We start from the raw sequence: 57,671 nt of genomic DNA, 5'->3' as shown, positions 1-57,671 counted from the left end.
CTGCGCCCGCGGCGGCGATTCGCCGACCGCGCCGGTCCTTGGGTGCTGCGCGCCCTCGTGCTCCACATCGCGGCCTTCTTCACCGCCAACGTGCTCTCGAGCTTTGCGGTCGAACCGTACGCGCTTGCCGTCTATCGATATCGCTACGTGACGCCGCTTTTCCCCACGGCCATGGCCCTCGCCGCGTGGACGTTCGCATCGCGGCCGCGTCTGGCCGCATGCGCGTTGATACCGCTGATCGTCGCCGGCGCGTTCGATGCGCGCGTGCCGCAAACCGTCGCGTCGGTCGCGACGCAATGGCGAAATGGAATTCCCGGCGCATGGATGTGGGAGCTGCGCGGCGACAACATGCGCCCGATCGTGGAGCAAAACGCGCCCTTCGCGTGGGGGAACGCGCTCGAACTTCGCGGCGACCGTGAGGAGACGTGGCGCGAAATCGCCGGTCAGATCGAACGGCTGCCTTCGGAGTGGCGCGCGCTGGCGTGCGAAACGCTCGCGCTGGATCGCGGCGAGCAGGCGCCCGAATTCGTGCGCGCGTCGTGCGGGCCGACGGCGGATGCCTCGTGGCGGCTCGGACTCGGGCGGCGGCAGCTGCGCGGCGTCTTCAACGGCATGTTCGAGGACCCGAACGCCGAGACCGTCGGGCGCTCGTTCACCGAAGTCTGCACGCGCTCCGACGCCGATCTCGCGCGGGGATTCGCGTATGAATTTCTCGCGCAGTACGAGGTTCGTACGCACGCGCGTTTTCGCATCGAAGACGCCGCGCCGACCCGCGCGGCGATCGCGTCGCTGCTCGCGAACACGGGCGACGAAGCGTGCGCGGGGACGGCGATCGCGAACGGCATGGGGCGTTTCCTCGCGGAACTCGAGCTCGATTCCACGCCGTTCACCACCCTCTCGCGCTTCACGCCGCTGGCGCCGACGCCGGAGCGCGTCGCCGAGTTCGAAAACGGCTACGCGTCGGGTACGGCGCTCGCCCTCATCGCCAAGTGGCGCTGCGCGCCTCGCGAATTGCCGATGCTGCGGACGCCGCAACTCGCCGAGCGCCTCGCCGACATGGGGCTGCGTCTCGACGGGCGCGGCGAGCGCATGTGCCTCGCGCGCATCGAATCCGACTGGACAGCGCCGGGACGCGCGCCGACAATGCCGTGATGTCGGAAACGTGGACGATGAGCGAGGCGGTGCGCCGTGCGCTGGAGGGCGCGCTCGCGAGCGTATCGGGCCCCTTCTTTTTTGTGGGGTCCGGCAAGAACGCCGGCAAGACGACCGCGATGAACGCGGTGAATCGCATGCTGGCGACACGCGACACCGCCGTGGGCGTGACGACGATCGGCCACGACGGAGAGGGCCGCGACGCGATCCTCGGCACCGAAAAGCCGCCGGTCGAGGTCTTTGCCGGCAACCTCGTCTGTCTCACGCGTCGGATGCTGGACGACGCGGGCGACGCGCTGGAGCCCGTCGCACCCACGGGCTTCGTCACGCCGATCGGCGCACTTGAGATCGCCCGCGCGCGGCGCGCCGCGAACGTCGAGATTCTCGGCCCCGAAACCAACGCGCGTTGCGCCGAGGTGTGCGACCGGATGCGGCGCCTGGGCGCGCGCATCGGGTTGGTGGACGGCGCGTTTTCGCGGCGCACGCAGATGGCGATGCGCGACGAAGCGCCGCTGGCGCTCATCGTATCGGGCGATTTGGGAACAACGACCGGCGAGGTGACCGCCGCGATTCGCTACTGGGTGGAGTTGCTCAGCCTGCCGCGCGCCGCCGAGCCCGACGACGATGCGGCGGGCATCGAGACGCCGGGCGGAGTGCCGGGTGCGTCGATTGTTTTTACCGACGGATGGGTGCGGGTGCGGGGGCCGCTGCTGGGCGAGGCGGCGGCGGATCTGGCCCGGATCGCGCGCGGGCGGCGCGTGCTGCTCAACGACGCGACGAAGGTGTTTTGCGAGGAGCGCGAGTGGCGCGCGCTGCGGGGCGCGTGCGCGTCGATCGGCGTCGTGCGTTCGTTCGACCTGCGTTTCGTGGCGTCGAATCCCACCGCGCGGTTCAAGGGCGCGTTCGATGCATTCGAATTCGCGCATGCCCTCAAATCGGCCGCGTCGGAAAAGCCGGTGATCGACGTTGTTTCGGGAATCGTTCTCTGACGAACCGGATGAATCCGCTTACGGGAACAGCGGATACGGCTTGCCGAGCTTGTAGCTGAGGTTCGCGAAGAAACGCGTCTCGTCGTCCATGTCCCGCGCCTCGAGATAAACCTGTTCCGCGCCCGCCGTGACGTTGATGTGATGCGTCGTGAAACGCAGCGCGCCGACGATGCCGTTGCGGTCTTCTTCGTTCGTGGTTCCGCGCATCAAAACGCCGTCGTACTCGACGATGAGGGTGACGAAGTTGCGCGGATGCAGCGGGAAGACCATCCCGAGGTGGACCTCGCCGCTCTTTTCCTCGTAGTCGCGTCCGCTCACGCCCAGGTCGCGCAGCACGAGCTGTCCGTCGGCCATGATCGCGAAGGCGTACTCGGTGAAAAACAGGTCGTTGATCTCGACGCCGGTCGCGACGAGCACGCGCGCGCCCCAGCTCTTCACGTCGGAGACGCCGTCGTCGTAAGCGATGCCCGGCGCGATTCCGCCGAGGCCGATGGCCAGCGGCGGCAGAAAGAGCGACGGATGCGCGTAGCCCCACTTGAACATGCCTTCGACGCTGCCCATCCCCGCGTGGTTCTCCTGGCCGAATGTCCGCTCGCGCCGGCCGAATTCGTCGATGTGCTCGCCGACGGTCAGGTTGGATTCGACATAGGGGACGTGCAGGCCGAACTCGAAGTTGCCGGGAATGCCGACACCCGCGTTGAAGACGTATTCGGTGCGCGTGTAATCGGGATCGGGATTGGACTGTTGCAGGTACGCCGTGCCGACCTCGACGGTGCCGGGGTCGAGCGTGCGCGACGACGTCGTGAAGAACAGACCCGACATGCCCTTGAAGTTCTGCGGCAGGTTGTTGACCTTGGGCTTCGCATCCTGCACCTGCGGACCCGACGGCGCGACGGGTTCGACTTCGGTTGTCGCCGGCGCCGCGCCTTCTTCTTCATCCTCGTCCTGCGCCAGTGCAGGCCCGGCGACCACGAAGATCGCGAGAACGACGACGGCGACCCGGCTCCATGCCCCCATGCGCATTCCCGATTTCATCCGTCTCTCCGCGGAGTGTGCAGAACCGCCGGGGGATGTTCGTCCGTCGCCGTTTCGGACATCCCCTGACGCGTCAATTCTCGCATCAAAACAATCGTCTCGTCCACGCGTTCCTCGCCGGACAGCTCGATCAGCCGCCGGACCCGTTGATCGAAATCACGCGTCACGCCGAGCTGCGCCGAGGGTTCGGCGTAGATCTTGTCGTGCGCTGTGCGCTCCATCTTTTCCTTGCCGGTGAACAGCTCTTCCGAGAGCTTTTCGCCCGGGCGAAGCCCCACGAACTTGATTTCGATGTCCTTGTCCGCGTCGAGCCCCGACAGGCGGATCAGGTTGCGCGCGAGTTCCAGAATGTTGATCTGCTCGCCCATTTCGAGCACGAAGATCTCGCCGCCCTGTCCCATCGCCGCGGCCTGCATCACGAGCTGCGTCGCCTCGGTCACCGTCATGAAGTACCGTTGCGCCTTGGGGTGCGTCACCGTGACCGGCCCGCCTTCGGAAATCTGCCGGTGGACCAGCGGAATCACCGAGCCCGACGACCCCATCACGTTGCCGAAACGCACCGCGATGAATTTCGTCGCCGGCTTTTTCTGCGCGAGCGACTGAAGGATCATCTCGCCGATCCGCTTGGTCATGCCCATGACGTTGGTCGGGCGCACGGCCTTGTCGGTGGAGATGAAGACGAATCGCTCGACATCGCGCTCGATCGCCGCGAGGGCGACGTTGAGCGTGCCCTCGACATTGTTGCGCAGGGCCTCGATGGGGTGCAGCTCCATCATCGGCACGTGCTTATAAGCCGCGGCGTGGAACACGACCTGCGGACGGTGCTCGGCCATCACCGCCAGCAACTTCGCGCGGTCGAGAATGTCGCCGATGATCGGCAGCGTCCGCACATGCGGAAAATGTTGGACGAGTTCCCATTGGATCATGAACAGCGCGTTTTCGTTACGCTCGAACAGCACGATCGTGTCGGGATCGACGCCCGCGATCTGACGGCACAGCTCGCTTCCGATCGAGCCGCCCGCTCCGGTGATGAGGATCGTGCGTCCTTCGAGTTGCGAGCGGATCAGGTCCTGGTCGAGACGCACGGTCTTGCGTCCGAGCAGGTCTTCGACCGACACCTCGCGAAGCTGTTTGACCGAGACACGCTCGTTGAGAATGTCCGCCATGGGCGGAACGATCTTGAAGCGCACGTTGGTCTCGCGGAACCGGCTGATGAGGTCCTTGAGTTCCTTGGGCTTGAGCGCCGGCGAAGTGATGATGATCTCGTCCACCTTGTGTCGCTCGAGAATGCGCGGGATTTCCTCGCGGCCGCCGAGGATCGACACGCCGTGGATCTTGAAACCCTTCTTCGGCGCGAAGTCGTCGATGAATCCGATGACGTTCAGGCGCAGGGCTTCGTTGTTGCGGATCTCCTTGAGCAGCTCGACGCCGATCTGGCGGCTGCCGTAGATCAGCACGTTGGAGCCCACGGGCGTGCGTTCGTTGAGCAGCTTCTCGCGGAAGGCGCGCAGGGAGAATCGGATGCCGCCGATGAAAGTGATCGTGATGAACCAGTCGATCATGAAGATCGAACGAGGAAAGCCCGGGAAGAAAAAGACCGCGACGACGATGAAGGCGAGCGTCGAGACCGTGCTGGCGCGGATGATGTCGGTCAGGTCGTCCATGCCGACGTAGCGCCACCACCCCCGATACAGGTCGAAGTAGTAGAACACCGCGATCTTGATGAGGATGATCCACGGCGCGCTGCGCCAGAAGAGGCGTCCCGCGTAGTCGGATTCGGACGCGTCGAAACGCAGTGAAAACGCGAGAAAATAGCCGAAAATGATAAGAAATATCTGGCTGGATACGATAAAGACGCGCCGAAACCGCAGGACGCTGTGTCCAAACGGCGTATCCAGAAAATTCCTGCCGCGTAGATCCTCGCGAAGACCCATGAGGGTGGTCGTCCCTTTCCGGCCCCGATCCTTATTCATATCGAATCAACAGCCTCGGGAGTTTAGCGACAGCCGCAAATAAGGGCAACACCCGGCTCGTGAAAAATGACCGAATGGCCGAACTGGTCAGAGCGTCACGGGCAGCTTTTCGGTCAGATCCTCGGATTCCACGATCCGGTTTTCGAACAGGGGGTCCATCGCCACGCGAACGAGGGCGCGGCCGAGCTGCCCTCCGTCGATCGTTCGCCAGCGCCGCGCGAAGTTGCGGAATCCGATTGCTCCCGCCGTGGTCGAGATCGTATCGAAGAATGCCGCGGCGACGCGCTCGGCGGGACGTGGCTCGTCGCGGTCCGCGCCGCTGATGAACGCCGGGCGCACAATGGTGAACGGCAGACCCGACCCGCGCACAGCCTCCTCCGCCATCCAGCGCGCCCGTCCGTAGGGCGACGTCGACCTCGCGGTCGTACCGATCGCGGAGAGATACACGAGCCGCGGACGCCGGCCGGATGCGACCGCCGCGTCCGCGACCATCTTCGTCAGACCAAAATCCACCGCAGTGTAACTCTGCCCCCCGGCATCGCCGCCGGCGCGGGCGACGCGATTGGCGCGGTCGCGGGTCGTGCCGATGGCGATGACGATCGCGACCGGTTTCTCCCGCCGAAAGGCGTCCGCGAGGGGTCCCAGGTTCCACGGCGTCGTATCGACACGCGCGCCGATCCCCGCGAAACGGCTCGTCCATTCAGCGAGGCGCGGAGAGTCCGGGCGAACATGCGCGACCGCCTCGATGTCCGCGTCCCGCGCCGCGCGAACGACCTCGCGGCCCGTGTAGCCCGTCGCGCCGATGATGAAGAGAGGATTATCCTGCCTTGCCATGCGGAAGAGAAATTAGCACGTTTTCGCGATCCGGGGGAGTTATTTGGAGGAGATAGAAGGTTTTTCGAGAACGAGCCGTTCGCAAAGAATGACGATTTTTATGAAGGACCTGTGGTGCACTGCCGAATCCTGTCATGAGCAACGAGTTCGATCGAAAATTTTCGAGTCCAAGAAAAAGACCACCGCCGGGCGCGTGGTCGTTCTTTTTTCGATATCAAGGGTTCGCTTTGTGGGTCTTTCGACCGGCTCGGGGATTGAGCCGTGGGGGAGAAATTCATGTCGATTCTGCGTTTCCGTTCCATCAGGTCCAAACTGCTCGCGATGGGCGTCGCGCTCGTCGCCATGCCCGTCGTCGCACTCACGCTCATCGCCCTCTATCTCGGCGGCGGCATGCAGGGAGAGGTCGCCGAACAGATGGATGGGATGACCAACTCCAGCCTCGGCGCCGTGTTGCAGGGCGTCAATCATATGATCGACGCGCACGCGGCCACGGTTCAGCACGAGCTCGGCTCGGGATTCGCCGTCGCGAAGCGGGTGTTGCAGGACGGCGGCGGCGCCGGCCTCGCGGTCGATCAGGTGGTCGAGTGGCAGGCCGAAAACCAGTTCACCAAGCAGGCTCAGGCCGTGAAGCTGCCGCGGCTCACGCTCGGCGTCGCGCCCGTCGAACCGCTCACCGATTTCTTGAAGCGAGCGCCCGTAGTCGACGACGTCCGCGACCTGATCGGGGCGTCGTGCACGATCTTTCAGAAGATGAACGAGCAGGGCGACCTGCTGCGCGTGGCGACGAACGTGAAAAAGGCCGACGGCAAGCGCGCGGTAGGGACGTACATTCCCTCGACAAACCCCGACGGCAAGCCGAACCCCGTCGCGGCGGCCATCGCGCGCGGCGAACGTTACGAGGGCCGCGCGAAGGTCGTCGATACCTGGATGTCCACCGTTTATGAGCCGCTCAAAGACAGCGCGGGCAAGACCATCGGCGCGCTCTTTATCGGCGTGCCCATCGAGGGCAACGGCGCGTTGCGCAAGGCGATCTACGAGACCGTCGTGGGCAAATCCGGCTACGTGTTTGTCATCGGCGGCTCGGGCGACGAGATGGGTCACTACGTCGTGTCCAAAAACGGCGAACGCGACGGCGAGAACATCTGGGACGCGAAAGACGCCGACGGCAAGACGTTCATCCAGGAGATGGTGAACGAAGGCAAAACGAAAAAGCCCGGCGAGTTCGGCGTGATCCGCTACGCGTGGAAGAACAAGGACGAAACGAAAGCGCGCATGAAAATCAGCGCGTACACCTATTACGAGCCGTGGGATTGGGTCATCGGCGCGGGCGCGTACGAAGACGACTTTCACGACGTGAACCAGCGACTCGCGGCGGGATTCGGCCGGATGCGAAATGGCTTCATCGTGGCGGGCGTGCTGACGATGCTGCTGGGCGTGGTGTTCACACTCGTGGTGGGCAACGCCATCGCGAAGCCCGTACGTGTGACGAACACGGTGCTCAAGGACATCGCCGAGGGCGAAGGCGATTTGACGCGGCGTCTCGACGTCACGACTGCCGACGAAGTGGGCGAGCTCGCTCAAAACTTCAACGTCTTTGCCGAGAAACTCCAGAAGTCGGTACGTAGCGTGCTCGAAAACACGGGTGCGCTTCGCCAAACGGTGTCGAAGCTCTCGACGGTGTCTTCGGGCCTCGCCAGCGGCGCGGAGGAAACGAACACGCAGACCAACGCGGTAGCCGCGGCGACCGAGGAGATCACGGCGAACGTGTCGCATGTCAACGACGTCACGCAAAACATGACCACGGGCGTCAATACGATCGCGGCGTCGTCCGAGGAAGTGGCATCGAGCGTCAACTCGGTGGTCGCGTCGATCGAGGAAATGTCGGGCAGCCTGAACGAGGTGGCGCGAAACTGCGCGAATGCGTCGACGATCGCGGGCAAAGCCGCGACCATCGCGCGGGACGCGACGGACGTGATTCAGCGGCTCGCCGAGGCGTCGAAGCGCATCGACGTGGTGGTCGAGACCATCAGTGACATCGCCGATCAGACGAACCTGCTGGCGCTCAACGCGACGATCGAGGCGGCGAGCGCGGGCGACGCGGGCAAGGGTTTCGCGGTGGTGGCGAACGAAGTGAAGGAACTGGCGAAGCAGACCGCGACGGCCACGGGCGAAATCGCCGAACAGATCCGCGAAATGCAGCAGCGCACCGGCAAGGCGGTCGAAAGCATCACGGCCGTCGTGGGTGTGGTGGGCGAGATCGACGAGATCACGCACACGATCGCCGCGACGGTGGAGGAGCAGACGGCGGCGACGAACGAGATCGCGCGGGCGATGTCGTCGGCGGCGGGCGGCGTGGCGGGCATGTCGCGCAGCGTCCAGGAACTGCGCGATCACATTCGCAACGACGTGGCGCGGGGCATCGAGGACGTGGCGACGACCGTGACCAGCGTGTCTCGCAATATTCAGAACGTGCACCTCGCGGCGCAGGAAACGGCGCGCGGCGCGGCGGTCACGAACGAGGTCTCGGAACAGATGACCCTGCTCGCGGACGAGCTCGGTCGCGTGGTCGATCAGTTCCGCGTGTAAACACCCGGCAGGTTTGCGATGCGGGGACGGGTTGGGCCCGTCCCCTTTCTTATTGGCGCGCGATGCGGCGCACCACGAGCCCGGATCGCAGCTTGGGCTCGAACCACGTGGACTTGGGCGGCATGATCTCGCCCGCGTCGGCGACTGCGAGCAGGTCGTCCATCGAGGTGGCGAAGCACGCGATCGCGAGACCCGAGGGCGACGCGGCCACGCGCTGCTCCAGGTCCGCGAGCGGGCGAATGCCGCCGACGAATTCAATGCGCGGGTTCGTGCGCGGATTGTCGATGCCAAGGATGGGTCCCAGCAATTCGTCCTGCAGCACCGCCACATCGAGGCGCGCGGCGACCGATGCCCCGCTCGGCTTTTTCTTCGGCGCGATGCGATACCACGATCCGCCGATGAACAGGCCGAATTCCCCCGGGTGCTCGGGCGCGGGCGGGACGCCGCGTCGAACGTCGAACACCCACTCGACGCGCGCCATCACGTCGGCGACGGACCGTGACTCGAGATCCGTCACAACCCGGTGATAGGGCAGAATGCGAAGCTGATTGTGCGGAAAGATCGTCGCCATCACGCGCGCGGCGGGCGATTCGGGCGAGCCGTCGCCCACGCGACCCTCGCGCCACACGCGCGTCGAGGCGGCCATGCGGTGGTGGCCGTCGGCGACGTAGAGCGACTCCACGTCGGCCAAGGCCGCGAGCAGGTTGCGCACGTCGTCGTCGCGGTCCACGACCCACAGCCGGTGGCGCACGCCGTCGGGAGCGCGAAACGCGATGTCGGGATCGCGTAGCGTGTGGCCGAGAATCGCCGCATCCACCGACGGATCGGAACGGTACGCCAGGTACACCTGACCCGTATTCGCGCCGGTCGCCGCGATGTGCCGCGTGCGGTCGAGTTCCTTGTCGGGCCGCGTGAGCTCGTGGCGCTTGATAATGCCCGCTTCGTACTCGGCGAGACTCACCTCGGCGATGAGGCCCGTCTGCGTGCGCCCCTCGCGCTCGAGTTCGTACACGTAAAAGGCGGGCTGAGGGCGCTCGCACAAAACCCCCGCCGCCACGAGGCGGTCGAGTTCGGCGCGCGCACGTTCGTACACCGCGTCGCCGTAGGGGTCGTCGCCCTCGGCCATGGCGGCCTCGGAACGGATGACGCGCATGAAGCTGTCGGGGTGTTTCGCCGCGATCTGCCGCGCCTCGTCGGCGTTCACGACATCATAGGGCGGGCACGAGACCTCGGCCGCGAGATCAGACCGGACCACATCGCCTCGAAAAGGCGCGACGAACACCATGACGACTCCGGCGGCACATGGCCAGGGCGAGGGCCCGGAAGGGGGGACGAAAAAGCCGCCGGATTATAAGGACCGACCTCGACGGCGCAAGGTCGCGGATCAGGTCCGCGTCGCCGATCAGGTGCAGCCGCCCCCGCCGCCGTCCGAACCGCCGCCGTCGTCGTCGCCGCCGCCACTTCCGCCGCCGACGCCGCCCAAGCCCGTGTCGCCGTCGTCGTCGTCATCGTCGTCATCGTCGTCGCCCGGGAACCAGCCGTCGTCATCATCGTCGCCTGGCTGCGTCGTCGTGGTGGTCGTGGCGGGAATCGAAGTGGTCGTCGGGTTCGTCGTCGTGGTCGTGCCCGGGTTCGTCGTGGTCGTCGTCGCGTGCGTGGTCGTCGTCGTGTGCGTCGTGGTGGTCACATGAGTGGTCGTGGTGGTGGATGTCGTCGTCGTGACAACCGTGTATTTCTCCATCACGTCCGATGGAAATCCCAGCGGACCGATCGGATCGCCGCCAGCCACCCACAGCGCGTTCTGCGAAACCGCCCAGCCCACGCGGTAGCGGCTTTGCACCACATTGGTGGTCTGCGTCCACGATCCGCCCGGCGTCGCGGTGTAGCCCTTGTTCACCCAGCCGCCGCTGCCGTTTTCGCCGTGCGAGAAGATCAGCTTGCCGTTCGCCGTGCCCGACGCGCCGCCCCACCAGATCGTCGGCAGGTTCGGGCACGTGTCCCACGAATCCGTCCCCGGCGTGTACACGTCGCACGTGTTCGTCTCCAGGTCGGTGGCATCCACGCCGCCGAAGACGTAGAGCTTGCCGCCCGCGACGCCGCTGCCGTGGAATCGCCGCGCCATCGGCATGGGCGTGAGTGCAAGCCACTCGTCGTTGTCGGGGTCGTACGACCAGCACTCTTCCTGTGAGATGTCGGTTGCGTCGCCGCCGCCGCACAAATAGAGAAGCGTGCCGATTTTGTCGAATGTGTACGCATAGCGCGGCTCGGGCACCGTTTCGGTCATTGTCTCGAAGTAGTTCCACGTGGTCTGGTAGCGATACACCGTACCGACCACGTTCGTGCCGTCGAATCCACCCGGGATGTAAATCCAGCCGCCCAGTTCCGCGCCGTGACCCAGCGCGAGGGCCGCCGGCAGGTTCGCCGCGTTCGACCACGTCAGCGTCGAGACCTTGTACTTGGCCGACGAACGCAGGTATGAGCCCAGCCAATCCGCGCCGCCGAACACGTAGATGTTCTGGGCGTCCGCGGCCATGATCGGGTCGAAGCGAGCCGTGTCCATGCCGGACATCTGCGTCCATTGGGCCGCCGCCGGCCCGGCCGCGACGAGCGCCGACGCACAGATCAAAAGACACAGGAAAGCGCGAGAGCGCATCGTTTCGTCTCCCCAAGGCGAAATCACGCGTGGCTGACCGGCTATTTTCTAACACAACTGACCGGCGGTTCTCAACGGGCAAGCCGGGGACCGATCTCGCCGAATCGAACGCAAATTCTCCGACTCGTCCAGTCGAGGGCTGGAACGACTCAGCAACCGCAACCGCAGGAATCGTCGTCCTGCGCGCGGAGCGAATCGTCGGACTCTTCGTCTCCGACGTCCACATCGGCAACCTCGTCGTCGCCGGAGCCGCCGCTACCACCCGCATCGTCGTCGTCGTCCTCGTCGTCATCGCCGTCATCGTCGTCGTCGCTTTCCGCGCCGAAATACACCGCAACGGCCCCGTGGGTGACGTCCCCATCGTTGTGATACGGGGTGCCGCCGACGATATCCACAAGCCCGTCCCCGTTCATGTCGCCCGCGCCGGCGACCGCGCGCCCGAATTCGTGCCAGGGTTGGTCGGGCGGTTCGACGATGAGTTCCGGAGTGGTTTTTAATCCGTGTTCCGAGCCTCGATACAAAAAGATGCCGCCAAAGACCTCGGGATGCGCCGCCGAGGCCCAACCCGCGGAACCGACGATCACGTCATCGAGTCCGTCCCCGTCCACATCGCCAGCGGAGTCCAAGGACAAGCCATAGAAACTGTCGGAAATCCCGTAATCGGGGCCGAAGTTCGTCGGATAACCGATCCAATCGGGCTCGGTCGAAGGCCCGTCCTCGGACCCGAGGAAGAGAAACGCCGCGCCCCGTGGTTGACCTTCCACATGATATCTCCACGCGCCGACGAGGATATCGTCGAAACCGTCGCCGTTCACATCGCCGGCGCTCCTCACGCAATCGGCAAATTTGGCTTGGCGGCCCTGGTCGGAAGTAAAACTCCAATCCGGAGCGTCGCCCGAAACGTCGGCGGATCCGAAATAGATGTGAACCGCGCCACCCTGGACGCCGGAACCGTCATATTCTGGTTGTCCGACGATGACATCCGCATACCCGTCTCCGTTCACATCCCCCGCTCCCGCAACCGAATACCCGAAGTCACCCAACGGCGTCGGATGTGTCAGGACGGTCGGCACACCGAGGAGACCGCCTTCGAATCCGCGGTAGATGTACGCGGCGCCATTCTTCCCCTTCATGGAGCTGTCGAAGGGTGCGCCGACCACCACATCGTCGAATCCGTCGCCGTCGACATCTCCCGCCCCCGCGACGGACGAACCGAACCAAGAGCCTTGGGTCATTCCGAACAACGTGCTCGTTGCCGTCGAACCCGGGCCTTCCACCGAACCGGTGTACAGCCGAATCTCCCCGGTCGTGAGATGGCCAAGATCGGAGTCACCTTTCGCGCCGAGGACGATATCGGCGAAACCGTCCCCATTCACATCGCCCGCGCCGGCTACGGAGCTACCGAAGAATGTTCGCAGTTCGCCGCCCCGCGCGGACCACGCGAACGCGATCGTGGGTCCGGTCGCGGACCCGAAAAAGAGATACACCTCCCCCTCGTCCTCCACGTCGACCTTCTTCGTTTCCGCGCCGATGAGCAGGTCGTCATATCCGTCGCCGTTGACGTCCCCGACCATCGCGACGCTTTTCCCGAAGTCCCCGCCGTCTCCAATTCGAACCCAGTCCGGCACACTTTCGTAAATGTCGGCGAAAGTTTGGGGAACGGCGAAAAAGGCGATGATGATGAGACACGACCGAAAAACGCCAAATGAGGATTTCATGGGAATGCCCCCCAATAACGCATCAAAATTACCACCGGCCTCGCGATCCCGCAAGGAAAAAATCGGCGAGGTGCACGTCAGTCTCAACCTTTTGCGGCGATGAAAATGGGAATATGATCTCAGCGAACCGACCGACGTCCATGAACGGCCGAAAGCGCAATTTGCGTTTATTCGAGGGACGATTTCATGACCGACCTTCAGAAGCAACTGCTCGAATCGATCGCGAAATCCACGAAACGCACGATGTCGCTGCTCTACGTCCAACTCAGCCTTTGCCTGTACGTGTGCGTCATGCTGGCGGGCAACGGCGCGCGCGGGTATCTCGGCGCGGGCAAGGACGTGCGCCTGCCGATCATCGACTTCCCCATTCACTTCCGCGCGTTTTCGGCTATCGGGCCGTGGATGGTCGTCGCCACCGCCCTTTGCCTGTTCTTCGAGCTGCGACGCCTGTACCGCTGGTTCGGCGATTTGTCCAAAACGCGCTGCGAGACCGCGCGCGACTGGAGCGTGGTCGTCGAACCGTCGATCTTCAGCGCGCTCGTGCTGGACCGCGAAATGAAAAGCACCGACCGGCTCGTGCTGTCCGTGCTGACGGGCTCGGTGATCTGGCTGGTGCCGGTTTTCACCGTGTGGCTCTTCGCGTGGGAGTTCTCGGCGCTGCATCGCTTCGCGTCGTCGGCCTATCACGCACTCGTGGTCGTCGTGATGACGGCCGCGGCGTTCGCTTCCGGCGCGCGGAGCGATGTCTGGGTGGACACGCAGAAGCCCCGCACGAAGGCCCTCGTCTACATCCTGCGCGCGGTGATGGCGCTCGTGCCGATCGATCTCGCGGCCGGTTACATGTTTGCCGCCGCGCGCGGCGAGTTCACGCCGTATGCGGAGGGCCGCTTCGCGTCCTTCTTCACACGCGTCAGCGAGCCGCTCAATCTGGAGGCGGAACGTGCCGGCTTTGAGACGCTGGATCGCGGCGCCAAACCCGAGGCCGGTTCCGTGCGGACGACTTCGGAAGCGGGCGCGGGGACACCGCGTTTCATCGGAATTGATCTGTCGTCCGCCGAGCTCCAGTCCGCCGATTTCCGGGGTGCTGATCTGCGCGGCGTGGACTTCGCGGGTTCCGATCTGACGGGTGCGATGCTGGAAGGCGCGGATCTGCGCGACGCGGTGTTCACGCGCCGACAAATCAACGTCTCGGACGGACCCTTCGACCGGTTGGGCCAGCGGCTGAGTCCCGAGTTTCGACGCCGGAAGACTCGTGCAGACGCCGCGAGCGCCCGGTGTTCCGAGTCGGAAGGTGAATCCGCAAAAAATCGGTCGGGCGTCGGGCGGACTTTGAATGTTCCTGCGACACTGGACGGCGCGCGCCTCGCAAACGCCGTCGCCTCGAACGCGCGTTTCGGCTGCGCTCGGCTCGCCGGGGCGAAGATGCGCCGCATCGACCTGACCGGCGCGAGCCTCAATCGGTCGGATCTTGCCGGTGCGACGCTCGTCGAAGCCGTCCTTCGCGACGCGAATCTGCGAAAGGCCGACCTGACCTGCGCGAACCTCGACGACGCCGAGCTGACGGGCGCGGATCTCGTCGGCGCTCGTCTCGATCGAACGTCGCTGCGCGTCCGTGATTTCGCGGTCCGGGGGAGTGAATCGGTCTGGGGGCCGTGCGCTCCGGCGTTCTCGCCCGACGTCGACGCCGCGCTCCTGCGAGCGCTCGGCGAGTCCGACGTCCACGACGCGCTCATCGATGATCGAGCGATCGCGAGCCTCGTCCCATCGTGGAGCGCTCACGCGGGACGCGCGTGGCGGGTGACACTGCGGGACCGATGCTGGACGGCGACGCCGAGGGCCCCCGGCGCGGCGAACCTTTGCGACGGGCCGGACTCGGCGACCCCGTAACGTCGCGACGCCCCGTCGCGGGGGCGTGTTCCGCGCGCTAACTCCCCGGCACTGGACTCCCCTGCCGCTTCCTGTTAGAGGCTCGGACCGGTTGTCGGTCGCCATTTCACCAGCGTTCGGGGGATCCGGGATGCGTTCGCGTTTCGCAGCGATGGTCGTTTTGTTCGTGGGTGCGTTCGTCGCCGTACACGCCGCGGCCGACGAGGGCATGTGGACCTTCGACAATCCGCCGCTCGACAAAATCGAGAAGGCGTTCGGCATGAAAATGTCGAAGGAATGGCTCGACCATCTGCGCCTGTCGTCGGTGCGCCTTGCGGGTATCGGCTCGGCGTCGTTCGTGTCGAAAGACGGCCTGATCCTCACCAATCACCACGTCGCGGCGGACTGCATCCAGCAAATTTCCACCGAAGAAAACGACCTGATGAAAAACGGCTACGGCGCGAACGGCGAAGCGCCGCTGCGCTGCCCCGGCTCCGAGGCCCAGGTGCTGGTCGAGACGCGCGACGTGACCAGACGGGTGCAGGATGCAGTGCCCGCCGGCCAGGCCGGCGCGGCGGCGTTCGAGGCGCGCAAGGCCGAAACCGCGCGCATCGAATCGGAGTGCGCGAACGCGACCAGCGACCTGTGCGAAGTCGTGTCGCTCTATCAGGGCAGCGAGTATTGGCTGCACATCTACCGCACGTACAAGGACGTGCGCCTCGTGTGGGCGCCCGAGGGCCAGGCGGCGATGTTCGGCGGCGATCCCGACAACTTCAATTTCCCGCGCTACAGTCTCGACGCGGCCCTGATGCGTGCATACGACGAAGCGGGAAATCCCGTCACAGTGACGCACCACCTGCGCGTCGCGCCGGGTGCGTATCGCGACGGCGATCCGGTCTTCGTGTCCGGCCACCCCACCAGCTCGGGGCGCTTTTACACCTACGCCCAGCTCGAATTTCTACGGGACTCCCTTTATCCGCTGTGGCTCACCAGCATGGAGCGCAGCCGCGACGTCTTCCGTGAATACACGAAGCGCGGCGAGGAGCAGAAACGTCGCGCACTTTTTGAAATCGGTATGGACGAAAACTTCATCAAGGTCGCGATCGGTTACATGCAGGGCCTTCGTGATGGGGAATTGATGAAGCGCGCGAAGGACGCGGAGGACGAACTTCGCGCCAAGGTCGCCGCCGACCCCAAGCTCGCGGAAGAGATCGGCGATCCGTGGGGCGAAATCGCCAAGGCGCAGGAACTGCACCGCGCGTATTTCAAGCGCTTCCGATACGTGCGCATGCGCGGCAGCGACGCGTTCGACAAGGCGCGGCAGATCGTGCTGCTCACGGCGGAATTGCAAAAGCCCAATGAGGAGCGCTTCGAGGAGTTCCGCGACTCAGCCCTGCCGAGCCTCTATTCGCGCCTGTATTCCAAGGCTCCGCTCTACGCCGACATGGAAGAGGTGGTGCTCGCCGACCGGCTCGCGCAGCTCGCCGAGAACCTCGGTGAGGACGACCCGGCGGTCAAAGCCGCGCTCGGCGGACGCACGCCCGCGAAGGTCGCCGCCGACGCGATCGCGAAAACAAAGATCTTCGACGCCGACGCCCGCAAGGCGCTGGTGGAGCAGGGCCGCGCCGGCGTGGAGAAATCGAAGGACCCGCTGATTCGCCTTGCGCTCGCGCTCGAACCGGAATATCGCGCGCTGCGCACGCGCTACGAGCACGAGGTCGAGGAGGTCGAGGCGCAGGCGGGCGACCGCATCGCCCGCGCGCGTTTCGCGATCCGCGGGCGCGAGATCTACCCCGACACCACGTTCACGCTGCGCCTGTCGTACGGACGCGTTTCGGGTTACGAGGATCACGGCTACATGAACGGCCCGCGCACGACGTTCTACGGGCTGTTCGAGCGCGCCGAGAGCTTCGGCAACAAGCCGCCCTACGACGTCGCGCCGGGCTTCGACAAGGCGCGCGGCCTGCTCGACCTGTCCACCACGTACAACTTCGTCGCCACGCTCGACACCTTCCCCGGCAACTCGGGTAGCCCCATCGTCAACGGCTCGGGCGACCTCGTCGGCCTGCTTTTCGACGGCAACCTGCCCGGCCTCTCGATCCAGTTCGTTTACGACGAACGCATCGCGCGCTCGATCGCCGTGGACATCGAGGCGGTGCTCGAGGCGCTGCGCGTGGTGTATGGACGCGGCGATCTGGCCCGCGAGATGCTGTCCGGCGCGGCAAAGTAGCTCACAAGTCGGAATGTGGCACAGCCGCCCACGGCTGTGCGGGCACGCCCGCTACTCTCTTGACGGACGATCGCAATATTGCGATACTTCGAGCGTGTTCAGGATCGTTTTCCACGTCGCGGATAGCGGTCGGTGTCCCGTTCGGGACTTTCTGGACGCCTTACCCGATATCCGCGCCAAAGCGCGGCTTTTACGGGCGATCCAACGATTGGGCGAAGAGGGTTTCCTTCCCGAGCCATTTTCAAAGGCCATCTCGGGAAGCCGAAAACTCCGTGAACTCCGCGTGGGATTCGACGGAAACATCTATCGCGTGTTCTACAGCCTCGTATCCGGTCGGCGAATCGTGCTCCTTCACGGATTCGTGAAGAAGACCTCCAAGACGCCGTCGGGCGAAATCCTGATCGCCGACAAACGATTGCGGCAATTCCTGGAGAAGGACCATGAAGACCCGACCAAGCGATGAATTTCGCGACTATCTGACGGACCAACTCAAGGACCCCGAGTTCGCGGCGGTTTTCGAGGAGGAGAAAGGCAAAATCGATCTGGCGATCAAGATCTTGAAGGTTCGCCAAGCGGCCGGCTTATCGCAAAAGGACCTCGCCGCGCGAATCGGCACGACGCAGTCGGTCATCGCGCGCATGGAGAATCCGGAGTACGCGGGGTATTCCATCAGAATGCTTCGTCGGATCGCCGCGGCGCTGGGAACTCGATTGTCGATCGACTTCGAGCCGATCAAGTCACCGTCGCGATCGTCCCACCGTGGGCGTTCGAATCCGCGGGGGCGCGCGCAGGCCTGACCAAGAAATGCCGAGCTGGCGCTCGGCGGTCCCGAGCCACCTCAGCCCCGCTACCCAAGCGCGGCGGCGGCGGATAACATGCGCGCATGTCCTCCCCCGCCGGTGAACCGGACGCCTTCGACGGCATCGTCGCGCTGCCCGCGTATAACGAGGCCGCTGCGCTCCCCGGCCTGATCGAAGCCATCGCCGCGATGCTGCCGCCGCGCTGCGCGATCCTCGTCGTCGACGACGGCAGCGCCGACGACACCGCCGCCATCGCGGAGCGCGCCGCCGCGAAATTTCCCGTCGTGCTCGTGCGTCACGGGCGCAATCGCGGTCTCTCCGCCGCCGTTCGCACCATCCTGCGCGAATCCGTCGCGCGCGTGTCGGCGGACGGCTGGTTCGCGGTGATGGACGCCGACGCCACGCACGACCCCCGGCAGGTGATCGAGCAGATGGACATGGCGGCGCGCACGGGCGCGGACGTCGTGGTGTGCAGCCGCTTCGTGCCGGGCGCGTCGGTCGTGGGCGTGCCGTGGTGGCGCGGCGGATTCACGGCGGCGTCGCGGTGGTTTTACCGGCTCCTCGTCGGGCCGCTGCCCGCACGCGATCTGTCGTGCGGCTATCGCTGGTATCGCGCGGCGTGCGTGCGGCGCGCGTTCGACACCTGGGGCGACGACGTCGTCACCACGCAGAGCTTCGGCGTGATGGTCGAACTCATCACCAAGCTCGCGTGGTCGGGCGCGAAGGTCGCCGAGATCCCCATCCGACTGCGTTACGACCAAAAACACGGCCTGTCGCACATGCGGCTCGGCCCGACGACGGGCGATTTTCTCTCGCTGCTGTGGCGGCTGCGCGAAGAACGCTCGCGCGGCGTTCACGTTTCGACGCGATGACCGCGACGCGCCGTTTCCTGATCGCGTTCGCGCTGCTCGCGCTCGTGTATTTCGTTTCGCGCGCGCCGTACTTCGAGCACCCCATCATCGGCGAAGAGGGCCTCTTCGCGAACCTGCTGCTCGATCCGCCGGCCTTTCCGCGCTTCATTCTCGCGGGTTACGTCGCGGGCGATCCGATCCTCCTGAATTTCAATCACCCGATCGCCCCATACCTGTGGCTGCGCGCGGCGGGCTCGGGGCTGCGCACGGCGATCGCCGAGGGGACCCGCGCGACGGACCTCGTCGGCGCAATTCGCCTGCACTTCGCGCTCTACCTGTTTCTCGTGCTCGCGGGCGCGCTGGCCTTCTTAACGCGCGAGCGAGACGACATCGGCGTGCGCGTCGGCGTGATCCTCGCCCTCGCGGCGAGCCCACTCGCGATCGCGTCGTCGGTGCAACTCTACCTCGACGGCAGCATCGGCGCGCTCGTCACCGGCCTCGCGGCTCTCGCGCTCGTCGCGGCGACGCACGACGCGTGGAGCGCGCGCGTGCGCGGCGCGTCGGCCGCCGCGGGCGGACTGCTGGTCGGTCTCGCGCGGCCCGAGTGGTGCGTGGTGTATCTCGTCGCGGCGGGTGCGGCGTCGTTATGGGCGCTCGTGCGAAAGACGGAAAGCGCGCCGCGTATTCCGCTCGCGGCGGCGGCGGCGATCGGCGCGATCAGCGGCCTCGTCGCGGGCTATCTCGCGAATCCCGAAAACTTTGCGAATCACCTGACGAATTCGGCGGTGATTCTGGGCGGCGCTCGAACCGCGCCCTTCGATCTCGCGGACGGCGGCGTGCGGCGCATCGTGATGTTCCGGCTGTGGGCGGTCGCGCCCTCGCTCGTGATGCTCGCGCTCGCCGCGTTCGCGTTCGTGCGCCGACCGCGCGCGGAGGCGCTCGCACCGCTGCTCTTCGCGGGGGGGCTCTTCGCGGGCTACCTGTCGGGGCTGGTCAACGACCTGTTCGACTATCGCTATTACGCGCCATCGCTCGCGGCATCGGCGGGGGCGTGGGCGGCGTGCTCGCGGGGAGGACTGGGCCGGGCGGGGCGGATCGCCGCGCTCGTCGCGGTCGGCGCGCTGCTCGTGCTCGCGGCGCAGTTCCATCGCCACGCCGCGCCCGGGCGGCTCTCGATCACGATGGGCCCCGGAATGCCGCTCGCCGCGTACTTTCCCGATCGTGCCGAACGGGTGCGCCGTGCGCTCGAGAACGACTGCGTGCCCGAGCTTCCCGTGTGGTCGAAGTTCGAGTTTCCCGACACCGACTTTCTGATCCCGAGCCTCGCGTACCCCGACGCGGAGCACATCGCCGCCGAGCACGGTCGACGACTGTGCGCGCGATGATTACGGAAATTGCGTGGAGTGGCGGGAAATGCGGCACCGGAGTCGAATCCCTCCGCCGGTTCACTCCTCCACCGGCACACGCAGCGCGACTTTCAGGTAGTTGAGGTCGTCGTCGCGCCATTCGTAGAGGATTCCCACCACTCCGCTCGGGCTTACAGCAAATCCATATATCCACGTGATGGCAACTCCGCCAATGTCCTCTTCGTCGATTTTTTCCTTTCGCCACAAACCGTCTTCACTCCGCGCCCAGCAGAGGACTGAGGGTTGCAGTCGCCGTTCCAGTTGATCACGTCGATCAGGATGTTCTGCTCGCTCCAGATGTCGCACTCGCTGCGGTTCGTGCCGGCATCCAGCAGCAAGGACTCGGGGGAATCGGTCGCAGTATCGGTGGCACTCTTCGAATCGTCGGACGGAGTATCCGCGAGGACCGCGCCGGATGCATCGGACCAATACGTGAGATTTCCCGTCGCCTTGTCGAAAATGAGTGTGGTGCTGCCGTTTTCCAGATAAATCTCGTCTCCCGACTCGTCCAAAGAGTCATAGAACGTGTCGGGATCGGTGTTGCCAGAATCCTCCACGACACCGGCCAAGGCCGTTCCAAAAGATACGATTGCCAACACGAAGACACACATCGTTGCCACGAACGACTTCATGGGAAACTTCCGCCACAATTTTGGAAAGATGCCGAGCGACGAGGGAATTGTCTCACGCAGCCGAACCGAATGCAAGGAATTTCTTCAGCTTGCGTCACCCTGGCCGGCATCGGTCTGTCGATTCCCTCCGGCTGGACTGTTTGGCACAAGTGGAGTCGGGGAGGTGGGCGTATTCGACATTCTTATTACCCCGAATAGAATGAGGAGGTCGCGTCGTAGCCGAATCTTGGAGACACGTATGCCGAACGACATAATCGACGGCGATCCCGTCTTTGAGCGTTTCGAACGCGCCCGGCCCGCCGCGGTGCGCGACATGCTCGCGCGAACGCCGATCGCGTGGGTGCCGCTGGGTGCGCTGGAGTGGCACGGCGAGCACGCGCCGCTGGGACTCGACTCCATCAAGGCCGCGTGGATCTGCGAGCAGGCCGCCGCGCGCGCGGGCGGCGTGGTGTTTCCCGCGATGAGCTGGGGCGCGTTTCACACGCTGCGTTTTCCGTTCACGTTCCGTTTCGGCAAACGCGCGCTGCGCCGTCAGGTGCGCGGAGCATTGAATCAACTCGCCGATTTTGGTTTTCACGCCATCGTGTTTCTCACGGGGCATTACCCGCTCGCGCAGCTTACGATGCTGCGCGCCGAGTGCCGCCGCGTGTCGGCGCGCCGGGGCGTGGCGGCGATGGGAATTTCGGAGGCGATGCTCGCGACGGACATCGGCTACCTCGGCGATCACGCCGCGAAGTGGGAGACGTCGATTCTGATGGCGATCACGCCCGAACTGGTGGATCTCGGCGCGCTTCCAACCGAGCCGATGACGCTCGACGGGCGCGCCGCGCGACTGGGCATCTTCGGCATCGATCCGCGCACGCACGCGAGCGCCGACGAGGGCCGCCGCGCGCTCGAGCTGATCGTGCCGCGCCTCGCCGAGGCGGCGACGCGCCTGCTGCGCGAGGGGAACACCGACGCCGCGGAAGAGATCTACGCGCGCCACGCCGCCGCGCTGCGCCCGCCGATCGCGGCAGGCAAGATCGCGTACGGAACGGATTCCGCGTGGGAGGTCGTCACGTTCACGCTGCGCAGCATCTGGCGCAACCGGCACCTGTGACGGTCACGCTCGCACCGGTGTCGGTCACGCTCGCACGGGCGTCGGTCGCGCTCGCACCGGTGTCGGTCACGCTCTCACGGGTGTCGGTCACTCGCCCGGCACCCACAGGTTGTTGACCACGCCACGCACGCGCGGGATGTAGAGCGCCGTTTCGCGCAGCCGCGCGCGCACCGCCGCCGATTCCACCGGCCCCGACAGAATCACGACGCCCATGCAAACCTGTACGTCGAGCTCGGCGACGCGCACCTGGTTCGTCGCCGAAATCCGGCGGCGCACCTCCGCGAGAAGCTGCTGGTCGGTTGCCACGTCGGCGATGCCGCGCGCGTCATGCGCGGGCCACTCGGCGCGCGTCGCCGGTTTCACGATCAGCTTGGGCTTCACGCGACGCACCCCCGGGCTCGTCGCGGCGACGGCGATGGCGAGATTGCGTTCGGAAATCGACGCCACCGTGCCGCGCAGCGTGACCACGCCGCCGTCCACGTCGGCCACGACCGTCCCCGGGTGCACCGAACGCGTCGCGGCGTAGCCCTCGGCGAGGTTCGCGCGGATCACCGGGTCGGGCAGCACGATCTTTTTCGTCACCCCCGGCGCGACGGGAAGATCGAGTTCCTCATCGGATACCGGCGGCGGCGCCTCCGCGACCGGCGCATGCGCGGCGCACCCCGCGGCAAGCACGGCCAGCAGGACGGCGAGCGCGCGTCTCATGGTATCGGCTCGAGTGTCGGCTCGGGTGTCGGCTCGGGTGTCGGCTCGGGTGTCGACTCGGGTGTCGACTCGGGTTTCGGCTCGGGCGGTGGCGACTCTTCGACGGCCGGTTCGGGTTCGCCCGGCATCGGCCCCGCGGGGGACATGCCCAGATCGACGATCGGCACGCGCGGCCCCACGCGCTCGCCGCACGCGAAGCGGTAGAATGTCGGGCCGAAGATTTCGCGCCCGGCATCGTCGCGGCCATCCCACACGGCCTCGACCGTGCCCGGCTCGCGCTCGCCCATATCGATCGCGCGCACGATCGCGCCCTCGGTGTCGATCACCTCGAAGCGCGCGGCGCACAATTCGTTCACGCGTCCGCCGATGCGCCACGCGCCCTCGCCCTCGGCGTGCGCGGGAAACGCCGGCGCGGCGACGGCACGCGCGATCACCACGTCGGCCTCGGCATTGCGTTCGAGCAGCAGGTAATGCACGGCCTCGCCGTAGGCGTTCGCGGGACTGTCGCGCACAACCACCGGCCCGGCGGGCCAGCGCCCGCTGATGCGCGTGTAGAGATTCGGATCGCCGCCTCCGTCGTCGCCCGCGCGGCGGCGCAGCTCGATGTCGATCGTGTTCAGCCCCGGCGCGAAGTCGAACCGAATCTCGATGGCGTCGCCCATCGACTCGGCCGCGAGGTCCGCGATGCGCGACCAGTTCGGATGACGCGCGAAGAACGGGCTCGACCACGCGACGTGGCCGTCTTCCTGCTCGACGCGCCAGACGAAAACGGCGCTGCGTTTCAGGTCCGGGATCTTCACGTCCTCGTTCGTCACCCACGTCGGAGCCTCGAAGCCATGCGAGAAGATCGCGCGACCGTCCTGAAACAGATCGACGGATTTAAGCGGCGCGGTGCCCGCGGCTTCGAGGTGAAAGACCGGCGGTCCGCCCGGCGCGTATTCGCGGCCCGGCGGTTTGCCGTCCACGTCCGCGTAGAGCAGCATCCGCGCTCCGCTGGTGATGTACGTGCGACCCGACGCGACGGCATCGTAAACGGTGCGCCTGGTGAGCGCGCCGGAGAGCAAGCCGGTGAGCGCGCCGCGCGCGCCGACGAACCCGAAACGTCGCCCCGCCGCGCCAAGCCGCGCGGCGATTTGGGCCGGTGCGTCGGGGTTGTCGGCGTCCGCCGCGACGGCTCCGGGCGTCAGGGCGATGGCGTGAACGCGATCCACCTGCGCGGCAAGGTCGTCGAACGCGTCCACGCCGACGACGGGAGCGAGCACGCCGCCGGTGGCGTCCAGCGCATCCGACCACGCCGCCGCACCGAAACGCCCCGCGCTCGGGCTCACCGCGAGCGGCGGCGTTCGCGCGAGCGCCGCTTCCCACCACGCGGCCGGTTTACCGATGACCGCCTTCACCGAGCAGCGATCAAAGAGGGCGAGCGCTCGCCCGGAACCGGAGAATTCGCGCGCGACGAGGGACACGAAGCGCCCGAGCTGTTCGCGTTCGGTGCACGTGTCGCCGCGCGTTTTCGCGAGTGCGTCGTCCGCGGCGTGGGCCGGATCGGCGATCGCCGCGAAGCCGAGGCCGGTGACGTCCGCGCCGTCCGTGGCGTCGAGATCGCCGAACGCGATGGGCCGCGCGTCGCCGGGCGCGCTGACGGCGATGGGGTTCGACATCGCCGGCGCGAACGCGCCGCCGGTGTCGGCGACGATCCAGCGAAACCCGGCGAGGTCGAAGCTGCCCGCGTCGAGATGCGTCACCGCCGCGTCGATCATGGCCGATTTCGGCGCGTTGTAGCTCAGGTCGATGCCGACATCGTCGCGCTCCTTGAAAAACACGCGTACCGGCGCGGCGGGCGTCGCGAGGTTTCCGAGGCGATCCATGACGCGTATCGCGACCTCGAATGGCTTTTTCATCTCGACCGCGGGCGGCGCGACAAGCTCCACGCGCGACGCGGGACCGGGCGCGATGTCGAACGGCTCGATGCCCGCGAGCGCCGCGAATCCCGACGCGCCGCGCACGAGGACGACGGGAGCGTAGTTCTTCGTCGCGATCGTCGGGGCTTGCGGGGTCCCCTCTTTCGCGAAGGTGATCAGGAATTCCACGCGCTCGCCCTTGCGCCAGCCGGTCGCCGGGGAGTCGATGCGAGCCGCGCCCGCGGTTTCGCCGAGGGTTATCGGTTCATAGTCGCGCGGTGTGCCGTTGACTTCCACCCGCAAGGCGCCAATCGATTTCGGTTCCGTGATGAAATCGGCAACGCTCCACGATCGCGCGCCGTCGCGCAGCGAGGGAAACGCGAGGATCACCGGGCCGGCAGCGCCGTCCGGCAGCGTGCAGTCGGCGCGCCACCAGAATGCCCCGTGCGCGGTGACGTTCGAAGATAAAAGGATCTGGGTGTGGCACGATCCCGGCGGCGGCGCGGGCGGCCCGCACGCGGCGAGCGCGCACACGGCCAGTACGCACGCGATGAACATGCGGCGACCAAACATCGCGTCAGTTTCCGGTGCGGCCCAAGCGGGTGTCAACAACCATGTTGACGCCGTTAGCCCTCACCCCGCCCCTCGAGAGGCTCGGGGCACCCCTCTCCCGTCATGACGGGAGAGGGGACGGGGGTGAGGGCCCCGCCCGGCTTGCGCGGCCCCGCGCGCTGTGCCACATGATGAGTCAGGTCACGCACCGTCGCGGGAGAATCGCCATGTCGCGCCTGCCTTATGTGGTTATCGCCATCGTCGCGTTTGCCTTCACCATTTCCTGCGGCGGGTCATCCGACGACGACGATTCCGGCGCGGACGATGACGCGGCCCCCGTCGACGACGACACCGCGGACGACGACGCAACCGACGACGATGCCGACGACGACGACGCGGGCGACGACGACACCTGGCCGCCGCTGCCCGACGACGACACCGACGACGACGATACGGGCGACGACGACACGACGCTGCCCGATCCGCCGATCGAGCCGGGCGTGTACGCCGTCGAAGGCACCGACTCGCGCTACGGCGACTATGAGGGCGAGGTCGAGATCCGCGCCGGCGACGGACGGTGGGATTTCATCCGCTCGGTGCGTTTCGACGACGTGACCTTCGAGGATCCCTTCAAGGACGTGACCTACGACGTGCACACCGCGTGGCTGGGCGAGATCCGCGAGGAACGCGGCATCGTGACCGACGTGAGCCTGAAGGTCGCCGACGCGATCACGCACTACGGCGCGGTGACGCGCACGGGCGACGACGCGATCCCCGTGGAGGTGACGGGCATTGTGACGGAGACCGGCGCGGGCGCGTTCGACGTGTCGTACGCGACGACCGGCGAATCGGTCCACGCGTTCACCGCGACCGAGACGTGGACGTACGACGGTACGAGCGACGCCGAGCCGATCTTCGCGGACGAGGACACGTTCATCCCCGGGCACAATCCCATGCCGCCGTTGGTCCACAACCTGATCTACGGCCTGCTCGATCACTACCACTCGCTGACGTGGTTCGACGGTTACCGCGACCGCGAGGACTTTCAGGCGGGCGTCCACTACATCGCGCGATTCCACACCGACTTCGACTGGTACCGCGCGCACCCGTCCTCGCTGCGCGTCGCGAATCGCTGGCTCGACGAGGTGAGCATGGCCGAGACCATGCTGCGCGCCCGCGCCTTCGGGCCGACGCTCGCCGAAAAAGCCGAGATGTTCGACGCCGACATGCCGGAGTACTACCTGAACCCGCTGGGCATCTTCAGCCAGGCGTTGTGGGGTTCCGACCCGCTGGTGCAAAGCGAATCGGGCGACGGACTGCTGTGGACCGGCTGCTACCTCGCGAGCCAGGTGTTCCGCTACCTCGAAACCGGCGAGGAGGAGGCGCTCGACAACTGGCTGCGCGCCCTCGACGGACTATTCCTCTCCCACGACATTCCGCAGGACCCGACGACCTTCGCCCGCGCCGTGCGTCCGCATCAGGCGGGACGCGGATGGGTTCAGGGCGACGCGCCCTACGAAGATGTCGACTGGCTCGAGGGCGGCAACAACGACATGATTCAGGGCCTGTACTACGGTTACACCCTCTCGTGGCTCTACCTGCCCGACGAGCCGGAGTATGACGACTACCGCGACGGCATCGCCGAGCGCGCGGTGCGTCTCGCGGACAACGCCGACATCTCCCTCGACGGCGAGTTCAACGAGATCAAGGCGGCCTGGCTCGCGTACCTGACCACCGGCGACGAAGCCTACAAAACGCGCTACCAGACGCTCTACGCGAATCCGCTGTTGCGCTTCTACACGCGCATGGGCGGCGGGTTGTTCTATCTGTGGGGCATTTCCGACTGGTCGGGTCAGCACCTCGACACGATCGGCCAGCTCGTGCTCGCGTTTCTCGCCGAGGCGACCGACGATCAGGACGCGCTGGGGCTGCTCGAAGAAGGCTGGACGAACGGATCGGTCTTTCAGACGCTCACGCAGACGCTCTTCCCCATCAGCGCCTTCGCGCTCGGCGACCCGGAGCCCGCGGCCGAGCCCGCGCTCGAAACCGCGATCTGGAACATGCGCGAGCTGCCCTATCCCAAGCAGTCGTTCGCGATCGACAAGCACATCGACCCGTCGTGGTGCCCTTCGCCGCTGCCCTCGCTGTTCTGGAAGTTCGACTGGCTCGAAGGTGGCCGTTGGCAGGGCCTGTGGGGCGTGCCGCTGTGGCAGCGCATGCACGAGAACATGGTGATCTGTGCGCCGTCGGATTTCGCGATGGGCGAGTCGGACTGGATGAGCGGCGGCGGTGCGGACTTCCTTCACGCCTACTGGCTCGGGCGACACTTCGGCGTCTTCACCGAAAACGACTAGACGGCGCGCACCGACGAAAAACGCGGCGGCCGGCCCGTGAGCCGGCCGCCGCGCCCATTCGCTTCGTTGGATCAGAGCGTGCCGCAGTACGTGTCGAAGCACCAGGATTCGGCGCTCGCGGCCGCGGCGGTGTCATCGCAGGTCGGATCGTTCGCCATGCAGTTGCACACGCACGTGAGGAATCCGTCCACGTCGCCGATGTCGCCCAACGCGCAGTCTTCCTCGTAAACGCTTTCGCAGAAGTCGGTCGTGCCGAGAGCGTACATGTCGTCGCAGTCGTTCACGAGCCATTCGCAGATGTCGACCTCGGATGTCTCGCACTCGTCGTCGTCGCCGGAATCGTCATCGACGTCGTCATCCATGTCGTCATCCATGTCGTCGTCCATGTCGTCATCCATGTCGTCGTCGGCGTCGTCATCGGCGGAATCGTCATCCGCGGCGTCATCGTCCGTCGTGTCATCGTCGTCGTCGTCATCGCCACCGCCACCGCACGCCACGATCGCGCCGCTCGCCGACATCAGGAACAGCACCGCCGTCAGCACCAGCCACCATTCACGTTTCATGCAGCCCTCCGGATCAAGATGCGGGACCGCCGCGCCGCACGCGACATGCCTGCGAACGCGGGCGCGCGACGACGCGCCGAACGTGCAATCCCGTTGATTTGTCATATACTGTCGGCCATTTTCGGTCGCCTGAAAAGGGCCAAACCCGATATTCGTCATGGATTTCACGAAAAACCGGACGGCTCAATTTGACGCGCCGCGACGAAGGTGTTATCGATAAAGAGTTCGAACGCAACGCATTTTCATTCCTCACAACGGAATCGACAGGAGTATCGACATGAGTGAACTCGTCGGCAAACCCGCCCCGGATTTCGCGCTCGAAGGCGTCCTTCACGGCAAATTCGACAGGTATTCGCTGGTGAAGGGCAAGTGGAACATCCTGCTCTTCTACCCCCTGGACTTCACCTTCGTGTGCCCCACCGAGGTGATCGCGTTCTCGAAGCACTACGCGGAGTTCGAAAAGCTGGGTGCGGTCGTCTACGGCGTCTCCGTGGACAGCAAGTACGCGCACCTGGCTTGGACCAACTCGCCCGAGAAGCAGGGCGGCGTGGGCGACATCAACTACCCGCTGCTGGCCGACCTGAACAAAGAGGTGGCCAAGGCCTACCGCGTCGAGTCCGGCGGAGTCGCCCTGCGCGGCCTGTTCATCATCGATGACGAGGGCGTCGTGCAGTCGGCGATCATCAACAACCTGTCGGTGGGTCGCTCCGTCGCCGAGACGCTGCGTCTGCTCAAGGCGTTCCAGTACACCAAGTCGCACGGCGAGGTCTGCCCGGCGAACTGGGACGAGGGCGGCGACACGATGGTGCCGGACCCCGACGGCCTCAAGGACTACGCGTCCAAGCACTGACCGACGCAAGCCTGCGAATCCTTCGAACCCCCGGCCTTGCGCCGGGGGTTATAATTTGGCGCCCGAACCGCTCGTGCCGAATGAGATCGTCGTTGTCCTCCGCCGGGACCTCCGGTACGATGAGGCGTCACCGAGATCACGATGCAACTGCTGCACGACGAACCGATCATTGAGCACGCCGTCCCCTCCGACATGGAGGCGATCCTGACGCTCTGGGCGAAGCTCATGCGTCTCACCTCGGAGTTCAACGCGCGCTACATGCTCGCGCCCGGCGCGCGGTCGATCCAGCGCAGCTACCTGATGGGGTTCTTCGAGTCGCCGGCCGCCGCCATTTTCGTCGCACGGGTGCGCGGCGAGGTGGCCGGTTTCGTCAATCTCTACGTCACCAAACCCGCGCAGGTCTTCGAGCAGGAATCCATCGGCGTCATCGAGAACATCTACGTGACCGACGAGCATCGGCTGGCGGGAATCGGCCGTGCGCTCGTGGAACGCTCGGTGCACTTTTTCCAGAACTCCCGCGTCGACGACGTGTACGTCAACGTCATCCCGGCCAACCGCTCGTCCGAGGAGTTTTGGCGGCACATGGGATTCGAACTCAACAAGGTCACCATGTTCCGCCGCGTGCGCCCCGCCTGACGCACTCCGATTCCCGGAGCCCCATCGCCGAAAATCGGACTGGGCGAATCCTCAACCGCGGCGCCTTCGCGAGTCGAACCTCGACAATTCGCGGAGTTTTCCCTTCGGGTTTGTTGGCGCGAAAATTGAAGCTTGTGCCCGCGTCCACCATCGCGGCGGAGTGGCATGCGTTTTCAGGTGCTGCGTCTGAAGGAGGAGTTCCTTGGCGCGCTCGCGGGGATCGAACGACTCCTGCGCGACGCCGGCGATTCGAGCCCGATCTATGTCGAGTCCACGCGTCGTTCGGTGATCGCGTTCGGCCGCGCGGCCGCGGTGGTCGGACCCGGCGGCGATCCCGTCCGCGCCGGACGGCGGTTGCACGCGGCAAGGGACGCGCTGCGCGTGTTGTCGATGGATCTCGACGTCCTGCTCGCGCTCGCACTCATCGACAAGACGCGGCTCGCGCCGACAAAGCAGCGGATCGCGGCCATGGAGAAAATTTTGGAGAACATCGCACGGATCGCGCGCGGCGCGGGTTCGACGAACAAAATGGACGAACCGCCGCCCGAATCGCCCGACGGTTTCGAGGGAGATGCGCCGGACGGGTAGAGGAATAATCGACCGGATTTCCGCGCGCGATCACAACAACGCCCCGAGGATCCGCGACCAATCGCGATCCTGGACGACGCGTTCGCGGCATCGGGTTCGCATGCGGTCGTAACGGTCTCGGTCGGCATCCATGAACTCGATCGCACCGGCGACGCTGTGCGTCCACTCATCCGCGCCCGCGCCGTCGACGACCCAGCCGGTTTCGCCGTGGGAGATGATCTCCTGCGGGCCGCCTTCGTTGGAAACCAGCGCGGGAAGACCACACGCCTGCGCTTCGAGAACGGCCATGCCGAAAGTGTCGGCGGTGCTGGGAAATACGAAGAGGTCCGATCCGGAATAGACGCGCGGGAGTTCCGTCCGGTCCAGCGCGCCCGTGAAGATTACACGACCGTTGGGGCGGACGCGCTCCTTGAGTTCCCCGAGATACGGCCCGTCGCCCGCGATGAGCAGGTTGATGTCGGAACGCGTCGCCGAAAGCCGGTGATACACGTCGGCGAGGACGTCCACGTTCTTTTCGCGCGACACGCGGCCAGCGAAAAGCAGATTGACGCCGTCCTTGACGTGGAACCGGTCGCGCAAATATTCGCGGCCGTCGGGCGTCGGGGAAAACAGGTCGGCTTCGATCCCGCGATGGAAAAGCGTCATGCGCGCCGGATCGATGCCGCGCCGTTCCAGAATCGACTGATACTCACGAGTCGGCACGCTCACGCTGTCGCATGCGCTGTAGAACCACCGCATGAACGTGTCCACGACCTCGGCCAGCGATTCGTCGAGCGTGATTTTTTCGGCGAACATCGTGAAATCGGTGTGGAACACGCCGACTGTCCGCACGCCCAGCAGCTTGCCCAGCGCCAGCGCCAGGAGCCCGACCGGACCGGGCGTCGAGATGTAGATCTCGTCCGGGGCTTCGCGTTCGATCCGCTTCATCGCCCCGAGCACCGAAGGCGCCTTGAGGGTGATGTTCGGGTAATGCGGGATCGGGAACTCGAAGATGTGCGGCAGATCCACCACGCCGCCCGTGTGGACACGCCGCCGTTCGTGGTCATTCAGGCAAGTCGCGACGCGGATATTGAGCTCGCGCTCCTCGGCGACCCGGGCGATCGTGCGCAGTGTCGCCGAGACGCCGTTGAGATCGGCGAAGGTGTCGGTGAACCACAGGATCTTGCGCCCCGCGCTGGGGCGACCGTCGCTGAATTTTTCGAGCAGATGCTGCACCAGACGCCGTTCGCGCTGCATGTGGCGGAAGGTCGAGAAAAACGGCGCTGTGAGAAATGCCGCGGGAAGCGCCGAAGCCACGTTGCGCAGCAGCGAACCGATGTCGAGGCGTTCCAGATCGACGGCCACCTGACCGATCAGCTCGCGCGACAAATCATCGAGCACGCCCGAGATCATCTCGTAGGCGGCATCGAGTTTCTCCGTCATGTCCCAGCTTCCCTCGCCGGTGAAGCCCGCGGAGATCGACCGCAGCGTCCGCAGGTTCGTCTCCGTGCGCGACAGCATTTCCGCCGCGCTCTCGGTGTGGCCCGCGTCGCGCCGGCCGCGGTCGAGCAGGTAGGTCGAAATCTGCGGCAGCAGCGAGCGCGACAACAGGCCGCCGCGCGACTCGGAGAAGTCGTAGGCGATCTTGTAGACCGCGAAGGCGAAGGTTTTGTAGTCGTCGGTTCGACCGCCGGGGCAAGACGCCTTTCGGCGGATCGAGTCCAGGAACTCCTCGACACTTTCCCCTTCCGCCTCGGTGTAGGTCTGGCCGATGAACAGCCCCGCATGATCGTCGGAGCCGCCGGTGAATCCCTTGATCCACGGCTCGTCCCCCGTGGGCTCGATGCCATGCGCGCGACGCAGATCCTCGATGCGCTCCGGCGTCAAATCCCGTAGCGCCTTCAGAAGATTCGCGTTGTTCGAGCGCGTTCGGGAACCGTTGAGTCCCTCGAACACGTTGAACATCAGGACGAGTTTTTCGAGTTGGTCGGGACGCAGCCGATTGTCGACGGAAAACGCCGCGTGGGCGACGGAATGCGCGATGCCGCGCTCCAGTACGAAATCGCGAAAGACGAAGATGTCCGTGCGGATGCGCTCAATCTCCGCAAAATCCTCTTCGGTAAATCCCCAAAGAAGGATGTGCACCTTGGCGCGGTTGTCCGGGAAATAGACCGTGGATTCGACGCCGGTGAACGCCTCGCCGGGAAATCGGTCGCGCAGGTACACCGAGGCTTCGATCCGGTTGTGATCGGTTACGGTGACGAAACGCATTCCGCGCGCCTTCGCGGACGAATACACGAAGTCGGGGTCCGTATACGACTCGGCGGAACCGAGACGCTTGAGAAACCATTCGCTGGGGTGATTCGAGAAACGGGAGTGGCAATGCAAATCCGCTCGCATCATGACGGGGACCTCTTGATGTGGCGACATTGCGGCGCGTTATTACAGAATCGGCGTGACGCGGCGCATTCCCCTTCGTGACGATTCCGCGTCGCCACCGAAGTGTTTCCCCCGCTCCGCGCGCACGACTCAAAAACAAACCCCGGGTCGCCCCGGGGTTCGCGATGCTTCTTCGATGGAGTCTTGCGTCGAAAACGGAACTAGAACGTGCCGCCCAGCGACAACGAGGCGCCGCCGCCCGCCGCGGCGTAAGTCGTCTCGGCGCGTGCGAAGCCCAGGTCGAGCCGTCCGCCGGCGCTCATGAAGATCGTCTCGTCGAAGTAGAGCGTCGGGCCGACGGTGGCGAAGAACGTCGAAACCGGCCGGTCGCGATCGAGGCCGGTCTCGGCGGAGTAGCCGAGGCCACCGCGGATGCCGACCGTCTCCCACGCCTTCTCGACCGCCGTCGAGAACACATAGCGACCGTTGGTGGAGGCGTAGAATTCCTCGCCCAGGCGGTCCTCGTTCGGATCCACCGTCTCTTCCTCGATCGCGTTGCCGTCCTCGTCCTCATCGTTCTGCGTGTACGATTCGCGACCGCGCATCACCCACGTGTCGCCCTCGTACTGCTGCCGGAAGTACACGTCGAAATCGATCGACACGTAGAAGTTGTCTTCTTTCGGAATCTCGTACGCCCAGCCAAGGCCGATGTTGTGCGGCTTGATGTACGCGACCTCGGTCTCGTAGTCGATGTCGCCCGGCACCTGCGAGTGCTCGATTTCGCGCTTGGCCTTGGCCGCGTAGCCCATCTCGTAGGTGAGGCCGAACTGCATGCGTTCGGGGGTGCGGAAGAGGAATCCGACCTCGGGCAGGATCATGAACGATCCGGCCATCGTGAACTTGTCCTCGATGTCCTTGTTCGTCGTGCCGTCGGGCGTGTCCTGCGTACCGGTGATCGCCGAGTTGAAGATCGTCGTCGGGATCATCGTGAAGCCGATCCCCATGGCGAAGATCTCATGGAACCCGTACGCCGCGCCGAAGCGAATCGTCGGCGAAACCGCGAGCAGCGAGTCGGCGAGTTCCAGGTTCGAGTCTTCGCGGTTCGTCTTGACGCGCAGGTACTGCGCCTGCATACCGGGCTGGAACACGATCCCCGCTCGGTCGGTCCAGTCGTCGTCCTTGGTTTCACCCACGGGGAAAACGCCCTGGATGTACGATCCGCTCTCGATGTCCAGGAAGTTGTAGTCGGCGTCGCTGTCCGACCCGACGCCCGCGAGCACCGTGTTGCGCGTGCTACCGCCGACGTAGAACTGGTTCGAATCGCACGCGCCGGCGATGTTCTCCAGCACCGGCGGCAGGATCGCCGGGTTGAAAATCGCGTTGCCCGTGTCCGCGAGGGCCAGATGGCGAGGGCTGTACTCGAAATCGCCCGCGTATGCGCCCGTCGCGCAGAGCACCGCGACGAGCGACCACATTAGGGTCCGTCTCATGGTCATGGTCTCTCCTTCCTCCGTGACTTCGCACAGAAAACATGCACCGCGCCGATGGCGCGAAATAGGGCCGGATTTGGGACGAATGCGAGCGTGTTCGAAATTTCGGTTATTTATAGCGTGCCCGCGCAAGGCCCGTCAACGAAATTTCGGGCCGAAGATTGCGATTTTTGGGCGTTTTTGTGCGGCATCCGGAGGACGAACCCATCGGACCCAATGTCAACTCAAACTCCCGGCGATCACGTCGTGCACGACCGCCATGAGTTCGTCCGGGTCCGCGCCTTCGGAGGGAATCGGGTCGAGCCATTCGATCCGCACCTCCCCCGGCGTCACGGCCAGCGAATGCGGCGGCAGGACGGCGCCCGTGCCGCGGATCGCGACGGGGACGACTGGCAGGCCGAGCGACGTGGCGATACGGAACGCGCCGGACTTGAACTCGTGCAGCGTGCCGTCGTTTTGCCGCGTGCCCTCGGGGAAGACCATGATCGACCGGCCGCGCGCACGCAGTCGCTCGCAGTGGCGGGCCAGCGCCGCGAAATCGGTCTTGCCCTTTTGCCGATCGATGGGGATGTGGCCGACGACGCGCATGGCTTGGCCGAAGACGGGAATGTAGAAGAGGCTTTTTTTCGCCAGCATGCGCAGCGGCACGGGCGAGCTGAGCACGAGCGCGATGGTGTCGAGGTGGCTCTGGTGGTTGCTGACCACGACGTACGAGCGCGACGGGTCGATGCGATCCGTGCCCACGGCAGTGAGCGTCATGCCCATCGACGCAGCCACCGCGCGCGCCCACACCCGTGCGACGCGGTCCGCGGAGTCTCCGCCCGTCGTGAACTCGCCGACGATGGCCGCCGCGGCCGCGACGGGCGTCGCCGCGTACACGACCGGCAGCGCGACCAGCGAGCGCGGGGTCAATTTGAGCATCGCGTCATTTTGCGGAGTGCGTCGAGCAGCGACAAGCCGTCCACACGGGCTTCAGCGCCACCTGATGTTTCGTCAGCGCCACTTGATGTTGCAGCCGATGCTCGGTTTCTGCGGCGCGGCGACGGCCCGGCCCGTGAGCACGGCGTCGACCGCCGTCGTCAGGTCCGCGCCGGTGACCGGCAGGCCGTTGCCGGGGCGACTGTCGTCGATCTGGCCGCGATACACGAGCCGACGATCGCCGTCGAAAAGATAGAAATCCGGCGTGCAGGCGGCGTCGTAGGCGCGGGCGACAGACTGCGTCTCGTCCACGAGATAAGGAAAGGTGTATCCGAAATCGGCCGCGTCCTTCGCCATCGCTGGCGGGCTGTCGTCGGGGTACTTCGTCCAGTCGTTGGCGTTGATCGCGACGACGGCCACGCCCTTTGCCTGATACTCGCGCACGAGCCGGGCGAAATCGGTCTTGATGTGCTTCACGTACGGACAGTGGTTGCAGATGAACGCCACCAGCAGCGCGGGGGCGGGGGCGAAATCGGCGAGGGCGTGCGTTTTGCCGGCCGGATCGGGCAGGTGAAAGTCGGGCGCGGGCGTGCCGAGGGGCAGCATGTTGGACGGGGTGAGGGCCATGATCGTCTCCGAATGCGTGATGGTGAAATCTTTGATCTCAACTTAATCCACGCGCCGTCCGATCGTCTATGACGTGGGTTCGTGATTTATCGCGGACGCAATCGGAGTCGATCATGGAAACCTTCGGCTGGGTGATGATGTGCCTGATTGGCCTCGTCGCCGGAATCGCGGGCGCGCGCCTGCACGTCAAGGTCGCTGCCGTGCACCGGTGGCCCGTCGCGCGGGCGCGGGTGCTCCACAAGGGCGCAGCCGCGCAGACGGCGGCGGTTCCGTCGGAGCCGGGCTACCGGTGGAACGTGGCCGTCAAGTATCGCTACGCGGTGAACGGCGTGGAGTACGAGAGCGATCGCTATGCGCCTTACGTGACGGGGCGCTCACGCGCCGACGCCGAAAAGCGCGCGGCGGCGATCCCCGATGAAACGGATATTCGCTACGACCCGAACGACCCGTCGGTCAGCTACCTCGACCCCGGCTCCACTTTCGCGGCGTGGATCGCGATCGGCGCGGGTCTGGTTTTCTTCCCCATCGGCGCGCTCATGCTGATCGCCGGATTGTGACGTTCGGCGACGCGGCCGCGACCGACTGGATTTGTTCGCGCGTTTCGGCGACATTCGAGATTCCTTGAGGTGAGCCCCATGCGTCATTGGGCTGTGGCATCGATATTCGTTCTGGTCAGCGCGGTCGTGGGAACGTCCGCGTTCGGCGCGCCGATCCACGTGATGTCTCTGGGCGACAGTTGGGCCGACGGCTGGTCCGACGACATGCAATCGGTGCTCGTTTCCCACGGCCAGCTCGCCACCGTCTATAATTTCGGCGAGCCGGGCACCACGGCCACGCTATGGGCGATGCCGAATTCGCCCTGGCTCATCAACGCGCTCGCGTACCTGCTCGGCCATCCCGAGGTGCAGTGGGTCGTCATCAGCCTCGGGGGCAACGACCTGCTCGACGGCTATTTGCTCGGCGGCTACGGCGACGGCGTGTTCCCGGTGATCGACGACAGCCTGCGCACGGTGATCGACGCGATCCTCGCCATCCGCCCGCAGATGAAGATCGCCGTGAACGCCTACGACTTCCCGAACTTCGAGCACGACACCGAGTGCATCGTGTTGGGGCAACTCGCGCTCGGCGGAAACACGTATTCGAAAAACCAGCTTTTCGCCGAGATCACGCAGATCACGCAGGACATCGCCACGGACTACGATCAGGTGTACGCGGTCGATCTGCTCGGCACGTTGCAGGAGGTGGACGACGTGCCCGGCGCGCCGAACTACTCGCGTCCCTCGCCCGCGCGGTACTTCCCCTCGGGCGATTGCATCCACCCGGGGCAGAACGACGGCTACCGCTATTTGCAGGAGCGAACCTGGGAAGGGTTCTTCGATCCGAGTCTGAATCCCACGACGACCACGACGACCACAACCACGACGACGACGACCACATCGACGCAGCCCGCGGACGACGATTCGGACGATGACGCGGACGACGATTCCGGCGACGACGACGTCGATGACGATCAGGATGACGATGCCGACGACGACTGGTTTCCGGACGATGACGACGGGACCATCGACGATGACGCGGGTGATGACGAAGCTTCCGCGAACGACGACGACAGCGAGCCGTCTTCATCCGGCAACAACGGCAGCTCGGGCTGCGGGTTCTGACGCGCGGGCGGCGCGGCCCCGTTAATCCTCGATCATCTCGACGTTGGCGCGGGGCACGACCCGGTCCTCGGTGTCGTTTTCCAAGCGCACGTGCAAGATGCGCGCGCGGCTTTCGGAGCCGAGCACCGTCGGCTCTGACGGCAGCAGCGCCACCTTGCCGATGCGTCCGAAATACGGCGAGCGGATGATGCGGATGACCGAGCCGATTTCGAGCGGCTTGGGCCCGGTGTCGCCCGTCGCGGCGACCTTGGCGGACGGCGCGGGAATGACGACCTCGGGCCGGATGACGCCCGCGCGGATCTGCGTCGCGCCGTTGACGCTGCACTCCTCGCCGACGTGCGCCGCGAGCAGATCGAAGGTCTTGCGCGCCATGTCGATCTCGCCGAAACCTTCGGTCACCACCAGCGTGACGCCGAGTTTTTCGTGGCCCGTGATGGCGACGCCCAGGTCGTAGCCCAGAAATTCCTTGAGATCCTGATCGTGGAACCCGCCCGACACCACCGCCTTGACCCCGATCTGGATCGCCTTTTTCAGCGCCTTGGCCGTGACGAGATTTCCGCCGACAACCACGCACCCTTTGTGCTCGGGTTTGATCAGGTCGTCGGTGAGATGCTGCGACGGCGACGAACACGCCATGGCGACGCGACCGTGCGTCTCGCCGCCGATGCCGAAGATGCCCTGCACGAAGGTGCCGAAGGTCTCGACCACGCACCCTTCCGACGGCACGATCTCCGTGACCGTTCCGCGCACGTAGGCGCGCACCTCGACGGGGATCGGCGCACCGCGCAGCAGCACCTGTCCGGTCACGGCGTTGACGTCTTCGATGGTGCCCGTCATGTCGGCCTTGGCGACCGATTTGAACAGGCCGAAAAAGCTCTTGGCTGTCGCGATCACGTCGCCCTCGGTCACGGGATCGCCGGGCTTCTTGAGCATCGCGTCCTTCACTTCTTCGGGCGAGATCGACAGCAGCCCCGCGACGTTGACGAGCTTGGCATTGCCGGGCAACGCCGTGCGCGCGACCACGTCGTCGGGCAGGACGGTTTGGCCGACGGTCACCGATACATCGCCCCGCAGAGGCAGGATGCGCCGCTTGCGTAGCAGGTAGCCGGTGGAAACCTTGAGTCCCGGTGTGTATGCGTGGGCCATGGTTTCGCCCCTATCGCGTCAACGCGGACGCGGGATAAACGTCGAGGGTGGTCATACCGGCGGTCAGCGAACGCACGCGGTCGGCGACGGCGGTCGGCAGTTCGAGCGGCCGACCGCGTCCGTCGAGAAACAACCCGACGGTTCCGCCGTGGACCTCGCGCGTCACCGCCGCGCCCTTGCCGCCGCCCACGTCAAGACCGCGGGCCGGACTGAAAGTCATCTTCGCCGTTTCGCCCGCGCCCAGTGGGAAGAACTTGATCTCGCCCGCCATCAGCGCACCTTTTTCCACGCGACCATCGGCGAACGTGATCTCGAATGAACCCGTTTCCTTGCCCGCCTTGGGTGCGCCCGTCGGAGCGACCACGGTGCCCAGATAAATCAGGCAGTCTTTTTCGAACACCTCGGTCGCGGCCTTGGGATGCACCTGCGCGGTCACGCCCAGATGCGGCATCATGAAGATCGAGTCCTTGGCGAGGCGCGTGAAGCCCTCGGGCGCGAAGGCGTCGATCAGCATCAGCGCGGTCTGGCTCATGCGCGGCGCGTGGGAGAGAACACCGCCCGACGCGACGAGCAGATCGAGCTTGAGCATGTTGACGAGCGTTTCGCCCGACGACGACTGGTCGAAGGTGTCGCCGATCGTGCGTTGCTGCTGCACGCCCTTGAGCCGTGTCGCGAACGACTTGTGCTGGATGAACGCGAGGCGCAGGGCCTCTTTCGCGATCGCCTGCTCGAAGATCAGCGATTCCATGTCCTGCGGAATCGTCGTCGGGCGGATCATCTTGTTCTTCACGCTGTTGCGCAGCTCGACCTCGTCCATGTCGAAGGGCACCCAGCGCATGACGTTGTCGAGACCCGCCTCGGCGAAGACGTTGGAGATCGAATAGCTCATGCCCAGGTTCGCCGACACGGTGCGGTTGAACTCGCCGTCGAAGACGGAGAAGACGTCGGTCGTCGCGCCGCCGATGTCCACCGCCACCGCGTTGATGCCCTGCTGGCGGGCGATTTCCTGCAAAATGTCGCCGACGGCGGCGGGCGTGGGCATGATCGGCGCGTCGGTCATCGCCATCAGCTTCGAGTACCCCGGCGCCTGCGCCATGACGTGTTCCATGAACAGGTCGTGGATCTTTTCGCGGGCGGGTGCGAGGTTTTCGCGCTCGAGCACAGGGCGCAGATTGTCCACCACGAACAGCTCAGTCTTGTGCGCGAGCTCTTCCTCGATGTGTTCGCGGGCGTCTTTGTTCCCCGCGTAGATCACAGGCAGTTTGTAGTCCGACCCCAGGCGTGGTCGCGGGTTCGCGGCGGCGATGACCTGCGCGAGTTCCACCACGTGGCTCTTGGTGCCGCCATCGATGCCGCCCGAGAGAAGAATCATGTCGGGGCGAAGCTGGCGGATGCGTTCGATTTGTTCGTGGGGCAGGCGGTTGTCGTTGGCGCAGATCACGTCCATGACGATCGACCCCGCGCCCAGCGCCGCGCGCTCCGCGGATTCCGCCGTCATCTTGCGCACGACCCCCGCGACCATCATCTGCAATCCGCCGCCCGCGCTGGACGTCGAGATGTAGATGTCGCAGCCTTCGGTCGCCGTGGCCGGGCGGATGATTTTGCCGTTCTCGTCGATCAGCCGACGGCCCGCGAGCTCGCCGACCTCGGTGACGGAATTCAGCACGCCCATCGTCACGTCCTCGAAGGGCGCTTCGACGGTCGTCGGCGCTTCGCCGCGGTGCGTCTGCCGGTATTCGCCGTTGATCTTCTGGATCAGGATCGCCTTCGTCGTCGTCGAACCGCAGTCCGTCGCGAGTATCACGTTGATCTTTTCCGGGTCGATGGCCATGTCGCCGCCTTCATCCTCGTGTTTTCGTCATGTGGCACAGTCCCGCCGATGCGGGACTGTGCAAATGCCGAACAGGCGGGGGCGCCTGTTCCACACGCCCCACGCTAATCCTTGCTCATTTCCCGCTTCGCCACCTGCGCCAGTGCCGCACAAACCAACCGGGCTCGCGCTCACGCCGCGCCCGCGCGATCTCGATCGTGCGCTCGGCTTCGGCGGCCTCGATCGCGCCGAGGATCAGTTCCACGCTGCCGCGCCGTTCGAGCATCACGCGAAACCGCGTGTAGTCGTCCCAGTCCACGAGGCCCCGCACGATCGGCTCGAAATACGCGAGCGCCTGCGACCCCACGAAATTCAGCGGCCGGGCCGACTCGATGAAGAGCACGCCCGGCAGCCCGAGCCCCCGGTCCACAATTTTTCGCGCCACGCGCCCGGCGAGGTCGCGCTCCTCGTCCGTGAATTCCGCCTCGTCGGCGCCTTCCACCGCGAAGGCGTTTTTCCAGAATCCCGGCTTCACGCGCTGGGCCGGAATCGATTGATCGCCGCGGCGACCGCGTCACGGTTTCCGGAATAACGCAGGTGCATCCCCCGGTGGTTTTCGATCCGGCTCGGCGCGGCAAAGGGCGACAGAAACACGCCGGTGCGTTCCAGGCTCACGCGTCGGACGCGGTTCCATCCCAGGTGCCGCGACCACAGCCAGTAGGTGACGGTCGCTCCCTTCGCGTCGAGCCGGTAACGCACCGGCGCGAGGTATTCGCGCAGCCCGATCGCCAGCAGCGTCGCCGCGCCGGCGACCCACCAGACGTCGCGCGTCAGGAGCCATACGGCGCCGACCGCCCCGGCGCACACCGGCGCGGCGACGAGCCACGTGCGCGGGCGCTCGGCCGCGGGCCAGCTTCGCCATTCGAGGGCGGGCCCATCCGATTCGTCCGACATCATCGTGGTTCGCGCGTCCCCCAACGCCGCGAAACTTTAGGGAAGCCCCCCCGGAGCGTCAAGGCCGCGCGCGCACGCCTTCGATCGCCGAGCATCGTGAACCATTCGAGATCGCCCGAAAATTGATGTAACCGTATAACCGTTTGAACGGTTATTTGCGCACACGACCTTTCCCGCTGACGACGTGGAGTGTCTGCGCATCCACTTGCGCGTCTGCGCCTCCCTCTGCGGCGCGGCGCGTTTGACATCCCGAACGCGCGGCGCGATCTTCTGTGCGGCAGGAATTCCGCATGGACGAACGGCCGCACGACATCCTTCGGTTTCGGCACGCGATCGACCGCATCGACGCGGCAAACGCCGACGATCCCCGCCGTGTGGTGGACGACCGGATCGGCGAGGAGATGGCGCGCGAGCGGCTTTACTCGCGACGCATGAGCGAGGCGCTGGGGCGGCTCGACCGCGACGCATCGGTCGCGCTGCGTCTCGCGGTGCGCGCGCAGCACATCCGCCGGTGGACGATCGGGCGCGACGAGTATCCGATGGACCGCGCGGGTTATCTGCGCTGGCGCGAAGCCCTCAAGCGTTTCCACGCCGAGACGACGGCGGCGATTCTACGCGACGTGGGGTACGACGAGGAGACGATCGCGCGCGTGTCGTCGCTGCTGAAAAAGGAACGGCTGCGCACGGACCCGGAGACGCAGACCCTCGAGGATGCGGCGTGTCTCGTGTTTCTCGAATACGAATTCGCCGAATTCGCGCCGCGCCACGACGAGGCGAAGATCGTCGAGATCGTGCGCAAGACCTGGGGCAAGATGAGCGAACGTGGTCACGCCGCCGCGCGGGAGATCGTGCCGCGTCTCGATCCCGCGCTTCGCGCACTCGTCGAGCGGGCGCTGTGCGACATTTGATCCGGCATCAGAGTTCGACACGCCGAACGGAATAATGTCGCCCTGAGCGAAGCGAAGGGTCTGGTGTGAATCGGGAAAAGATCCTTCGCTTCGCTCAGGATGACCGCAGCAGACAGCGTCCGGGAGAACAACCAAAAACGGCGTTCGGATTGACGCGAATATCGCGCTCAGAGCCTACTTCGCAATCGAGGCCGTCAGCACGCGCGGCTCGCCCGGCGTGACGAAGATGTCGTCCTCGATGCGCACGCCGGCCACCTCGCGCCAATCATCGAGAGCGGCCCAGTTCACGCGGTCACGGTGCGCCGCGCGCCGGGCGGGGTCGTCGAGGATCGCGGGCACGAAGTAGATGCCGGGCTCCACCGTCATCAGGTAGTTTTCGGCGAGCGGCAGATCGACACGCACCCGCGCGCCGCAGCACATGCGCCCCTCCGGACGTCCCGCCGCGCGCCCGCCCACATCGCGAACGCCGAGGCCCACCATGTGACCGACGCCGTGCGGAAAGAACAGCGCGATCGCTCCCGTCTCCAGCAACTCGTCGTCACTTCCGCGCATGAGGTCCGCGTCGCGCAGTCCCGCCGCCATCACGCGCGCGGCGGTGCGGTGCACGTCGTGCCACTCGACGCCGACGCGGCAACGACCGATCGCCGCGAGCTGCGCCGCGAGCACGATGTCGTAGATCGCCTGCTGCCGCGCCGTGAATCGTCCGCTCGCCGCGAAGGTGCGCGTCACGTCGGCCGTGTAGCCGTCGATCTCGCCGCCCGCATCCACCAGCACCACGTCGTGCTCGCCGATGACGCGCGCGCCGGGCTCGAAGTGCAGCACCGCCGCGTTCGAGCCCGCGCCGACGATGGTTCCGTAGCCCACGCCCGTCGCTCCATGGCGGAAGAACTCCGCCTCGATCTCAATGGCGACTTCGCGCTCGGTGCGTCCCGGGCGAATCACCTCGCGCGCCTTGGCGTAACCTGCCGCCGTCGCGGCGACGGCACGCGTGATCAGCGCGATCTCGGCCGCGTCCTTCGGGCGCCGCGCCGCGTCGAATCGCTCCTGAACGCTCGCCGTGACCTCACCATCGAACGGGGCGCCGGGAATCCGCGCGCCGAGCGTCGCCACGCGCCGCAGGGCGCGCTCGCGTATCCACGCGTCGAGACCGGCGACATCCTCTCCGGGCGGCACGTCGGGCTCGCCTTCCCACAGCCGCTCGTCCGGCGACGCGGGGCGCACGAAATGCTTCCATCCCTCATTCGCGTCGAACGCCATCACGCCGCCGGGTCGCCGCGAACCGGTGAGCCAGAAGTATTCGGGATGCGGAATAAAGGGATAGGTCTGATCGAGCCCGCCGGGTTTGCCGATGGGTTCGCCCGCGCCGACGAGTACCAAATCCGCCGTGTCGCCGGTCGCTTCCGCCGCGCGTCGCGCGCGCCCCGCCAACACGTCTTCGGAGAACAACGTCATGACGACCTCCGTCCGGCCTCCGCCGCGGCGCGCATCATACTCGGAACCGAACGCGGCGCGAAGTTGGTACGGACGGAGCCGTAGACAAGGCGCTTTTCGGCGATCGCGCGGCATGTATGATAGCCGACACATCGATCGGACGAATTCGACGCGGAGGAAACCACGGGGTGCGAGTCCATATTTCGCCGTTCAAGCGCGTGATTTTTGCGCTGATCCCGGTGACGCTGTTGCTGGCCGCCGCGACGGTGGCCATGCGTGTTCTCGAAAAGGAAAAAACCATCGACACCACGCGCGCCGACGACCGGGCGAAGTATCCGCCCGTCGACTTGCTGACTCGCGAAACGACATTGAACGGGCCCATATGGGTCGTGACCCGATCCGGCTCGATCAACGAAAGCCGCGTGCCCGTGGAAAAAAAGCCCGGCGACTGGCGCGTGCTGGTGGTGGGGGAGTCGTTCGCCAAGGGGTCTCCGTGGGCGGACTATTACGAAAAACTCGGACAGGGTCATGGCGGAATCCCCGATTGGATCGCGGCGGAAACGGCGATGCGTTGCCCGTCGATGAACGTGCAGATGATCAACGCGGGTTCCGGCGCGGCGAATTCCGGCGTTGTGCTCGGCATCGCGCGCGACCTGATGGTCACGTCACCGGATCTGATGATCGTGATGTGCGGCAACAACGAGGGCTTCGTCGACCGGACGCGGCTCGGCGACGCGCTGCAGGAGTGGGCGCTTTACCGCGCGCTCAAAAAAGGAATCCTGCCGGAACCGCGCCGATCGGAGCGGCCGTACTTCACGCCGCAGGACGCGGACGCGCAGCGAATCCGCGACCACTACGAACGCAACATCCGAGACATGGTGGCTGCCGCGCGCGAGGCGGGCGTCACGCCGGTGCTCGCCACGCTGCCGATCAATGAGAAGTATCCGCGCGAGGGAACGGCGCGGCCAACGGGCGCGCCGTGGCCCTCGGACGACGCCGCGATCGTCGAGGGACAATGGCGCCAGTATCAGAACGGCGACTGCCCGGGCGCGATCGAAGCCTATTTGCGCAGCCCGAACGAGGCGTGGGCCGCGCGGTACATGGGCGAGTGTCTTGAGCGCATGAACCGCATCGAAGACGCGCGGGAGATGCTGCGCGTGTACGTCGAAAACATGCCGCAAAACCGCATCCGCCCGTCGATGAACGACTTCGTGCGCCGTCTCGCCGCCGAGGAAGATGTCGTGCTCGTCGATCTCGAACGATACGCACAGGATCTCTCGCCGACGGGAGTCACGTCGCCGGATCTGTTCATCGACTTCTGCCACATGACATGGCGCGGATACTATTTGATGGCGCGCGAGATCCTGCGCGTGCTGTGGGAACGCGGCCTGATCCCGCACGCCACGGGAGAACCGCTTCCAAATCCGTCGATCGACGAGATCATCGACGCCAATGGCTGGCAGCGGCTGCGGGAGGTGGCGAGAAGCCAAAATTGAGAATTGTGAATACAGAATGCTGAATGGCGAAAATTTCCAACACCTCTCGGTTCCACGATGACGACGCTTAAAGAACGAATGCGGTCAGGATGGCTGTCAACACATCGAATTGATGCGTCGAATGATCCGGGTCAACGCAACCAAATCGATTGCGTTGCGGCCGCTCCCCACTCTCCAGTCTCAAGTCTGCTTTCGCCTGCTCAGTAGCTGCCATAGGCGGCGTTGAGTTCCCCGAAGTCGTAGAACAGATCCTCGACGCCGTCGGGCGTCCACAGGCTCCACGCGAGTTCTTCCGTCGCGGGCAACCAATCCCAGAGTGGATCGGCGAAGTCGTCGCTCGTCGCGGACGTCGGCTTGCCGATGAAGCCCGCGCCGCCGAAGTCGCTCGCGTTCTTCATCCACATGAAACTCTGGCTCACGGTCTCGCCGCCCGGCCCGCCGACGAACGACGCGATGCCCGCGGCGGACATCTCGTTGAACGTGGTGAACGCGTAGACATAGTTGAGAATCGCCGATCCATTCGAGAGCCACGCGCACCACGTCACGCCGTCGTCCTTGGGAATCAGGTCGTACACGCTCGGCGGTTCAGGCGGATTTTCGCCCGGCGCCGGGACCGCGAGGCGCGAGCCGTGCTGCATCGAGGCGATCATGTCGGCCCACACGAACACATGCGTACCGGGCAACTGCGAACGCACCCGTCGCGTGACCTCGGAGACGGAATAGCCGAACAGCTCGGCGGGCGATTTCGCCGCCGCCGCGCAGACGGGGTTGATGTTGAAGGCCGCGATGTCGGTGTGGCCGATGTGGATCGCCGTCGGCGCGAGCGCGTCGCGGATGTTGGCGAGCATCGGCTCCAGAATGTCGGCGTACATGCCGTCGACGAGCGGGCAGGTGTCGTCGCTCGTGCCCTCGGCGCAGTCGTAGCCGTGTTCCACGCACTCCGCGATCACGCGATCCGCATGGCCGTACCACGAAAACGCGGGCACGGGTTCCATGCCGTGGGCGCGCACGAACGCGAACAGCTCGGCGCCGTCCTCGCGCACGAACTCGTTGTCGAGATCAAAGTACCAGTCGCCGGGGATGACGAGGTGCGTGAGCTTGAGTTCGCCGAGGTAGCGGATGCGGCGCTTCGCTTCGTCGGTGAGCGGCATCAGGTTTTCGACGACGGTGCCGCGGATCGGGAAATCGGGTCGGTCGGCCACGGTGATTGCGGGGATCGCGTCGGCGCCCTCGTGTTGGTTCACGACGCGCAGCAGGCTGCCCGCTCCGTAGATCGCGCCCGCGAAATCCGCGCCCGCCACCGCGATGCCGCCTGATGACACTTCGAGCAGATACGAGCCCGGCACGTCGCCCGTGGGCACAAAGCGCGCGTCGTTCATGGCGCGCAACGCGCCATTGTCGGCGAGCGTGCCGATGGCGATGACATTCTCAATGCCGGCCACTTCGCTCGATCCCAACAGCGCGGGCCGCGTGCCGGTCATGCGCTCGATGGCGTCCTGCAAAAACGTCGCGACGTCCGCGTACCGCGACATCTGGTCGGGCGGCAGCGCGATCACGGTCTCGGTGTTCGGCACAAAGCCCGCCTCGGGTCGAAAGCCCGCGGGGTGCGGCTCGGGCACAATCTCGAGCTTGTAGGGATTCTGCGTATCGGCGCGGAAGCCGCGTTCGTAGATTTCGCTTTCGCTCATGGCGCGATTCCACACGCGCAGATCGTCCACCAGCGCGTCGGGCGCGGTGCCGGTTTGCAGGCCGCCGAGCAGAATCGGCACGTCGGCGTCGAAGCCCGAGACGGGGCCGCGCATTTCGGCCACGAGCGTGCCGTCGATGTACAGGCGACGCACGGCGTCGTGATCGCGGTCGCCCACGCCCTTCCACGTGACGGCGATGTGCGTCCAACCGCTGCGCCAGATCCATGGTTTGCGGATCTCGAAGCCGTAGTAGTCGAGCACGGGCCGGTCGTCCTCGGGCGTCACGCCCGCGCCGCCGATGGCGAAGACGGGTTTGTTCTTCAGGCCGTCCTTGAGGATCGCGAAGTTCGTTTCGTCGCCGATGGCGAGCAGGTGGCGCTTGATGCCGTCGTGCCAGACGGTCTTGGGCAGCACCCACATTTCGAGTGTGCCGTCCGTGCTCGGCACGCGGCCGATGGCCGGCGCGACGAGCTGCACGCCCTCGCCGAGCGCGATCGCGTTTCCGGTCAGACCCGGCACGAACGCCGCGTCGGTGTCGTCCGCGACGAGCGTGGCGCCCTTCGCGGCGAGATCTTCCGCGCTCTCGAAGTCGAGCGACCACACGAGCTCGCCGCCGGATTCGTCGTCGTCATCATCATCGTCGCCGGCGCACGCCGAAACCGCGAACGTCATCAACAGGACGAGGCACGCCGCGCACCAAGTCCGAACCGCGGCCGTTCGCGCGGTGAACAGGTCTTTCGTCATCGATCTACTCCTCCAGCACATCGGGATCGAGCGGGTCGGCCAGCCATTCGGGATCGACGAGCATGTAGAGGTTGTCCTCGATGATCTCGCCGTGGCTCTTGAGGAACAGCGCCGCCTGCCGGCGTGCGGCGATGGAATACATGATCGAGTACGGATCGAAACGCGGCGCGAGCATGTACTCGTGGTTGTAGCCAGGATGCACGCGCCATGCCTGATGCGCCACGCTCTGCAGCGGCAGGTTGCCGTTGGCGAACGACACGCGGATTTCGTTCAGCGCGCCGCGGTCGAGCAGATTGTCCATGTGCCAGTCGTCGATGATGCCCGCCGCGCGGATGATCGCCGTGCCCGCCTGCAGCGGAATCGCGGAGTCGGGCGAACAGACCTGCATGATGAAGTTCTTCGGCCCAGCCTCCGTCACGGGGTCCTGCGCCAGATGCGGCGCGAAGCTGATGGGATCGGACAGGCCCACGGCCCACTGCGCGTTGTCGATGAACGAGCGCGCTTCGGGGGTGTTGCGGTCCACGCCCAGGCCCCGGTATTCGGTGGCGAACTCGAACTTGCCGACGGGCCTTTCCGTGATCGGGTCGGTGACGGTCAACCGCAGCCAGTCGCCCTTGTCCGCGCCGACCGCGATGGCGAAATTCCCCGTCGCATCCACGGTCTTGTGTTTGATGACGCCGGTTTTGGTGTTCTCCATGCTGATGCGCCTGCCCGCCGCGAGCGGCACGTCGCCGATGAACGTGTTGAACACCTCGCTGCCGAATTCGAGATCCAGCGCCTCGGCATGATAGTTCAGATGCGTCACGCCCTTGGCCGCGTCCGGCGTGCCGATGATCATCGGCCCCAGCAGGTCGGCACGCACGCCGTAATTGACGTTGGGAATCGTCGTGCGCTGCAGAATGTCGGTGAGGCCGCCGCCGGGCACGTTGAACACGGCCGACCTGATTTCCGGTTCCAGCGACACGAATGGGATTCCGATCAACGAGCCGAGGCTCATGCCGACGAACGAAATCTCGAGGTCGGGTCCGGCCACGTCGAGCACGCCGTCCTGATTGAAGTCGCCTTCCTCCAGATCGAGCTTGCCGTTGGCGTTCCAATCGGTGCCCATGGCGCGCAGCACGCGCACGGCCTGAAACAGATCGAACACGGTCTGGTGGGAGATCGCCACGGTGCGGAAGATATCCGCCGAATAGAAGCTCTGGCCCGAGATGATGAGCCCGTCGCCGTCGAAGTCCGGCGTGCGTCCGTGCAGCATCGCGCCGAGGAAGGTCTTGTCCTTCAGCACCTGCACCAGTTCCTTCGAATCGAGGCCGCTGATGTCGATGTTCGGGTAAAAGATCCCCATGATGATCTTGACGAGCAGGCTCGCCGGCACGTCGCCGATCGGGCCGATATTGAGATCGTTGAAGCTGTCGAGCGCGTAATAGATCGCGCTCACGTACGTCTCGGGGCCGTGCTCCGCGGCGTCGATGCCGATCGTCGCGATACCCTGCTCGGCCATGTGATTCGCGAGCGCGAGCATGTCGAGCCGATTGCGGATGTTGGCGTGCTGGTGAAAGGTGATGGGGTATGGCGGCTGCGCGTAGTTGTTCTTAGCGCACGGGCGCGGCACCGCGATGTAGAACGGCACTTCTTCGGGCGCCCACTCGGCCTCGCCCGTGTCGTAGTCCACGTGAAAGACGCGGTCGTGCGTCTCGAGAAAACTCGCCGTCGTGAACGAGCCCGAGACGATGTAGTCCACGCTGTCCGTTCCGAACATGACGTCGAGCGGCACGTTCTGCCCGCCCTCGATGAACCCGCCGATCAGGTCCATGAAGCTGCCGAAGGCCCGTGCGTCCATCACGTAGTCGTTGCCGTCGGTCTCGGTGCCCATCGAGAACGGATGAAGCTGCGTGATGCTGGGGACGAGTTCGTCGGCGAGGTAATCGAAGGGTCCCTCGCCATGCAGGCCGCGCCGAAGCTCCTGCAGATGATCGGTGATCGTCGCAGTCGTGAACTCCCACGAAAACGCGATGTCCTTGGGGTTCACACCCTTCTTCGTCGCCAGAATCTCGGCGGCGTCGGTGAGCGAATCGAACTGCTCGGGGAACGTGACCTTTTCGAAGTAATCCGGCGGACGCACCGGGAAGCCGTTCTCGCCGCGCAGTCCGGTCGTGAGCACCACGGCGTATTTGCTGCTTTGCTTGAGCGGCACGAGCGGGCGGATCAGCAGGGTGTTCGTCGCGTCCTCGTACCAGTCGACGCGGTTGTCCGCGGCGTAGATGACCGTCGGGTTTTCCGCGTTTTCGTCGTTCGGGAAAAACGCCTCGGGATCCACCATGTTCTTGGGGTAGTAGCCCTTGCCGAGATCCACCTCGACGATGTCGCCGTAATATTTGGAGTCGCGCTGCACGTTGACGAGGTAGATGGTCTCGTCGCGGATCGTGAACAGGTTGATCGGCATCGAAAACGACACGGCGATGTTCGAGAAATTCGCGAAGCCGTCGAGCTGACGCAGCCGGCTGCGCAGGTCGCGCCCGAGCTGCGTCTCGGCTTCCTGCGGGATGTTGACGCGAAGCCCCGTGCGCGTCGTCGGGTCATCCTTGGCGAGGATATTGTTGGGCTGCGGGATCAGTGAAATTGGTTTCGCGCCGGGTTCGAAAAGCACCTCCGGGCCGTCGCCGCCGGGGTTCTCGAAGTCGTAGCCCTCGGGCCGCTCGTCGTCCGATTCGCCACGGGTGCAACCCCCGGCCATCACGAGTCCGAGAGCCAGCACCGCCATCCATGCCCACGACAAATACGCTTTCACCGCCGTCCCCCAAGCCGATGCGCGCGCCGCACGCGCACGCACCTTAGCCGATGCCCACCGCGCGCGGGTCGCTACAGGGGCGAAAGTGTACCGCCGCGACGGGGTGTGCCGCAAGACGGTTTTGAAAGGTTGTTCAAATGGAAGTTGGGGAATCGGCAAAGCTCTTCTCGCCCCGTGCGCGCATGCGTTCCACCGCATGTTCCACCTGCTCGTGAACATCGCGGTACGTGGCGAGCGGATGAAACCGGATGGCGATGTGCGAGCCCTTTCCCGCGATGGCCTGCTCGGCGCGTCGCGCGAGTTTGATCGCCTTCAGATAATAGCGATTCTGGCGGATCCAGCGTTGTCCGATGCCCTTGGCGTAGACCTGGATCGTCGCGCGATAAAGATCCAGCCGGAAAATCGATTTGATGCGCTCGCGCCACGAATAGTAACAGCGGTGCGCGCGGATCTGGCACCACTGCAACTCCGCCGGGCTGAGATGCTTGGGGCGGAACACCACATGCTGGCCGTCGTAGAAACTCCAGTCGCGCACCTCGATCCGGTTCTCGCCTTCGAGAACACGGTAGGTGTCCGTGCCGGGCATCGGCGTGAGAATCATGAACTGCGCGGTGCGAAGCTTTTGTTTCATGGCATAACGCCAGGTGCGTTTGAGATCCTTTTTCGTGTCGGTGTCGAACCCGAAGACGAACATGCCGTGGATGCCGATTCCGTGCCGGTGGATCGCCTCGATGGCCTTCGTGGCCTGAAGGCTCGTCTGCGCCTTTTTCATGAGCGCGAGCGTTTCGTCGGAAATGGACTCGAACCCGATGTAGATGTGACGGCAGCCGGAGTCGCACATCAGCCGAAGAAATTCCTCGTCGCGCGCGACATCGATACGCACCTGCGCCGACCACCGCCATCCCGGACGCCGATCGATCATTCCCTCGAGAATTCGGCGCGTGCGCGGAAGGTTCACGCAGAAGTTGTCGTCGTAGAAAAACACGAAATCGCGCCGGGGATCGCACCGATCGAGCTCATCGAGCACATCGGACGTTTCCCGATAGCGCATGCCGCGACCGAACATCTGTGTCACCGAGCAGAACGAACAGGCGAAGGGGCAGCCGCGCGAGGTCTGGATCGGTACGATGCGCCATCGCGTGACGCCCCGGCGGCTGTCGTAGCCATCGACAAGGCTCATGTCGGGGATGGGGTTCGCCCGGATGTCGACCGGGGCGGGATCGACGGGATTGTGTACGACCTCGCGGCCCCGGCGATAGGACAGACCCGGCACCGAGGCGAGATCCGCGCCGGTCGACCAGGCATTCATGAACGCCGGCATCGAGCGTTCCGCCTCGCCGCGGATCACAAAGTCGCAGTGCTCCAGCGCCTCGTCGGCCAGAAACGTGACGTGCGGACCGCCCATGATGACGGGGACGCCGCGCGCATGGATCTGGCGCGCCATTTCGTAACCGCGCGGCGCGGTGGGGGTGAGAACGGAAATCGCCGCGAGATCGGCCGAAAGGACGCGCTCGAAATCGACCTCGCGGATATCCTCGACGAAGACCCCCGCGTCGTGCCCAAGCCCGCGCAGGATGGTCGCCAGCAGGACGGAGCCCAGCCGGGGGATCCCAAATCCCGAAAAGATGTGCGGGTTCGCGGCCCGGGGCTCCAGAAAAACCACTTTCGACATGACAGCACTCCCCGCGTCTTCAGCAAAATGGGCCACACTCGCACCGGCGCGAAAACGCCCGTGGAATGCGGCCCGCACACCAGCGACGCATGATCCGACGCGTTATCCGATCGCCCTCATTGTACGCCCGATTCGCCGAACCGGCGATAGATTTTACGCGAACGGGTCCGAGGCGTTAACGAGCCGGATTACGGCGGCGTTCCGACCGGCGGGGCGGCCGAAACGCTAGTCCACCGGACCGGTCTCGTCGGGCGACGCGGGGAGGGCGAATGTGAAAACCGTTCCGACGGCAACACGGCTGCGGACGGTCACTTTTCCCCGGCAGGACTCCACAATTTGCTTGACGACGGACAGGCCCAGGCCGGTCCCCTGTCCGGGGACTTTCGTGGTGAAATACGGATCGAAGATCGTGTCGAGATCCTGTTCCGGAATCCCGCACCCGTTGTCTTCGATGTCGCAGAAGACAAATCCGTCGGCGCCGCGACCGACGGTCACCGTCAGGCGCCGTTGACCGTCGGCGTTGCCGGCCGTGGCGTCCGAGGCGTTCGACACGAAGTTGACCAGAACCTGTTCGATGCGCCGCCGATCGGCGAAGACAAACGACGACGCCACGGAAAAGTCGGTTCGCACATCGAGCCGTTTTGTCTTGCCCACGGTTCCGAGCATCGACAAGGTGTCCCGCGTGACGTCGCACGGGTCCAGTCGCATCGGTTGATCGAGCCCCGGCCGCCCGATTCCCAGCATATGGGTGCCGTGCATCCGGTAGTGCCGGCCGATCTGCTCCAAGTTCGCGAGGGTGTCGGGCGATGGCGGCCGGCCCGTCGCCGCCTGCTCGCGGACTTCGTCCAGCAGCCCCAGATAGGCGGTGGTGATGTTGTTCAGTTCATGGCCGATGCCCGCGGCGAGAGTTCCCAACGTCGCCAGACGTTCGGCGTGGAGCAGTTGCCCGGTGATTCGCTCGATCCGTCGTTCGGTGAGTGCCCGGTCGGCGGTGACGAGACGATCATGTTCGACCGCGTCCTCCAGGGCTCCGAGAAGAGCCTCGGTCGGGCACGGCTTGTGGAGAATCCGAAAGATGTGCCCTTCGTTGACCGCGGAAACGGCCGTGCCGACGTCCGCGACGCCGGAAAGCAGAATCCGAATCGTGTCGGGCGCGATCTCGCATGCGTGTCACAGCAGGGCAATCCCGTCGGTCCCCGGCATCCGAAAATCGGTCACCAGCGCCGCATAAAGCCTCCCGGCCCGCAGCAGCGCAAGCGCATCGCTGGCGCTGTTCGCGGTGGTCACCGAGTAGTCTTTTCCGAGCGTCACGGCGAGCCCGGCCAGCACCTGCGGCTCGTCGTCCACGCACAGCACCTCGGGCAGGTCGGTGTGTCGGACGTTGCCGGCCATTCGCATCACCCTTCATCCGGAGCGTCGTGAACGTACAGAGGTTCCTGCAGGTCGTAGTTCCTCACGCGCTCCAGAAAGCTGGCGGTGACCTGAAATCCCCGGGAGACGACCAGCAATCCCTGTCTTGTGCGCACGTCTTCCGCGAAAACCGCCCCCACGGGCAGATCCCACAGGGAAACCGCTTTTTTTGGCCGATCAGCCGACCGACTCTTCAGGCGCATGAAGGTCTCGAGGACCGTCGGGTCGTATTGCCGGGGGCGGGCACACAGGGCCGCCAGGGCGCGGGCCGTGGAAAATCCCCGCGATTCCAACACGTCGTAATCGATCGCGACGCTCAGGATTGCCGCGCCGAGACCGGGCTTGGCGGCGTCCGCAGCGCCGGCGGTACTCAGTTTCACATATTGCGACAGGATGTCCCGGATCGGCTCCAGGCGGGGAATATTCGCCACCAGCCCTTCCGCCACCGCGGGGATCCGGCGCATCATGGCCCGTTCGTCGTCGGTCAAATCCTCCCCGTCGTCGTGTTTCCGGATGATGTACTCCGGGACCGCAATGCTGCCGAGCTGCGAGAGCATGGCGCTCACCTCGATCTGCCATCGATTCGGCGCCTTCAGCGCCTCCGCGAGTTCGTTCGCGTGCCGCCGAACGCGGTTCGCGCGACCGAAAGCGAGAGGGCTGGCGAGCGAAAGGACATCGACGAGGATCCGGATGCTCCCGCGCAGCGTCTCTTCCAGCAGGACGCGTTCGGCGGTGATCAGGCGGTATTGTTCGGCAGCGGCCTGGAACACCGACAACAACTGATCGGGAGGACAGGGTTTGGTCAGGAAGCGGAAGATCTGTCCTTCGTTCACCGCGGCAACGGCCGAATTGAGGTCCGCGTAGCCGGTCAGCAGCAGGCGAACGGTGTTCGGCGCCGCCTGGCGGACCCGGGAAAGAAATGCGGCGCCGTCCATGCCGGGCATCCGCATGTCGGACATTACGACCGCGAACGGGCCGTGGGTTTTCAGCAGTTCCAGCCCCTCTTCACCGCTGGTGGCGGTGACCGCCTCATAGGAGCGGTGCAGGTGGAGGACCAGTCCCTCCAGCAGGCTTTTTTCGTCGTCAACGCACAGCACCTTCGGTCGGTCCATCGTTGTTTCCTGTTTCATGGCGACGCCTCGCATTGCGTTCGGGCCAGCTCCCCGGCCATGCGACGCCATTCCGGGAGCCGGGTCGAAACCCCCAGCCGGTCCAGCAGACCGGAGTCCATCTCGGGAGCGGGCGCCACCGCTTCGGCGGACAATTCCTGGTGCTCGTGCGCCAGCGCGTCGGCGATGTGGACGGCGACCGGCACGTCGAACTCGTCCGACGTCACGCGGGCCGGCGCGTGATGGTGGGCGACCGCCTCGATGATGGGAAACGGGATCTGCCACAGCCCGAGCAGGAAGGCCCCGATGTCCGCGTGCGTCACGCCGTACAGGACCTTCTCCGCGACGTGCGCGGAAACGCGGCCGACCTGCGCCGCCCCGGCGATGCGCCGGGCGCGATCCGGAAGCTCGGTCGCCAGCGCCAGTTTGCCGATGTCGTGAAGCAGCGCGGCGACGAACGCCGTGGCTTTTTTCTCTGCCGGGGAAAACATCGCCGCGGCGATGCCGGCCGACAGCAGCGCATGCGTTTGCAGTTCGGCGACGTATCGGCCTTCCCATTCGGAGACGTCTTTCGCCGTTCCGAAGACCTCGGCAACCAGGGCCAACTGTCGAATCGAGTTGAATCCGAGATAGGAAACGGCCTCTTCCACCCGGACGATCGGCCGCACCAGCCGGAAATAAGCGGAATTGACGATGTGGAGAATCTTCGCGCACAGGGAACCGTCCTGTTGCAGGAGGCGCGACACGTCGTCCGCCGAGGCGCGTTCGTCCGAGAGAACCGACATCAGTTGCCCGTAGATTCGGGGCGCGGACGGCAGGCTCGTGACCTTTCCGACGGCGTGCCGAAGGGCGTCGTCGTTGATCAACGCATGCAGGTCGCAGACGCGTTCAATGACACGTTCGAGCAGGCCGGGGTCGCATGGTTTGGCGATGCACTGGTGCGCCACGGCCAGGACCCGCAGCATGGCGCTCTCGTCCGCATAGCCGGTGAGGATGATGCGCGACACGGCCGGAAACTCCCGCTGCACCCGACGCAGCAGCGCGGCGCCGTCCATTCCCGGCATGCGCATGTCGGACACGATAACGGTGCAGGGCGACTGCGCGAGAATCTGAAGAGCCTCCGGCCCGTTGTCGACGAAGATCATGTCCCACTGGTGGCGCCGGGTGCGCAGTCGATGTCGCAGGCCCTCCAGAATGTTGCATTCGTCGTCGACAAACAGGACGCGGGCGTTCATGACGGCGGCCCCTGGAGCCACGCGGCGACGACCGGCGAATCCCCGTCCACGGGCAGTTGGACCGTGAATGTCGTTCCCCGACCGCATTCGCTCCGGAAGGTCAGCGATCCGCGGTGCTTGCTTTCGACGATGTTCCGCGCGATGGCCAGCCCCTGTCCGCTGCCCCGGCCGACCTCCTTGGTCGTGAAAAACGGCTCAAAGATCCGCGCGCGGACGCCGTCGGGGATTCCGCAGCCGGTGTCCCGGATGTCGATCCGGACGACGCGGCCGTCGTCACATCGCGTGCGCACGTGGATGCACCCCCGGTCCCCGCTGTCGCCGACGACGCCGGCGATGGCGTGCGCCGCGTTGATGAACAGGTTCAGGAAAACCTGGTTCAGGTCTCCCGCGTGGCACAGGACCGACGGCAACTCCCCGAAGTCGGTCTCCACATCCGCCACGTACTTGTATTCGTTGCGCGCGATCGTCAGCGTGGCCTGCAGGGCCCGGTTGAGGTCGGCGGGACTCTTCTCGCGCTGGTCCGGATGGGCGAACTCCTTCATGGCGCTCACGATCGAGGAGATGCGACCGACCCCGTCCAGAGCCCGGGCAAACGCCGCCGGCGTGTTCTCCGCGACGTACTCCAGGTCGGCTTCCTCCTCCGCGTCCCGGAGCCGCTTCAGAAACGGTTCGAACCCCGGCCGCGAAAACAGCGGCGCCAGAATCTCCCGATATCGTTCGAGCAGGCCGTGAACGGATCGGCAGGAATCGCCCAGGAAATGAAGGCTGTCACTCACGAACTGGGCGGGGGTGTTGATTTCGTGAGCGATGCCCGCTGCGAGCTGGCCCACAGCCTCGAGCTTGCGCGCCTGGTGCAGCTCGGCCTCGAGGCGCTGTTGCTGGGTGACGTCGCGAACGGTGGCCTGAACGATCGTTTCCCCGTTCAGGTCGCTTTTCGTCAGCAACACGGTCGTGTGGAAAACGTTTCCATCGAGTTTCCGGTGCGTCCACGGAAAAAAAGCGGACCCCGTCCGAAGCGCTTCGCCGATCCGCTCCTGCGCTCTTTCCGAGGATGCGCCGCCATCGGGCTGAAATTCCGGCGACACCTCCATGGGTCCGAGGGACGTGAATTCGATTTCGGCCGTCGCGCCGAACATCGCGAGCGCCGCCGGATTACCTGAAGAAAATCTCCAGGACGGGGGCGCGAGGGTCATCATGGCGTCGCGGGAGTTGTGAAACAGAACGCGATATCGTTCCTCGCTCTCCCGCAGTTGTTCGCGGCGGCGGTATTCCTCCGTGACATCACGGAACACGAGCACCGAACCGATGATCAGACCCTTTTCGTCGCGGATCGGGGCGCAACTGTCGGCGATCTGCCGCTCGGTGCCGTCCCGCGCGATCAGGACAGTATGGTTGGCGAGATCGACGACCACGCCTTCGCGCAGGGAGCGCTCCGTGGGGTTCTCAACCGCATCTCCCGTGATCGCGTTGAAGATGTCGAAGACGTCGGTGATCGGCCGGCCCACGGCATCCTGCATGTTCCATCCCGTGAGTTGCTCCGCCGCCGGGTTCATGAAGTCGACGCGTCCCTCCGCGTCGGTGGAGATCAGTCCGTCGCCGATGCTGATGAGGGTCGTGCGAAAACGCGCCTCCCGATTGCTCAGTTCCTCCTGCGCCGCCTCCATCTCCATGATCGAGATTTGCACCGAGGCGAGGGCTGACTCCTTCGAGGAAAACGAGGTGACCAGGTCTTCGAGGAGCAGCGACAGGCTTTTCTTCAAACCAGCGAGGGGAGAGCCGCTCGACGCCACCATCTCGTTGAGAGCGACCTGCGCATCGCGAAGTAAACCCTGCAATGTCAGGTCGATCACCGATTTGATCGCCCGCAGGTCGTTGGTGTCGTCCGGCACCATCGTCTAGGCCCCCGCCGAGGCGGCCACCGCGTCCGCGTCGGCCCGGGTGGCCACGGCGTTCTCCCGTCGGAAGACGCGGGACATGGAACAGCGCGCCATCATGAAGCTCTTGATGTAATTCACGAGCGGCATGAAGCTTCGCGGCGTGCGGGAGTCGACGAGTTCCCGGCTGAAGAAGCTAAGGATGAAAACCGCGCCACCGAAGGTCGCGCCACCGACGGAGAAGATCGAACGGATCGCCCCAAATCCGCGATTGATTTTGATCGGCAATAAAAAACCTCGTTGAATCCGGTAGGATGGCGTTGCTGAGACGCTCCGCAGATTTCACCAACGAGGTGATTCCATGATCGCGCAAACCGTCCTT

At 65.4% G+C, this 57,671-nt stretch carries 46 protein-coding genes (1 of these 46 running past the window's edge); 18 read left to right on the top strand and 28 right to left on the bottom strand.

From position 1 onward, the window contains the following. A protein-coding gene (locus IT350_12825) for a hypothetical protein (protein MCC6158929.1) crosses the window boundary here: on the top strand, nucleotides 1–1,152 show its 3' portion. Its footprint begins 849 nt before the window's first position; the window shows 1,152 of its 2,001 coding nt (coding positions 850–2,001); the start codon falls outside the window, past its left edge; its stop codon occupies nucleotides 1,150–1,152. Nucleotides 1,153–1,169: 17 nt separating this feature from the next. Beyond that, nucleotides 1,170–2,141: a hypothetical protein gene (locus IT350_12820; protein MCC6158928.1), complete on the top strand. Its 972-nt coding sequence runs from the start codon at nucleotides 1,170–1,172 to the stop codon at nucleotides 2,139–2,141. Nucleotides 2,142–2,159: 18 nt separating this feature from the next. Here IT350_12820 and IT350_12815 read toward each other — a convergent pair whose 3' ends face one another. From IT350_12815 to IT350_12805, 3 genes are all read right to left on the bottom strand, one after another. Continuing rightward, the gene (locus tag IT350_12815; protein MCC6158927.1) at nucleotides 2,160–3,176 is read right to left on the bottom strand and encodes a hypothetical protein; all 1,017 of its coding nucleotides are present in this window, start codon (nucleotides 3,174–3,176) and stop codon (nucleotides 2,160–2,162) included. Continuing rightward, nucleotides 3,173–5,110 carry a polysaccharide biosynthesis protein gene (locus IT350_12810; protein ID MCC6158926.1) on the bottom strand — a complete coding sequence of 646 codons (1,938 nt, stop codon included), beginning with the start codon at nucleotides 5,108–5,110 and terminating at the stop codon, nucleotides 3,173–3,175. The genes IT350_12815 and IT350_12810 overlap by 4 nt, the downstream gene beginning before the upstream one ends. A gap of 126 nt (nucleotides 5,111–5,236) precedes the next feature. After that, on the bottom strand, nucleotides 5,237–5,983 hold the full coding sequence (locus IT350_12805; protein MCC6158925.1) for an NAD(P)H-binding protein: 747 nt from the start codon (nucleotides 5,981–5,983) through the stop codon (nucleotides 5,237–5,239). 276 nt (nucleotides 5,984–6,259) lie between these two features. Here IT350_12805 and IT350_12800 point away from each other — a divergent pair, with 276 nt between their 5' ends. Further along, nucleotides 6,260–8,569 carry a methyl-accepting chemotaxis protein gene (locus IT350_12800; GenBank protein MCC6158924.1) on the top strand — a complete coding sequence of 770 codons (2,310 nt, stop codon included), beginning with the start codon at nucleotides 6,260–6,262 and terminating at the stop codon, nucleotides 8,567–8,569. 49 nt (nucleotides 8,570–8,618) lie between these two features. On the opposite strand, the gene IT350_12795 is transcribed toward IT350_12800, so the two are convergent. The 3 genes from IT350_12795 to IT350_12785 all read right to left on the bottom strand — a co-directional run bounded on the left by IT350_12795 (nucleotide 8,619) and on the right by IT350_12785 (nucleotide 12,940). Next, a complete protein-coding gene (locus IT350_12795) occupies nucleotides 8,619–9,854 on the bottom strand; it encodes a DUF1015 domain-containing protein (protein MCC6158923.1) in 1,236 nt (411 codons plus the stop codon). 117 nt (nucleotides 9,855–9,971) lie between these two features. Beyond that, nucleotides 9,972–11,222, bottom strand: coding sequence for a hypothetical protein (locus IT350_12790; protein ID MCC6158922.1), 1,251 nt, complete (start codon nucleotides 11,220–11,222; stop codon nucleotides 9,972–9,974). Nucleotides 11,223–11,371: 149 nt separating this feature from the next. Beyond that, the gene (locus tag IT350_12785) at nucleotides 11,372–12,940 is read right to left on the bottom strand and encodes an FG-GAP repeat protein (GenBank protein MCC6158921.1); all 1,569 of its coding nucleotides are present in this window, start codon (nucleotides 12,938–12,940) and stop codon (nucleotides 11,372–11,374) included. Between the two features lie 186 nt (nucleotides 12,941–13,126). Between IT350_12785 and IT350_12780 the strand changes: the two genes are divergently transcribed. From IT350_12780 to IT350_12755, 6 genes are all read left to right on the top strand, one after another. Next, a complete protein-coding gene (locus IT350_12780) occupies nucleotides 13,127–14,827 on the top strand; it encodes a pentapeptide repeat-containing protein (protein ID MCC6158920.1) in 1,701 nt (566 codons plus the stop codon). Between the two features lie 130 nt (nucleotides 14,828–14,957). Next, entirely contained in the window at nucleotides 14,958–17,036 is a 2,079-nt protein-coding gene (locus tag IT350_12775; GenBank protein ID MCC6158919.1) for a S46 family peptidase, read from the top strand. Nucleotides 17,037–17,130: 94 nt separating this feature from the next. Next, entirely contained in the window at nucleotides 17,131–17,499 is a 369-nt protein-coding gene (locus tag IT350_12770) for a type II toxin-antitoxin system RelE/ParE family toxin (GenBank protein MCC6158918.1), read from the top strand. Then, nucleotides 17,477–17,833 (top strand): XRE family transcriptional regulator, encoded by a 357-nt coding sequence (locus tag IT350_12765; protein ID MCC6158917.1) that lies wholly within the window; start codon nucleotides 17,477–17,479, stop codon nucleotides 17,831–17,833. The genes IT350_12770 and IT350_12765 overlap by 23 nt, the downstream gene beginning before the upstream one ends. Nucleotides 17,834–17,919: 86 nt before the next feature. Beyond that, complete coding sequence (locus IT350_12760; GenBank protein ID MCC6158916.1) at nucleotides 17,920–18,708, top strand: glycosyltransferase; 789 nt, start codon at nucleotides 17,920–17,922, stop codon at nucleotides 18,706–18,708. Next, entirely contained in the window at nucleotides 18,705–20,072 is a 1,368-nt protein-coding gene (locus IT350_12755; protein MCC6158915.1) for a hypothetical protein, read from the top strand. Before IT350_12760 ends, IT350_12755 begins: the two co-directional genes overlap by 4 nt. A gap of 152 nt (nucleotides 20,073–20,224) precedes the next feature. Here IT350_12755 and IT350_12750 read toward each other — a convergent pair whose 3' ends face one another. After that, a complete protein-coding gene (locus IT350_12750; GenBank protein MCC6158914.1) occupies nucleotides 20,225–20,725 on the bottom strand; it encodes a hypothetical protein in 501 nt (166 codons plus the stop codon). A 238-nt stretch (nucleotides 20,726–20,963) separates the two neighbouring features. Between IT350_12750 and IT350_12745 the strand changes: the two genes are divergently transcribed. Further along, a complete protein-coding gene (locus tag IT350_12745) occupies nucleotides 20,964–21,824 on the top strand; it encodes a creatininase family protein (GenBank protein ID MCC6158913.1) in 861 nt (286 codons plus the stop codon). Between the two features lie 87 nt (nucleotides 21,825–21,911). Here the strand turns inward: IT350_12745 and IT350_12740 are convergent, their stop codons facing one another. Both IT350_12740 and IT350_12735 read right to left on the bottom strand, forming a co-directional pair. Beyond that, nucleotides 21,912–22,529, bottom strand: a complete 618-nt coding sequence (locus tag IT350_12740) for a BON domain-containing protein (GenBank protein MCC6158912.1) — start codon at nucleotides 22,527–22,529, stop codon at nucleotides 21,912–21,914. Further along, nucleotides 22,526–25,000, bottom strand: a complete 2,475-nt coding sequence (locus tag IT350_12735) for a hypothetical protein (protein MCC6158911.1) — start codon at nucleotides 24,998–25,000, stop codon at nucleotides 22,526–22,528. The genes IT350_12740 and IT350_12735 overlap by 4 nt, the downstream gene beginning before the upstream one ends. Nucleotides 25,001–25,206: 206 nt before the next feature. Between IT350_12735 and IT350_12730 the strand changes: the two genes are divergently transcribed. Then, nucleotides 25,207–27,333, top strand: coding sequence for a hypothetical protein (locus tag IT350_12730; GenBank protein MCC6158910.1), 2,127 nt, complete (start codon nucleotides 25,207–25,209; stop codon nucleotides 27,331–27,333). Nucleotides 27,334–27,404: 71 nt separating this feature from the next. On the opposite strand, the gene IT350_12725 is transcribed toward IT350_12730, so the two are convergent. Beyond that, on the bottom strand, nucleotides 27,405–27,896 hold the full coding sequence (locus IT350_12725; protein ID MCC6158909.1) for a hypothetical protein: 492 nt from the start codon (nucleotides 27,894–27,896) through the stop codon (nucleotides 27,405–27,407). Nucleotides 27,897–28,173: 277 nt separating this feature from the next. On the opposite strand from IT350_12725, the gene IT350_12720 reads away from it, so the two are divergent. The 3 genes from IT350_12720 to IT350_12710 all read left to right on the top strand — a co-directional run bounded on the left by IT350_12720 (nucleotide 28,174) and on the right by IT350_12710 (nucleotide 29,970). Further along, complete coding sequence (locus IT350_12720) at nucleotides 28,174–28,746, top strand: peroxiredoxin (protein ID MCC6158908.1); 573 nt, start codon at nucleotides 28,174–28,176, stop codon at nucleotides 28,744–28,746. Nucleotides 28,747–28,887: 141 nt separating this feature from the next. Further along, nucleotides 28,888–29,382, top strand: a complete 495-nt coding sequence (locus IT350_12715; GenBank protein MCC6158907.1) for a GNAT family N-acetyltransferase — start codon at nucleotides 28,888–28,890, stop codon at nucleotides 29,380–29,382. A 165-nt stretch (nucleotides 29,383–29,547) separates the two neighbouring features. After that, a complete protein-coding gene (locus tag IT350_12710; protein MCC6158906.1) occupies nucleotides 29,548–29,970 on the top strand; it encodes a hypothetical protein in 423 nt (140 codons plus the stop codon). 30 nt (nucleotides 29,971–30,000) lie between these two features. Here IT350_12710 and IT350_12705 read toward each other — a convergent pair whose 3' ends face one another. From IT350_12705 to IT350_12690, 4 genes are all read right to left on the bottom strand, one after another. Continuing rightward, nucleotides 30,001–32,352 (bottom strand): glycosyltransferase, encoded by a 2,352-nt coding sequence (locus IT350_12705; protein MCC6158905.1) that lies wholly within the window; start codon nucleotides 32,350–32,352, stop codon nucleotides 30,001–30,003. A 197-nt stretch (nucleotides 32,353–32,549) separates the two neighbouring features. After that, nucleotides 32,550–33,824 (bottom strand): hypothetical protein, encoded by a 1,275-nt coding sequence (locus IT350_12700; protein ID MCC6158904.1) that lies wholly within the window; start codon nucleotides 33,822–33,824, stop codon nucleotides 32,550–32,552. Nucleotides 33,825–34,037: 213 nt separating this feature from the next. Then, on the bottom strand, nucleotides 34,038–34,739 hold the full coding sequence (locus IT350_12695) for a 1-acyl-sn-glycerol-3-phosphate acyltransferase (protein MCC6158903.1): 702 nt from the start codon (nucleotides 34,737–34,739) through the stop codon (nucleotides 34,038–34,040). Nucleotides 34,740–34,811: 72 nt separating this feature from the next. Then, a complete protein-coding gene (locus IT350_12690; protein ID MCC6158902.1) occupies nucleotides 34,812–35,363 on the bottom strand; it encodes a thioredoxin family protein in 552 nt (183 codons plus the stop codon). 113 nt (nucleotides 35,364–35,476) lie between these two features. Here IT350_12690 and IT350_12685 point away from each other — a divergent pair, with 113 nt between their 5' ends. Both IT350_12685 and IT350_12680 read left to right on the top strand, forming a co-directional pair. Continuing rightward, the gene (locus IT350_12685; protein ID MCC6158901.1) at nucleotides 35,477–35,920 is read left to right on the top strand and encodes a DUF3592 domain-containing protein; all 444 of its coding nucleotides are present in this window, start codon (nucleotides 35,477–35,479) and stop codon (nucleotides 35,918–35,920) included. Nucleotides 35,921–35,998: 78 nt separating this feature from the next. Then, complete coding sequence (locus tag IT350_12680; GenBank protein ID MCC6158900.1) at nucleotides 35,999–37,024, top strand: SGNH/GDSL hydrolase family protein; 1,026 nt, start codon at nucleotides 35,999–36,001, stop codon at nucleotides 37,022–37,024. Between the two features lie 21 nt (nucleotides 37,025–37,045). On the opposite strand, the gene IT350_12675 is transcribed toward IT350_12680, so the two are convergent. From IT350_12675 to IT350_12660, 4 genes are all read right to left on the bottom strand, one after another. Next, nucleotides 37,046–38,170, bottom strand: a complete 1,125-nt coding sequence (locus tag IT350_12675; GenBank protein MCC6158899.1) for a hypothetical protein — start codon at nucleotides 38,168–38,170, stop codon at nucleotides 37,046–37,048. 10 nt (nucleotides 38,171–38,180) lie between these two features. Continuing rightward, nucleotides 38,181–40,001 (bottom strand): glutamate mutase L, encoded by a 1,821-nt coding sequence (locus IT350_12670; GenBank protein ID MCC6158898.1) that lies wholly within the window; start codon nucleotides 39,999–40,001, stop codon nucleotides 38,181–38,183. A gap of 115 nt (nucleotides 40,002–40,116) precedes the next feature. Continuing rightward, nucleotides 40,117–40,515 carry a hypothetical protein gene (locus IT350_12665; GenBank protein ID MCC6158897.1) on the bottom strand — a complete coding sequence of 133 codons (399 nt, stop codon included), beginning with the start codon at nucleotides 40,513–40,515 and terminating at the stop codon, nucleotides 40,117–40,119. Further along, nucleotides 40,512–40,934: a hypothetical protein gene (locus IT350_12660; protein MCC6158896.1), complete on the bottom strand. Its 423-nt coding sequence runs from the start codon at nucleotides 40,932–40,934 to the stop codon at nucleotides 40,512–40,514. The genes IT350_12665 and IT350_12660 overlap by 4 nt, the downstream gene beginning before the upstream one ends. Before the next feature lie 290 nt (nucleotides 40,935–41,224). Between IT350_12660 and IT350_12655 the strand changes: the two genes are divergently transcribed. Continuing rightward, the gene (locus IT350_12655; GenBank protein ID MCC6158895.1) at nucleotides 41,225–41,842 is read left to right on the top strand and encodes a DUF4202 domain-containing protein; all 618 of its coding nucleotides are present in this window, start codon (nucleotides 41,225–41,227) and stop codon (nucleotides 41,840–41,842) included. A 174-nt stretch (nucleotides 41,843–42,016) separates the two neighbouring features. Here the strand turns inward: IT350_12655 and IT350_12650 are convergent, their stop codons facing one another. Further along, nucleotides 42,017–43,294, bottom strand: coding sequence for an aminopeptidase P family protein (locus IT350_12650; protein MCC6158894.1), 1,278 nt, complete (start codon nucleotides 43,292–43,294; stop codon nucleotides 42,017–42,019). A 167-nt stretch (nucleotides 43,295–43,461) separates the two neighbouring features. Here IT350_12650 and IT350_12645 point away from each other — a divergent pair, with 167 nt between their 5' ends. Beyond that, nucleotides 43,462–44,769 carry a hypothetical protein gene (locus IT350_12645; protein ID MCC6158893.1) on the top strand — a complete coding sequence of 436 codons (1,308 nt, stop codon included), beginning with the start codon at nucleotides 43,462–43,464 and terminating at the stop codon, nucleotides 44,767–44,769. 200 nt (nucleotides 44,770–44,969) lie between these two features. Here the strand turns inward: IT350_12645 and IT350_12640 are convergent, their stop codons facing one another. From IT350_12640 to IT350_12600, 9 genes are all read right to left on the bottom strand, one after another. Then, on the bottom strand, nucleotides 44,970–47,201 hold the full coding sequence (locus IT350_12640) for a hypothetical protein (GenBank protein ID MCC6158892.1): 2,232 nt from the start codon (nucleotides 47,199–47,201) through the stop codon (nucleotides 44,970–44,972). A gap of 4 nt (nucleotides 47,202–47,205) precedes the next feature. Beyond that, nucleotides 47,206–49,989 (bottom strand): hypothetical protein, encoded by a 2,784-nt coding sequence (locus IT350_12635; protein ID MCC6158891.1) that lies wholly within the window; start codon nucleotides 49,987–49,989, stop codon nucleotides 47,206–47,208. 133 nt (nucleotides 49,990–50,122) lie between these two features. Then, on the bottom strand, nucleotides 50,123–51,661 hold the full coding sequence (locus tag IT350_12630) for a B12-binding domain-containing radical SAM protein (GenBank protein ID MCC6158890.1): 1,539 nt from the start codon (nucleotides 51,659–51,661) through the stop codon (nucleotides 50,123–50,125). Between the two features lie 225 nt (nucleotides 51,662–51,886). Further along, a complete protein-coding gene (locus IT350_12625) occupies nucleotides 51,887–52,576 on the bottom strand; it encodes a HAMP domain-containing histidine kinase (GenBank protein MCC6158889.1) in 690 nt (229 codons plus the stop codon). A gap of 255 nt (nucleotides 52,577–52,831) precedes the next feature. After that, nucleotides 52,832–53,059, bottom strand: a complete 228-nt coding sequence (locus IT350_12620) for a response regulator (GenBank protein MCC6158888.1) — start codon at nucleotides 53,057–53,059, stop codon at nucleotides 52,832–52,834. Beyond that, nucleotides 53,059–54,201, bottom strand: a complete 1,143-nt coding sequence (locus IT350_12615) for a response regulator (GenBank protein MCC6158887.1) — start codon at nucleotides 54,199–54,201, stop codon at nucleotides 53,059–53,061. The genes IT350_12620 and IT350_12615 overlap by 1 nt, the downstream gene beginning before the upstream one ends. Continuing rightward, nucleotides 54,198–55,415: an HDOD domain-containing protein gene (locus IT350_12610; GenBank protein ID MCC6158886.1), complete on the bottom strand. Its 1,218-nt coding sequence runs from the start codon at nucleotides 55,413–55,415 to the stop codon at nucleotides 54,198–54,200. The genes IT350_12615 and IT350_12610 overlap by 4 nt, the downstream gene beginning before the upstream one ends. Continuing rightward, entirely contained in the window at nucleotides 55,412–57,307 is a 1,896-nt protein-coding gene (locus IT350_12605) for a PAS domain S-box protein (GenBank protein MCC6158885.1), read from the bottom strand. Before IT350_12605 ends, IT350_12610 begins: the two co-directional genes overlap by 4 nt. Nucleotides 57,308–57,310: 3 nt before the next feature. Further along, a complete protein-coding gene (locus IT350_12600; GenBank protein MCC6158884.1) occupies nucleotides 57,311–57,577 on the bottom strand; it encodes a hypothetical protein in 267 nt (88 codons plus the stop codon). Between the last annotated feature and the right edge of the window lie 94 nt (nucleotides 57,578–57,671).

This window comes from Deltaproteobacteria bacterium (genome assembly GCA_020845895.1).
GTDB lineage: Bacteria > Lernaellota > Lernaellaia > JACKCT01 > JACKCT01 > JADLEX01.
This window is presented reverse-complemented; position numbering and strand designations above follow the sequence as displayed.

Coding starts and splice junctions, on each gene's coding strand:
- IT350_12680 (MCC6158900.1), top strand. CDS start 35,999: ATGCGTCATTGGGCTGTGGCATCGATATTCGTTCTGGTCAGCGCGGTC.
- IT350_12685 (MCC6158901.1), top strand. CDS start 35,477: ATGGAAACCTTCGGCTGGGTGATGATGTGCCTGATTGGCCTCGTCGCC.
- IT350_12620 (MCC6158888.1), bottom strand. CDS start 53,059: ATGCGAATGGCCGGCAACGTCCGACACACCGACCTGCCCGAGGTGCTG.
- IT350_12750 (MCC6158914.1), bottom strand. CDS start 20,725: ATGAAGTCGTTCGTGGCAACGATGTGTGTCTTCGTGTTGGCAATCGTA.
- IT350_12755 (MCC6158915.1), top strand. CDS start 18,705: ATGACCGCGACGCGCCGTTTCCTGATCGCGTTCGCGCTGCTCGCGCTC.
- IT350_12745 (MCC6158913.1), top strand. CDS start 20,964: ATGCCGAACGACATAATCGACGGCGATCCCGTCTTTGAGCGTTTCGAA.
- IT350_12720 (MCC6158908.1), top strand. CDS start 28,174: ATGAGTGAACTCGTCGGCAAACCCGCCCCGGATTTCGCGCTCGAAGGC.
- IT350_12670 (MCC6158898.1), bottom strand. CDS start 40,001: ATGGCCATCGACCCGGAAAAGATCAACGTGATACTCGCGACGGACTGC.
- IT350_12790 (MCC6158922.1), bottom strand. CDS start 11,222: ATGCGCTCTCGCGCTTTCCTGTGTCTTTTGATCTGTGCGTCGGCGCTC.
- IT350_12660 (MCC6158896.1), bottom strand. CDS start 40,934: ATGTCGGACGAATCGGATGGGCCCGCCCTCGAATGGCGAAGCTGGCCC.
- IT350_12780 (MCC6158920.1), top strand. CDS start 13,127: ATGACCGACCTTCAGAAGCAACTGCTCGAATCGATCGCGAAATCCACG.
- IT350_12805 (MCC6158925.1), bottom strand. CDS start 5,983: ATGGCAAGGCAGGATAATCCTCTCTTCATCATCGGCGCGACGGGCTAC.
- IT350_12785 (MCC6158921.1), bottom strand. CDS start 12,940: ATGAAATCCTCATTTGGCGTTTTTCGGTCGTGTCTCATCATCATCGCC.
- IT350_12710 (MCC6158906.1), top strand. CDS start 29,548: ATGCGTTTTCAGGTGCTGCGTCTGAAGGAGGAGTTCCTTGGCGCGCTC.
- IT350_12725 (MCC6158909.1), bottom strand. CDS start 27,896: ATGAAACGTGAATGGTGGCTGGTGCTGACGGCGGTGCTGTTCCTGATG.
- IT350_12690 (MCC6158902.1), bottom strand. CDS start 35,363: ATGGCCCTCACCCCGTCCAACATGCTGCCCCTCGGCACGCCCGCGCCC.
- IT350_12715 (MCC6158907.1), top strand. CDS start 28,888: ATGCAACTGCTGCACGACGAACCGATCATTGAGCACGCCGTCCCCTCC.
- IT350_12700 (MCC6158904.1), bottom strand. CDS start 33,824: ATGACCATGAGACGGACCCTAATGTGGTCGCTCGTCGCGGTGCTCTGC.
- IT350_12640 (MCC6158892.1), bottom strand. CDS start 47,201: ATGACGAAAGACCTGTTCACCGCGCGAACGGCCGCGGTTCGGACTTGG.
- IT350_12630 (MCC6158890.1), bottom strand. CDS start 51,661: ATGTCGAAAGTGGTTTTTCTGGAGCCCCGGGCCGCGAACCCGCACATC.
- IT350_12800 (MCC6158924.1), top strand. CDS start 6,260: ATGTCGATTCTGCGTTTCCGTTCCATCAGGTCCAAACTGCTCGCGATG.
- IT350_12610 (MCC6158886.1), bottom strand. CDS start 55,415: ATGAACGCCCGCGTCCTGTTTGTCGACGACGAATGCAACATTCTGGAG.
- IT350_12820 (MCC6158928.1), top strand. CDS start 1,170: ATGAGCGAGGCGGTGCGCCGTGCGCTGGAGGGCGCGCTCGCGAGCGTA.
- IT350_12675 (MCC6158899.1), bottom strand. CDS start 38,170: ATGGCCCACGCATACACACCGGGACTCAAGGTTTCCACCGGCTACCTG.
- IT350_12775 (MCC6158919.1), top strand. CDS start 14,958: ATGCGTTCGCGTTTCGCAGCGATGGTCGTTTTGTTCGTGGGTGCGTTC.
- IT350_12655 (MCC6158895.1), top strand. CDS start 41,225: ATGGACGAACGGCCGCACGACATCCTTCGGTTTCGGCACGCGATCGAC.
- IT350_12795 (MCC6158923.1), bottom strand. CDS start 9,854: ATGGTGTTCGTCGCGCCTTTTCGAGGCGATGTGGTCCGGTCTGATCTC.
- IT350_12760 (MCC6158916.1), top strand. CDS start 17,920: ATGTCCTCCCCCGCCGGTGAACCGGACGCCTTCGACGGCATCGTCGCG.
- IT350_12605 (MCC6158885.1), bottom strand. CDS start 57,307: ATGGTGCCGGACGACACCAACGACCTGCGGGCGATCAAATCGGTGATC.
- IT350_12765 (MCC6158917.1), top strand. CDS start 17,477: ATGAAGACCCGACCAAGCGATGAATTTCGCGACTATCTGACGGACCAA.
- IT350_12735 (MCC6158911.1), bottom strand. CDS start 25,000: ATGTTTGGTCGCCGCATGTTCATCGCGTGCGTACTGGCCGTGTGCGCG.
- IT350_12615 (MCC6158887.1), bottom strand. CDS start 54,201: ATGAAACAGGAAACAACGATGGACCGACCGAAGGTGCTGTGCGTTGAC.
- IT350_12730 (MCC6158910.1), top strand. CDS start 25,207: ATGTCGCGCCTGCCTTATGTGGTTATCGCCATCGTCGCGTTTGCCTTC.
- IT350_12740 (MCC6158912.1), bottom strand. CDS start 22,529: ATGAGACGCGCGCTCGCCGTCCTGCTGGCCGTGCTTGCCGCGGGGTGC.
- IT350_12810 (MCC6158926.1), bottom strand. CDS start 5,110: ATGGGTCTTCGCGAGGATCTACGCGGCAGGAATTTTCTGGATACGCCG.
- IT350_12815 (MCC6158927.1), bottom strand. CDS start 3,176: ATGAAATCGGGAATGCGCATGGGGGCATGGAGCCGGGTCGCCGTCGTC.
- IT350_12695 (MCC6158903.1), bottom strand. CDS start 34,739: ATGCTCAAATTGACCCCGCGCTCGCTGGTCGCGCTGCCGGTCGTGTAC.
- IT350_12650 (MCC6158894.1), bottom strand. CDS start 43,294: ATGACGTTGTTCTCCGAAGACGTGTTGGCGGGGCGCGCGCGACGCGCG.
- IT350_12705 (MCC6158905.1), bottom strand. CDS start 32,352: ATGATGCGAGCGGATTTGCATTGCCACTCCCGTTTCTCGAATCACCCC.